We start from the raw sequence: 55,125 nt of genomic DNA, 5'->3' as shown, positions 1-55,125 counted from the left end.
GGAAGTCGGTTTGGTCGGCGCAGTCCTCATCCTCCTGATGATCCTCTTCATCATGGTGATGGGCAAGCTGGTGTTGAACTTCGACACGGGAATGCTGGTGCTGATCGTTGCAATGGCCACGACCATCGTCTACGTCGGCGTCTATCGCTTCACTTGGGACTTCATGTTCAAGGAAGGCGTCATCCCCATGGTGGCGCGGGCCTCGGGAGCAATCCTGATCCTTCTGATCGTCGGGCCCATGATCGCCATCTGGATGGCGGCCGGGACGGTCCCCTACATGATCAACTTCGGGCTCTCCATCCTGAAGCCTCAGACCTTCCTGGTCTCGGCCTGCCTTGTCTGCGCCATCTCCTCCGTGCTGACGGGAACCTCCTGGGGCTCGGCGGCCACCTTCGGCGTGGCCTTCATGGGCATCGGACACGGCCTGGGCATCTCCCCCGCCGCCACGGCGGGCGCCATCATCGCGGGCAGCTACTTCGGCGACAAGGTCAGCCCCATCTCCGACACGACGGTGCTGGCAGCGGCCACCGCGGAGACCGACGTCGTCGCTCACATCCGGTCCATGCTGTGGACCACCGTCCCCGCGTTCTGCATCGGCCTCGCCGTCTACGCCTGGGCCGGTTCCAGCGCTGCGGACACCATGGACATGACCCGCATCAACGAGATCGTCCACGCCATCGACGGCTCCTACAAACTTACTCCCCTCGTCCTGCTCCCTGCCGTGCTCCTTCTGATCCTGGCCTTCATGGGCTTTCCGACGATCCCCGTCCTCTGGGCCTCCATGGCCTCGGCCGTGCCGCTGGCGATGATGCAGGGACACGGGCTGTCGGATATCGTCAAGATCATGGCGAGCGGCCCCAAGGCGGCCACAGGCCTGGAGGTCGTCGACAAGCTCCTGAGCCGCGGAGGGCTCTCCTTCATGTCCTCCTCCGTGACCGTCGTGTTCTTCGCCTACATCTTCGCGGGACAGCTGGAGTGCACGGGCACCATCCGGGTCGTGACCTCGGCCATGAAGGAGCGCTTCATCCGGAGCAGCGTTGGACGCCTCGTGTTCTCCACCTCCCTGACGGGGATCATCACGGCCCTCGGCACGGGGAACTCCTACCTCAGCATCATCATGCCGGGAACCATGTACCGGGACCTCTTCGACGACTTCGGCATCCAGCGCCGCGTCCTGTCCCGCACCCTTGAGGATTCGGGCACCGTGTTCGTGCCCCTGATCCCCTGGTCCGCGGCGGGCGTCTACATGTACGGGCTCTTCAACGTCCCCGTGCTGGAGTACGTCCCCTGGGCCGTGATGTGCTATTGCGGGTTCCTGCTGGCCTGGCTCTACGCGTTCTGCGGCTTCGCCATCTTCAGGACGGAGCCGAAGGACGGATCTCAGGCCAGGGGACCTGAGGCCACACTCTGATGCCGCGCAGGACGGGGACGCTCAGATGACGCACCCACTGCTGCTGAAGCACGTAGACCTCTACGCCCCGGAGCACGTCGGGGTCAGGGACCTCCTGATCCTTGGCGGACGGGTGGCCGCGGCGGAAGCGGACCTCACCGTCAACGTGCCGGACCTTGAGACGATCGACGCCCGCGGGGCCATCGCGGCGCCGGGCATCGTGGACCACCACAACCATTTCGGCGGCGCAGGGGGCGAGGGGGGCTTCAACTTCCGGACCCCGCCGGCTCAGCTCTCCACCTTCGTGAAGGCGGGGATCACGACCGCCGTCGGGCTCCTGGGCACCGACGGCTACAGCCGTTCCCTGACGGAGCTGCTGGCCAAGGCGCGCGCCCTCGAAATCGAAGGCCTGAGCACGTGGATCTACACCGGCGCCTACCAGCTTCCGGGGCCGACCATCACCGGCAGGACGGGCACGGACATCGCCTGGATCGACAAGGTGATCGGCTGCAAGATGGCCCTCTCCGACCACCGTTCCTCCCACCCCTCCCCGGAGGCGATACGGGCCCTGGTCTCCGACGTGCGGGTCGCGGGGATGCTCTCCGGGAAGCGGGGGGTCGTCTGCGTCCACATGGGAAGCGAGGGGACGGGGCTCAATCCCCTGCGGGAGGCCGTCAGGGGGACGGACGTCCCTCTCACCCAGTTCATGCCGACCCACGTGAGCCGCTGCCAGGAGCTCCTGGCCGATGCGGTCCGCTGGGTCCAGGAGGGGGGAGCCGCAGACCTCACCGCCGACGAGAAGACGCCGGACGCCGTCGCCCAATTCGCCTCCGAGGGGTGCGACCTGTCGCGCGTCTGCTTCAGCTCGGACGGCAACGGCAGCATGCCCCGCTTCGACAGCGCAGGGAACTTCGCGGGGATGGGCGTCGGGGACCCGGCCTCCATCCTGCGCGCCGCGGCGGCCTGCCGGGAGCGGTCCGCCGCCCCGCTCGAAAGGGTCTTCGCCTTCATGAGCGCCAACCCGGCGGCCCTCCTGGGCCTGCCCCGCAAGGGACGGCTTGAGAAGGGCCAGGACGGCGACGTGATGCTCCTCGACGAGGACCTGCGGCTGAGGACCCTCGTCGGGCGAGGGCGAGTGATGATGCGGGACGGCGAGGTGCTGGCCCGCGGGACCTTTGAGCCCCAGGAAGGGTAACGAACGGGGGAGGGCCTGATGCCCTCCCCCGCGCTTTTTTGCTTTTTCCCGCTCAGCGAAGCGGCTATTTGCCGCCCGTCATCATCAGGGCAAAGACCTTGGCGTTGTTGACGATGTACGGAATCTCCGTGAACTCGTCCGGCTGGTGCGCGACGCCGCCGCACTCCTGGGCCCAGACGGCCGCGGGGATGCCGTTGCGGCGGAACACGGCGGCGAAGGTGCCGCCCCCGATGCCCCCCGTCCTCGGCTTCAGGTGCAGGACCTCCTGAACCGCCCCGGAGATCAGGCGGACGATGTCGCTCGACTCGTCCGTCGGCTTGGCCGCGTCGCTGCGGTTGACGTTGAGCTCGATCTTGGCACCGGTTCGGGCCTCCACGTCCTTACGCACCTTCTCCACCACCTCAAAGGCCCGGTCCAGGTCCACCGACGGCAGGACGCGGCAGTCGAACTCGAACTCTTCGCGTCCCGGCACGGTGTTCGTGTTGGGCACGTTGGCGAAGCGGCGCGTGGGCTCAAAGGTGGACACGGGCGGCTCGAATCGGGCGTCCTCCTCAGGGAAGGCCTTGTGCAGGGCCTCATCGACCTCCACCGCCAAAAGGTTGGCCACACGGCAGGCGTTCAGCCCCTTGTCGGGGATCGCAGCGTGGGTCTGATGGCCCAGCACCGTAAAGCTCAGTTTCCACCCTGCCTTCTCCGCGATCTCGATGAAGTCACCCGCATCGTTGCCGCTGTCCGGCGCGATGACGAGGTCGTCCTCGCGGAACAGGTCGCCTCGCTCGAACAGCGGGATCAGGCCATGGTGACTCCCCATCTCCTCGTCGCAGACAAAGGCGAGGTACACCGTGTACTCCGGCTCCACGCCGGCGTTGACCAGGGCCTTCAGCGCAAAGAGCGACGCGATGAGCGCCATCCCGTTGTCGCTGACGCCGCGACCATAGAGGCGCGAGCCCCGGACCTCCGGCTTGAAGGGGTCCAGAGACCAGACGGCGCGGTCCCCCTCCGGCACGATGTCCATGTGTGAGAGGATGCAGAGGCGGCGCTTCTGCCGTCCCGGCCACTCCAGAAAGAGGGAGGGGCGGTTGCCCGTGGGCGACTTGGGGTCGTCCACGAACTCCCAGCGGACCTTCCCCAGTCCCAGTTCCGCGACCAGCTTCTCGATTTCCTGCGCCTTGGGCTCCTCGCCCGTCCCCCCGTTGTGGGGGGAAACGGCGGGGATCCGACAGATGCGGCTCAGGGCCGCAACCATGTCGTCCCTGAGCCGCTCGACTTCCGTTAAAACCTTGTCGTTCACCAGAAAACTCCTCCCAAAAAGACGCCTACAGGAAGAGCCCGCGCAGCTCCACCACGTCGGCGACGCGCTGGATGGCGGCCATGGTGGCTGCACGGCGCATCGTGACCTTCTTGGCCTCCGCGTAGTCCCAAACGCGCTTGAAGTTGTCCTTCATGATGTGGATCAGGCGGGTGTTGTACTCGTCGGCGGTCCAGAAGAAGCCCTGAAGGTTCTGGGCCCACTCGAAGTAGGAGCCGATGACGCCGCCCGAGTTGGCCAGGAAGTCGGGCACCAGCTTCACGCCCGCGTCCGCCATGATCTTGTCGCCCTCCGGCGTGGTGGGGCCGTTCGCGCCCTCGACGACGTACTTCGCCAACACCTTGCCCGCCGTGTCCTTGTTGATGACGCCGTCGCGCGCGCAGGGGAACAGGAAGTCACACTTCGTGAACAGGACCTCGTCGACCTTCTCGCAGTTCCCGACCTTCTCGAACCCGTTCAGGAGCTTCTTGGGGTCCTTGTCCTTCACCTCAAAGGCCTTCTCGATGTCGATGCCCTTCTCGGAGTAGTAGGAGCCCGTGATGTCGCTGATGCCGACGACCTTGACGCCGTTCTCCTGCAGCGTCTTGGCCGTGTAGCTGCCCACGTTGCCAAAGCCCTGAATGGCGGCGGTCATCTTCGTGGGGTCCTTGCCCAGCGCCTTCATGAACTCAAGCCCGCAGGTCGCGACGCCGCGACCCGTGGCCTCGTTGCGCCCCTTGGAGCCCCAATAGGAGATGGGCTTGCCCGTCAGGATACCCGGCTCCAACTGGCCGTGCATCTTGTTGATGGTGTCCAGGATCCACACCATCTCGGGGCCGCCCGTGTTCATGTCGGGGGCGGGCACGTCCGTCCAGGAACCGATGATGGGGGCAATGCGCGCAGCGAAGGTGCGGGTCATGCGCTCCTTCTCCTTCTTCGACATGTTGAGCGGGTCGCAGCAGATGCCGCCCTTGCCACCGCCGTAGGGGATGCCCGCCAGGGAGCACTTCCAGGTCATGAGCATGGCAAGCGCCTCGCACTCGTCGATGTCCACCGCGGGGTCGTAGCGAAGGCCGCCCTTCGCAGGCCCAAGGGCCGTGGAGTGCTGCACGCGATAGCCCTTAAAAACCTTCACGGAGCCGTCGTCCATCTCGGTGGGCACGGAAACCTCAAGCCTGCGCTCCGCATGGCTCAGGATGGAGATCAGCTTCTCGCTGAGCCCCATCTCGTCCGCCGCGCCATAAAATTCCTGAAGCGCCGTATCCAGCAGTACGTTTTCAGCCTTTCTTCTCTCAGCCATTACGTCATGCACCTCCACGATATTTTGAGCTCCCATCGCTGGGAAAATAAAAGATAATAAGAGTAAAGAACGAACACCGCGACAGCCCCTGGACGGAGCGACCTCGCAACGTGTCTAAAGGATATCACAAAAAGGAGAAAAGCGTGCGGAAATTCCGTTTTTACAGGTCAAATTCCCCTTCGTCCTTCTCCTCATCCTCCCCTGTATCCTCGACGTCCGCTGGCTGCGCGGCCTCGAAAAGCGCCTCCCCCTCCTCCGTCAGGATCGTCACCCTCCGCTCCGCCCTCTGGAGCAGCTTCTCGCTCTTTTTAACGAGGGCCACTCCCTCTTCAAAAACCGCCAGCGCCTCGTCCATCGACATCGGCTCGGACTCCAGGCGTTTTGCGATCTCATCCAGACGCGCCAGATTTTCTCCGAACGGCATATCCTTTCCCTCCCGCAAGGTCAAACGAGATAACGATCTCCACGTTATTGGTTGCCTTGCGTTATTGTAGCAGGTCGCGGCGCAAAAAACGGACGGGGCGTTTACGGACGACGACATCGTCTTCTGCAACTTTTTAAGATCAGTCAGCGATTCTCCAAAAGTTGTGATAAAATTCTAGAGTTAATTTTGAGGATCGCTCGGCGGAGCGGGGAGGCATCGGGAAGCGCTCCCTCCCCCACGCCCGATGCAGGGAGGAAACGATCATGGCAAAGTTCTGTCAGTGCTGCGGGCGCGGGCCCGCTTCGGGAAACGCGGTGAGCCACTCGAACCGGCACACCCGTCGTCGTTGGCTCGTCAACCTTCAGAGCGTTCGCATCGACGCGGGCGACGGTACGACGTTCAAGGTGCGGGTCTGCACCAAATGCCTGAGGTCCGGCTTCGTCCGGAGGGCAATGGCCACCACGGCGCCGGCTGAGGCGTAAACGGATTCGGGGCTCCTGTCGGAGCCCTTTTTTTGTATGTGGTCTGAGCGGCGGTCGCGCCCCCTCTTCACCGAAGCCTGGGCAAAATTTTGGGGCGGCCCTGGCGGACTGCCCCAAACCTGCGTCACTACGCCCTGACGTCCAGTGAGCCGCCAAGCCCCATGGACTTGAGAAGCTGCGCCATCATGTCCTTCTGGGCCTCCATGACGTTCTGCAGCATGGAGGTCTGGACCGCCTGAGCCGTCCGCGCCGAGGCCATCTCCATGGAATACCGCGCGACATCCGCCGTGATGTCCACCATCGCTCACCCCCTTCGGCAGCACCCTGTCCACTTTGCAGGCCAGAGCCGCTTTGTTTATGATAGCACATCCGAACCGCGGCGCGGACGAAATGAAAGCGTTTGAGCTGATCGAGCGGCGCCGCAGCCGCAGAACCCGAAAGGAGGGGGCGCAGAGGTCATGGACGAAAAGGGCGGACTGTTGCTGATCCAGCAGAAGGACTACGATCAGGTGGGCATCGATGCGGCGGTGCGGCGGGCCTTTGACCATTTTGGCGGCGCATCGAGCCTCGTGAAGCGCGGAGATCGCGTGCTCCTGAAGGTGAACCTGGTGGGCGGGCACGCGCCGGAGCGCCGCGCCACGACGGACCCCTCCGTCGTCCGCGCCGTCGCCCGCCTGCTGCTGGACTGCGGCGCAAGGCCCTTCATCGCGGACAGCCCCGGCATCGACGCCTTCCATGAGGCCGCGGAGCGAGCCGGCTTCGCGGGCGTCGCACGGGAACTGGGAATCTCCTGCGTGGAGCTGACGGACCCCGCGCCCCTGAAGACCTCCGAGGACTCCCTCTTTCGGAAGATCGACGTGAGCCGCCTGGTCCTCGAGGCCGACGCCATCGTAAACCTCCCCAAGATGAAGACCCACGGACAGATGCTCCTCACCCTGGGCGTCAAGAACCTGTTCGGGTGCGTCGTGGGGCGCGCCAAGGCCGCATGGCACTTCGACGTGGGCTTCGACCGGGATCGTTTCGCGTCCCTCCTCCTGGACATCGCGGGGGCCGTGGCCCCCTGCCTGACGATCCTCGACGGCGTCGTTGGGATGGACGGAGAGGGGCCCACCAGCGGCCGCCCCAACCCCTGGGGCGTCGTGGCGGCCGCCCGCGACCCACTCCTCATGGACCTGCGGCTTTGCCGCATGATGGGCGTCCGCCTCGAGGACTTTCCCCTGTACCGCGCCGCCAGGCAGCGGCGCCTTCCCCAGTGCGCGCTGAACGACGCGGACGTCGCAGGCGACCTTCCGCCGGACCACGTCTTCAGCGTCAGGCTCCCCGCCCAGGGCAGCCTGCGCCTCCTGCCTCGCCTGCCCTTTTTGGAGCGGGCCATGACGTCCCGCCCCATCCAAATCGCGGAGCGGTGCATCGGCTGCGGGCGATGCGCGGAGGTCTGCCCCGCAGACGCGCTGATCCTCCGCGGCAGAACGCTCCGGTTCGACTACGGCAAGTGCATCCGTTGCTACTGCTGCCACGAGATGTGCCCCGTCCGCGCCATCGCGTTTCGAGAGAGCCCCCTCGTCCGCTTCAGCCGGCAGATCGAACGGTTGGTCGGATGGTTTCGGTGAAAGCCGGTTTGCCCAGCGGAGGCCCTTGTGATAGAATTCTCAAATTGAATATTTTATCGAGAGCACGGGGAGAGAGTCAGCTCGACGATCCTGCGCCAACCTGTTCGATGCGTCGTTCAAGGTGGTCCTGCTGACAGCGATAAGTGGAGCTTTGTCGTTTTTCAGGGAAACGCCGTCCATGGTCGCAGGGGCGGCGTTTCCGTTTTGCAGGGGGCGCCGGACCGTTCCGCAGCCGCGCTGCGTCATAATGAAAGGAGTTGCCGTCACCGTGAAGAAGCTTTTAGACATCCCGACGCCGAGCTACACCTTCGAGATATTTCCCCCCAAGGGCTCGACAAGCCTCGAGGGGACCTACGCCACCATCGACAACCTGGCGAGCCTCGGCCCGGACCTCATCAGCGTCACCTACGGCGCGGGCGGGACCAGCCGCGACAACACCGTGAGGATCGCCTCGGGCATCCAGAACAAGTACAGCATCATGGGCGTGGCGCACCTGACCTGCGTCGGGGCCACGCGGGCAAACATCGGGGAAATCCTGGACGAGCTCACGGCCGCGGGCGTCCGAAACGTCCTGGCCCTGCGCGGCGACCTGAAGGACGAGAATGACCTGGGCGAGTTTCACCACGCCTCGGAGCTCGTCGCCTTCATCAACGAACGAGGCAGCGACTTCGACCTGTTCGCCGCCTGCTACCCGGAGAAGCACCTGGAGGCCCCCAGCATGGGGACGGACCTGCATCACCTGAAGGAGAAGTGCGACCTCGGCGTGAAGGCTCTCATCTCGCAGCTGTTCTTCGACAACGACACGTTCTTCTCCTTCCGGGACAAGGCTCGCGCCATCGGCATCAAGCAGCCCATCATCGCGGGCATAATGCCCATCACCTCGCCCCACCAGATCGAGAAGATGATCACCATGTGCGGCGCCAGCGTACCCGCGCGCGTGCAGCGCTTCGTCGACGCCTACGGGCACAACTCTGGGGCCATCAAGGAGGCGGGCATCGCCTACGCCACGGATCAGATCATCGACCTCCTGGCCCGCGGGGTGGAGGGCATCCACCTCTACACCATGAACCAGGCGGACGTCGTGCGCCGCATCGACGAGAACATCCGCGCCATCCTCTACTCCATGAGGGTCAAGAGGTCCTGAATGCACCCCACGCAGGCCATGATCGACGACGCGCTGCGCTTCATGCGCGTTCCCCTAAACCAGCGCAGCGGAGAGCTCGCTGAGCAGGTGAGGCGGACCTTTGAGGAGCTTGAAGGCGTCGCGCGGCCCCGGGGCGTTTCCCGGCGCTTCCCTTTGGAGCTCCTTGCGGACGGCCTGGGCGTCGCCGTCGCGGGCTTCACCATCCAGAGCCGGGACCTGGCCAGGCTCCTGGCCCAATCCAGCGAGTGCTGCCTCATGGCGGTGACGTTGGGCAGCGAGGTGGACCGCGCCATCTTGAGGGCTCAGGCGCGGGACATGCTGGGAGGCGTCATGCTGGACGCCTGCGCATCCGTGCGGGCGGACGCCCTCTGCGACGAGGAGGAAGGGAAGATCGCCGGGGACCTGAAGGAGGGGGAACACCTCACCATGCGCTTCAGCCCCGGCTACGGCGATGCCCCCCTGCAGGCCTCGGCGGACGTCATCGCGGTTCTGGACGCGACGCGGCGCATCGGCCTCGCCATGACGAAGCGCTTCATGATGACGCCCGTCAAATCCGTCACCGCCATCATCGGCGTGTCGCTTCAGGACACGGACCGGACGCGCGGCTGCGGAACCTGCTCCGGGCGGGAGACGTGTCCCTACAGAAAGAGAGGAGAAGGCTGTGGACTTTGACCTTGGACATCTGAGGACGAGAGGGCCGCGCCCCAAGGAACTGGGGCGGGACATCCTGTTCTTCGACGGGGGCATGGGCACCATGCTTCAGGCGCGGGGACTGAAGCTGCGCGAGCTGCCGGAGTCCCTGAACCTCACCCACCCCGACCTGATCCGGGATATCCATCGGGAGTACGCTGCGGCGGGCGCCGACTTCATCACCACGAACACCTTCGGGGCCAACCCCTTCAAGCTGGAACGAGAGGGGCTCTCCGTGGACGCGGTGGTCCCCGCCGCGGTGCGGCTGGCGCGGGAGGCGGCGGCGGAGACGGGGGCGCTCACCGCGCTCGACATCGGCCCCACGGGGCGCGTGATGGCACCCCTGGGGGACGCCTCCTTCGACGATGTCTACGACGCGGTGGCCGCACAGGTGCGCGCCGGCCGCGACGGGAGCGACGTCGTGCTGCTTGAGACCTTCACCGACCTGCGCGAGCTTCGGACGGCCCTCCTCGCCGTGAAGGAAAACTGTAGCCTGCCCATCCTGGCCACCATGAGCTTTGAGGAGGGCGGGCGCACGTTCTTCGGCGCCACGGTCGCGTCCATGGTCATGACGCTCGAGGGCCTGGGCGTCGCCGCCCTGGGGGTGAACTGCTCCCTGGGGCCGGAGCAGCTCCTCCCCATCGTCCAGGATATTTGCGCGCTGGCCCACGCGCCCGTCATGGTGCAGCCCAACGCGGGCCTGCCCGTGATGCGCGACGGAGCCTCCTTCTACGACGTGACGCCGGACGAGTTCGCAGAGGCCGCCGTCCGGTTCGCGGAGATGGGTTGCGCGATCCTTGGAGGGTGCTGCGGGACGACGCCGGCGCACATTGCGAAGGTGGCTGCCGCCGTGCGCGCCGCACGGCAGGAGGTCGCACCCCGTTCCGTCCCCGACAGGACCTGTATCTGCACGCCGGGCGTCGCCGTTTCCTTCGGCACGGACTTCGTCATCATCGGTGAACGCCTGAACCCCACGGGGAAGAAGGCCCTCCAGGCCGCCATCCGCGCGGGGGACATGGACTACGTGCTGAAGGAAGCGCTGAAGCAGCAGGACCAGGGGAGCCACGTGCTGGACGTCAACATGGGGCTCCCCGACGTGGACGAGCCGGCCATGCTGCGGCGGGCCGTCGAGGAAATTCAGGCGGTGGTCGACCTCCCGTTGCAGCTGGACTCCCCGAACCCGGCGGCGCTCGAAGCCGGCGCCCGTGCCTATAACGGCAAACCCCTCCTCAACTCCGTCAACGGCAAGGAGAAGAGCCTGGAAACGGTGCTCCCCATCGCCAAGAAGTACGGAGCCTGCGTTCTGGGGCTGGCTCTCGACGACGACGGAATCCCCGACTCAGCCGAGGATCGTTTGGCCGTGGCCCGGCGCATCGTCCGGGAGGCGGAACGGCTGGGCATCCCCCGCCGCGACATCCTGATCGATTGCCTGACCCTCACGGCCTCCGCGCAGCAGGACCTGGTTCGGGAAACGCTCCGCGCCGTGCGGATGGCGAAGGAAGAGCTGGGCGTTTCCACCGTGCTGGGGCTCAGCAACGTGTCCTTCGGCCTGCCGCGCCGGCCGCTGATCAACCGGACGATGTTCGCTGCGGCGCTGATGCAGGGCCTCGACGCCGCCATCATCAATCCAGGGGACATGGGCATGAGGGAGACGCTGGCCGCGTGGCGCCTGCTGAGCGGCATCGACCGGGAGGCCCACGACTACATCGCCTACTGTCAGGCGCACCCGGAGCCGACCGCTGCGCCCTCGGCACCCGTCCCGACGGAAGGAGCCGGGGCCTCCCCCGCCGCCGCGGGGGGGCTGGACGAGGCCATCGTCCGTGGGCTGAAGGAGGAGGCCGCCGCGGAGACGGACAGGCTCCTTCGAGACCTGGCCCCCCTGGAGATCGTGGAGAAGCACATCGTCCCGGCCCTCGACTCCGTGGGGCGGGAGTACGAGGCGAAGCACCTGTTTCTGCCGCAGCTGATCAAGTCCGCCGACGCCGCCAAGGCCGCCTTTGAGCGCCTGAAGACCGCTCTGGCCGCCTCCCCTCAAAAGGACGCGGAAACGGCGCTGGGGCCCATCGTCCTCTGCACGGTGTACGGCGACGTACACGACATCGGCAAGAACATCGTCAAGGTCATTCTGGAGAACTACAACTTCAAGGTGGTTGACCTGGGTAAGGACGTGCCGCCGGAGCAGGTCGTCGCCGCGGTCCGGGAGAGCGGCGCGCGCGTCGTGGGGCTCAGCGCCCTGATGACGACGACCGTCGCCAGCATGAAGGACACGATCGAGCGCGTCCGCTCGGAGTGTCCCGGCGTGAAGGTGCTGGTGGGTGGCGCGGTGCTGACACCGGACCTGGCGCGGTTCACGGGGGCGGACTTCTACGCGCGCGACGCCATGGAGAGCGTTCGGATCGCCTCGGAGCTCCTGAAGGACAAGGGGGCGTGAACCTGGGGAAAAAACGGCCGGGGCGGGTATAATTTTAACGTAGGGCTACCCCCGAAAAAGAGGTGCCCCCGGACTGAACTCCGGCATCCGGGAAGGTTGGGAAGGCCGGCCATTTATTAAGGAGGCAATCGACGTGCGCAGACTCACGCAGAGGGCCGCCCTCCGGGGCGCGACGGCAGCAGCGGCAATCGTCGCTTTGGGGACGCTCCTGCTCAGGGGGCTTGCGCTGCCCTGGAGCGAGGAGGGGGCTCTCTTCGCCGTCTACGGCGCCGGGGTGGGCTTCGCCCTGGCCATCCTGGGCAGCATGGGGCTCCTGTGGCTCTGGGAGCGGAAGAAGCGCCGCGGAGGCGGCCTTTGAGGGAGGGTTCTCCGTCATGTCCATGAAGTCGTCGCCGCGCCGGTTCTTCCTCGCCGCAGCTGCCGCCTGCATCGCCCTCACGGCCCTCGCCGCGCGGCGCCTGGGCGGCTTCCTGACCGTCTATCCAATGTGGCTCCTCTGCTGCAGCGTTTCAACGTTTCTGTTCTACGGCTTCGACAAGGTCCAAAGCAGGCGCGGAGGGTGGCGCGTGCCGGAGGCCGTGCTGCACCTCCTGTCGCTGGCCGGAGGTTTTGCGGGCGCCCTCTGTGGCAGGCAGCTCTTTCGCCACAAGACCCAAAAACCGGCCTTCCTCGTCGTCATCGTCCTCTCGGCCGTGCTGCACCTCGCCTTCGCCCTCTGGCTGCTGACGCGCCAGGGCTAACCCATGGGCGTCCGCATCCTGCCCTACCTTCGAGGCTCCGGCCTCTCCTCCCTGATCCGGGAGCTTCTCCCCCTGGGCAACTCCCTGCGCTTTATCGTCCCCTCCCGCAAGGACCGGGAGTGGTGGTTCCTCCGTTCCGGCCAGGGGCAGTTCGGCCCGTTGGGCGAACGGGAGGACATCCTGTGGACCTGGCAGGACCTCTACGACGACATCGCCTCGACGCCCGGTGTGCACGCCCGGCGCGCCATCTCTCCCCCCGATCACCTCCTCATCCTGCGCTGCCTGCTTCAGGAGGCGCTTCAGGACCGGCCGGACCTCGTGAAGCAGTGGCCGGGCGTAGGCCGCGCTGGCTTTCTCGACATCCTGTCCAACGACGTGCAGGAGCTGATGAACGAGGCCGTGCGGCCGGACCAGATGGAGGCGGGTGACAACCCCGTCGCGGCCCTGCTGCGCGACGTCTACGCACGCTTCCTGGACTACCTGCACCGGAACGGCCTCCTGGACAGCGCGGAGATCTGCACGGCCGCATCGGAGCTCCTGGGGCAGATGGGGGACGGATGGGGCGCCGACCTGACGCTGGCCTTCACGGGCTTTCTGTCCTTCACCCACGGGCAGCTGGAGCTCGTGAAGGCCCTGGAGGCACGCTGTCGCGAGCTCGTCATCCTGAAGCCGGAGTCGGGGCTGGGGGACTTCTACGACGCGACGGAGCAGCTGGCCAATTACACCTGGCAGCTCGGCGCAGAGAGGTCCAGTGGCCGGATCGTGGAAACGCCGGTGGAGGAGCCCTCCCTGGAGCCGGAGGCCGTCGCCCGGGCCCTGGCCCTCTGGGCCGCCGGTGCGGGGCCGCTGGCAAGCGTGATGGACTTCCCCGGCTTTGCCTCCATCGGCGTCATGTCCACGCCGGAGGGCATCGAGGACATGACGGACGCGCTGACGCGCTACGAGGTTCCCTTCTTTCCCACCCTGGGCGTGAGCATCGACCGGACGCTGCCGGGGCGCATCCTGTCCGCCATACGCCTGCTGGACGAGCAGCGCTTCCCCACCTGGGACACCATCATGCTGCTGACGCAGCCCTGCTTCGCGGGCTCCCCCTTTCCCGCGGAGCGCACTCTGCGGGCCGGCCCCAGTGGCCTCACGGGCTGGACGCGCTACTTGTCCAGGGCAAGCCAGGACGAGCCGGTCAAGGCCGCAGAGGCCTCCATGCGCGCCGTGGCCCGCCTCTGCCGCGCCGTCCGGAAGGGCGGCACGCCCGCCCTTCTGATGGCGGAATTTTATCGGTTCCTGACGGCGAAGGGGCTCTGGCTGGACCGCATGGCCGACATCTCCTGCCCGGAACTGGACGAGGAGGTCCGGACCACCGCCTCCGCCATCGAAACGGTGCGGGAGAAGATGTTGAGCCTTCGCGAGCTGCTGCCCGACATCGGGCCCGTCGGACGCACCCCTCTGAAGGACCGGGACGCCTTCGACTTTCTGGAAACCTGGTGCCGGGAGAGCCACACCCGGGCTCCCATGCCCCTGTCCGGCGCCCTCCGGCTCTACGCGGGGCAGCCGCCGGTGCTGGCCTCCCACTCTGTGTGGATCATGACCGGTGTGACCCAGCGGACGTGGCCCGGCCGCTCCCAGAGCTCCCCCCTGCTCGACGCCTCGGAGCGCCAGCGACTGGACCGGAACGGCGTACACATGCCCTCCCCCCAGGAGAAGGCCGTGCAGAGGGAGGCGCTCTTTCGCCGCCTGCTCCTGACGGGAGAGGACCTGACCCTGATCTACCGCTCCCTGACGGACGACGCGGGACACCCCATGCCCCCCTCCCCCTTCGTGTCCCGCCTCCTGGAGGACGCCCGCGGCCTGTGGACGAGGACGGAGCTCCCCGTCGTCCCCCTGGAGAGCCTGACCCAATACGAGGACTTCTTCCCCGACGTCGACCCCGACCCCAAGGCGTCGGTTGATCGACGGCCCCAAAGCCTTCACGGGATGCAGCGGGATGTATCCGAATCCGGACAGGACACGCTGGCCGTCAGCGACCTCCAGGGCCTGCTGACCTGCCCCCTGCGCTGGTGGCTGGAGCGCAGGGCGCGCCTGCACGAGCGCCGCATCGAGGTCGCCACGGCCTCGGAGTGGGGGGTGCTGACGCACGCCTTCTGGGAAAGGACGTGGCGGCGGTTCGGACAGGACCCCGAAGCGGACTTCGCCGCGCTGGCCCGCGAGGAGTGGGCCAAGCTGGAGGCCGCGGACGAGTCCTACGCGGAGTATGAGCGCTTTGCAGAGGACCGGCGGCTGGCGCGCCGGATGGGGATCCTGCGCTTTCGCGCCCTCCGCCTTGGAGAGGTGCAGCAGCGCATCATCCAACGGCTGCGGGACACCGGCTTCAGGCACCAGGGGATATGGCTGGAGGATGACGCAAGGCTCTCCACCGCGAGGGAAGGCGTAACGTTCCACGGGCGCTGCGACCGGGTGGAGCTCCTGGCGGACCCCGACGGCCGGACGTGCGCGGTCATCACGGACTACAAGAGCCGCAGAGCCGCCGTCTACGACGAGGGGGTGAAGTCCCTGCCTGCAAGGAGCTGGAACGTGGACGGACGGGACCGGTTCCGGTTCGGGCTCCAGCTCTCGGCCTACGCGCTGATGTTCCAGGAGCGCTATCCCGACGTCCCGTTGAAGGGTCTCTGCTTCCTCGGCATGGCGGACGGTCGGGCGGCCGGCACGCTGGCGCCGGAGCTCCAGCCCCTGTTCGCGGAGGAGGCCGAAGCCCCCAAGAAGCTCCTGGCCTCCATGGAGGACCGCATGGAGGAGGCCGCCTGCGCCATGCGCTGTGCCGCCGCGCTGCTCCTGGCAGGAGAGTTCGAGCCGTTCTACGACTCCCCGTCCTGCCGCGTCTGCGACATGAAGGGCATCTGCCGACGGGGCGAATTCCACGGCGAGGCGCTTTCTGTGGAGGACGACGCGGAGCCCGCAGCCCTGCTGGAGTAGTTCCGTCGGTGCAAAAAATAAAAATCCCTAAAATTCCCGACTTTTTGATCCAGCCTATGGGTTTTACGCGACAGGTACACTATAATTAAGAGTGGAAAGACTTGGCGCGTGGCGTTCTTACTTTGAATCCTTGGGATCTCGGCATTTTTAAGGGGCTAAAGGGAATATGGGCATTATGAAGGACCATCGCTTCAAGAGCATAGGCTTCAAACTGGGTCTGATGTTCTTCCTCTTCGGTGCCGTCATCATCGCGTCGATCTTCGGCATCATGCTGAGGATCGTCACCCAGATGGAGGAGGCTCTGATCGCGGATCGACTGAACGCGGACATCAACTACATCAGGGACCTGATCGGCGATGGAGATTGGAACGTCCGGCACGGCGCCATCTACCTGGGCGACACCCTGGTGGGCGACGGCACGGAGGCCCTGGCCAACCTGCGCCCCTTCCTGTATCACGAACGCAAGACGGGCACGTTCTCCTACGTGTTCATCCGCAAGGACGGCGGCAACCTCTCACATGTTGCGGGAACCTCCACCGGAAAGGAATACATGCAGGGACCCTATCTGCGCGTGGCGGGGAGCACGAAGGACTTGGAGGGACACTCCATCGTCGGCACCTACATCGACAAGCGGGTCTCGGACATCTTGGACGCGACAGGCGTCTACTCCGGCGAGGCCAACGTGGCGGGCAGCATGATCTACTGCCGCTACGAAGTGCTGAGGAACGACGACGATCAGGTCGTCGGCTGCATTGCCGTAGGCCGCAGCATTGCGGAACTGCAGAAACAGGTGAACAGCGTCATTCGCACGATGGCGATCAACATCGTCCTGGCCATCCTGTTCCTGGGCTTCATCCTCTTCCTGCTCATCAACCGGTGGACCTCCACGATCGGAAGGGTCGTGGCCTATCTGAAGGTCATCGAGATGGGCGATATCCCTGCAAAGCCCCTGACCTCCCAGACGGAGGACGAGATGACGGCCCTCGTCACGGGGATCAACCTCATGGTTGACGCGCTCAGGGAGAAGGAGATGCTGAGGCTCAAGTCGGAGACCGACCAGCTCACGGGGCTGGCCAACCGTTTCGGTCTGAACCGCCGCTTCGAGGAGTTCTTCGAGGACTGCTACCACAACCAGCGCCCCCTCACCGTCGGCATCCTGGACATCGACTTCTTCAAGCCCTACAACGACAACTACGGCCACCAGGCCGGAGACCGGTGCATCGTGGCGCTGGCCGACGCCCTGAAGGACCTCGAGGGGAAGGAGCACGTCTTCTGCGCGCGGTTCGGCGGCGACGAGTTCCTCCTGATAGGCAACGGGCTCGACCTTTCGGACGTTCAGCGCATCGCACAGGAGATCAAGGACGCGGTCGCAACGCAGCGCATGCCTCATGCCCACTCGAAGGTCGCAGACGTCGTGACGGTTTCACAGGGCTACTGCTGGGGCGTCCCTCTGGAGTACAGGAAGCTGAACGACTTCATCTACGTGGCGGACAGCGCGCTGTACGAGGTGAAGAGGGGCACGAAAAATGACTTCAGAATCGTCCACCTGACGGAGGGCTTTCAGCCGGTGGACACGGACAAGGCGGAGTAGCAAAAAGCAAACGAGGGGGCGGACTTCGGCGGTCCACCCTCTCGTTCTTTATTGACGTTTTGAGGGACCGTCGTTCCGCCTCAGCCCTCGCACTTTCGCATCAGGTAGTCCTTCACCGCGTTCTTCCCGATGGAGTACCGCTCCGCCACTGCGCCTGCGACGTCCCGCACCGTCGCCCCCTCCGCCGCCATGGCGTCCGCGCAGGCCTGCCAGGCCTCGTCCTGCGAGCTGTCCGCCGCGCCCTCCAGGCAGCCCTCGACCACGAGGGCCATCTCCCCCTTCAGCCCCTCCTCCAGGCGTTTCAGAACCTCCGACAGCGTGCCTCGAACGGCCTCCTGATGGACCTTGCTGATCTCCCGCACCAGCGCGGCGCGCCGATCGCCCAACACCTCCGCCATCTCCGCGATCTGGCGCTCCGCCTTGTGCGGCGAGACGTAAAAGCACAGCGTCCAAGGCAGTCGCTCCAAAGACTGGAGGAGCCTGCGGCGCGGCCCCGGCTTCTCCGGGGGGAAGCCCAGAAACGTGAAGGGCTGCGGGGCGAGCCCGGACAGCAGCACCGCCGGCAAGACGGCAGAAGGGCCGGGCAGGACGTCCGCGGGCAGCCCCTCCTCCACGGCGTTCTTCAGCAGAATCCAGCCCGGGTCGGAAACTCCGGGAGTGCCCGCGTCGCTGATCACCGCGACGTTCTTCCCCTCCCTCAACGCCTCCATCAGGCGCGGGAGGCAGCGGTTCTCGTTGTGCAGGTGGAAGGGGACGAGGGGAGCCGCGATCTCGTAGTGGCGTAGCAGGACGGAGGACGTGCGGGTGTCCTCGCAGGCGATCAGGTCCGCCGATCGGAGGACGCGCAGCGCGCGAAGGGTGATGTCCTCAAGGTTGCCTATGGGCGTCGGGACAAGCGTCAGGGGCATCGTGCATCGTTCCTCTCTGAATTCGACCTGGAGGGCCCGTAGGCGCTCAGGAGTTCCTCCGTGTAGCGCCCGTCGGCCCCCAGCACGAAGAGCGGAGGCTCCACGGTCAACCCCTCCCCGCCCCCGCGGGCGCACTCCAGGAGGAGGAGGTTCGACGGCGCGCCCGGACGCGGGTGCACCAACCGCATCCTCTTGGGGGCGAGGCCGTGCACCGACGCCGCAGCCATCAAGGGCGCCATACGGTCCGTGCGGAGGACGCAGAAGAACCGTCCTCCGCGCTTCAGCAGGCGCGCGCCGGCGGCGGCCACGTCCTGAAGCGTGCAGCAGGCGCTCTCGTCCTCCGACGCCCCGTGGCGGGCGATGGCGCGGGAGAGGAGAGGGCTCACCCTTCCGCGCCCCGGCGTTTCGTAGGGCGGGTTCACCACCAGTCCGTCGAAGGACTCCCTGGGCAGCAGCGACGCATCCCGCAGGTCCCCGCAGAGGAACTTCACCCGGTCCTGAAGGCCGTTTTCATTCCGGTTGCGCTCCGCCAGCTTCACGAGCTCCGGCTGAAGCTCAAGCCCCACCACGTCGAACGGCGGAGGGAAGCGCAGGGCCAGCATCAGGGACACAGCTCCAGAGGCCGAGCCCAGCTCCACGAAGTGGGGCCGGCGCGCCCGGAGGCGCACCCATGCGGCCAGCAGCACCGTGTCCATGCTGACGCGCGGCCCCGCCGCGGGCTGCCACAGGCGGAGCCGGCCGTAGAGGACGTCGTCCCTCGTCGCCCCCTCCATCAGCGGTAGTTCTCCAGGTCGATGCCGACGATGCGGGACAGGCCGGGCTCGACCATCGTCACCCCGTAGATGAGGTCGGCGCGCTCCATCGTCGTCCGCCGGTGCGTCATGACGATCAGCTGCAACGACCGGGAGTACTCCTTCGCCAGATCGGCGAAGCGGATGAGGTTGTACTCGTCGAGCGCCGCATCCACCTCGTCCAACACGGCCAGCGGGACCTTCGCCACTTCGAGGGCGGCGAAGAGCTGGGCGATGGCCGTCAGGGACTGCTCGCCGCCCGAAAGCTGCGAGATGTTCTGCAGCTTCTTGCCCGGCGGCCGCGCGTAGATGTCCACTCCGCGCTCCCAGATGCTCACACCCTCCTGAAGCGTGAGCCTGGCCTCGCCCCCGGCAAAGAGCCGCTGAAAGAGCGCGTTGAAGCGGGCGTCGATCTCCGCCATCGCCTCGACAAAGGTGGACTCCACCTGAGCGTCCGTCTGCCGGATCAGCTCCCTCAGCTCGTCGGCGCCGCCCCGCACGTCCTCCAGCTGGTCGCTGAGGAAGTCCACCCGCTCCGTCAGGGAGGTGTCCTCGGAGAGGGCCCCCAGGTTGTACGGGCCAAGGGCCTTCAGCTCGCGCTCCAACTTGCGGAGGGAGGCGATGAGGTCACGCCCTCCCTCGACCTCCCTGGCCTCCGCCGCGTCGTAGGGGTACTTTTCGTCCCACAGCTCCATCAGTTGGCCGCGCTCCGCTCCCACCGCGGCCAGCCTCTCTTCCAGAGCCGCGATCTCCGCCTGCCGCCCCGCCTCCGCCGCGTCGGCGCGTCCCGAACGGATGCGAAGCCGTTCAAGGCGAAAATGGGCCTGCCGTAGACGCCCCCGCTCCTCCTCAAGACATCGGGTCAACTCCTGTTCCTCACGGTGCAGCGCCAGGCGTTCGCGCCCGATGCCGCGGAGGAGCGTGCGCCGCTCCGCCTCCTCCCTCCTTCCGGCCTCGGCCTCCTCCGTCAGGCGTCCCAGATGGTCGGCCAGGGCCGCGTACTCGCCCTCCATCCGTTCCGCGATGACCCGCGCGCCGCGAAGCCGCTCCTCCGCAAGGGAGAGCTCCGCGCGCATGGGGGCCAGGGCAACCTCCACCCCTTCCCCATCCGCGATCTCGTTCAGTCCGGCGAGCTCTTCCTCAAGCGCCTCCGTCCGCTCCCCTGAGGAGCGCAGATCAGCCCTCAGCCCCTCCGCCCTGGCCACGCCCTGAGCGCGATCCGCCTCGAGGCGTTCAACGGAGGCCCGCAGTGCAGCAAGCGCCCTGCCCGAGGTCACAACGTCCGCCCTCAGCCGTTCCACCTCCGTCGCCGCCTCGTCCCGCGCGGCGGACAACTCCTGTTCTCGCGCCTCGTCCGCGCGGAAGGCCCCGTCCGCCTCCTCGATGCGCCTGCGCAGCTCCTCGATGGCCTCCTGGGCCTGCGCGATCTGCTGGTTCAGGACGATGGCGCTGGCCCTCTGACGCCCCCGACCGCCGCTGACCGTCCCTGAGGGGGCGAAGACCTCGCCGTCAAGGGTGGCGATGGGGAAGCGGGCCCCCTGCTTCGCCAGGCCGCTGCCGAGGGCGAAGTCCTCCACGATGAGCAGGTCCCCCATCATGTGAAGGAGCGCGGGCTCCCAGGGGGAGCGCACCTGAATCAGGTCCATGGCCCATCCCACGACGCCGGTTGAGGGCAGCCTGAAGCGGGCGTCGCGGTCCCGGGGCCGGCAGCGCTCAAGGGGCAGGTAGGTTACGCGCCCCGCGCGGCGCTGCTTCAGGAGCTCAATCCCCTCCTGGGCCTCGTCGAGCGTGCGGACCAGAAGCCAGAACTGCCGCCCTCCCATGTACGCCTCGAGGGCCGGGGCGACGTCCGAAGGACAGGAGAAGGCCTCCGCAGCCACCTCGGGACGGGAGCGCATACGGTTCAGGCGCGAGGCCGAGAGCAGAAGGCGGACGGGCTCCGGATAGACGGAGGCTCCGGCGCTGTCTCTCAGGGAGTCCAGGTCCGCCTCGCGGCGCGCGCGATCCCGCCTCATCTGCTGCAGCGTCGCCGCCTGCTTTTGACAGGAGGCGTAGAGGAGCGCGTGCTCGTCCGTCAGGCGCCCGTACCTGGCGGACAGCTCCGCGACTCGACGCTCCAGCGCGGCGCCCGCCTCCGCCCGGCGGCGCTCCTCCTCCTGAAGGCGCTCCAGCTCTGCTGCTCCCTCCCGATCGGAGGCAGCCAGGGCCCTCAGCGCCGCCTCCGATCGCGAAGCGGAAAGCCGCCGCTCCGCCAGCTCATCCCGCAGGCGTTGACGGCGCTCCCTCTCGCGCTCCACGCCCGCGCGGCTCTCGTCGAGCTCCCGCGCCCGTGCCTCGATCGCCTCCCGGCACCCCGCGAGCCGCCGCTCTCCCTCGGCCACGTTTCCCTTCGCACAATCCAGCTCCCGCCTCAGGGCGTCCCGTCGCTCCTCGTCCTTCCGCACCTCCTCCAGGAGCACGGCGCGCCTCTCCAGGATGGCCCGGACGCGCGCGGCGCTCTGGAAGGCCTGACGCTGCAGCGCATCCTTGCGAGCGGCCAGCTCCTCCATCCGGGCCGTGAAGGCCCTCTCGTCGAAGCCCTGTCCCCGCAGCGCCCCCTCGGCGCCCAGGACGGCCCGGCGCCAGACCTCGCGCCAACAAACCTCAGAGTCCAGGCGCACGCGCAGAAGCTGCGCCTCGGAGCGGAGCGCGGCTCCGGAGCGTTCCAGCTCCAGGCGCTTTGAGAAGTAGAAGTCGTGGCGAAGGACCTCCAGGTTGTCCAGGATACTCCGGGCCTCCACGGCCACCTTGACGTCCGCGGCGATCTCGGCGCGGCGGTCGTTCAGGTCCCGAATCAGGGTTTCGATCCTCTGGGCCTCGCTCAGCGCGTCGTCGAGCCGCTTCAGCGTATCGTCCCGGCGGGCGCGGTAGCGGTCGATGCCGAACAGGAGGTCCAACTGGCGCCGGCGCTCCCTGGGCCGCTGGTGGATGGCCGCAGAAACCTCCCCCTGGCCGATGAAGGCAAAGCCCTCCCCCGAAAGGGAGAATCGCTCCTTCACCGCGTCCAGGTCCTGAAGCAGAATCCGCTCCCCGTCCAGCAGCAGCGTCCCACCGCCCTCCGCGTACTGGCGGCACAGGACGGCTCGGTCCTCGCTCTTCGTCATGACGAGGCGCACCTCGGCCCCCTTCGCCGGAGGGACGGAGATGCTGCCCGAAAACAGGAGGTCGCTCTGCCGGAGGATGCGAAGGGCCGTCCCGCTGCCCTCGCCCAGAATCCACCTCAGGGCGTCCAGGATGTTGCTCTTGCCGCTCCCGTTGGGGCCGACGATGGCAGTGAATCCGCCGTTGAACGTGAAGCTGCAGGGGCTGCCGAAGCTCTTGAAGCCCTTAAGGTGCAGGGACTCGATGGACAACGATGGAACTCTCCTCCCGCCGCTCAAGCTGGTGCGCCCGACGCTCCACCGCGTCCAGCGTCCCCTGAAGCTCGATGCGGTACTTGCTCCAGGCGAAGTCCGGCATCCCGGCGATGAGGATCTTTGCGTTCAGCTCCCGCTCCCACATCGCGAGGTACGTGTCGCGGACGTACTGCGCGACCATGGAGTTGGCCTGCAGCAGCAAGGCCTCCGCGCGGTTCGTCTGCGATATCTTCCTCAGAAAGCGCTTGATGGACAGGGCCAGCGTGTCCTCCCGCAGCACCCAGCCGTTATCGTTGCAGAAGGGGCACCCGCGGGTCATCACGGACCTCAGGTCCAACCTCCCGCGCTTGCGGGTGAGCTCCACCAGGCCAAGCTGCGTCATGCTGAACACGCGGGCCCTCGACCGATCCAGTTGAAAGACCTCTTCAAGGCGATCCAGCAGTTTTTTGCGGTCCTCCTCAAACTCCATGTCGATGAAGTCCACCACGACGATCCCGCCGATGGACCTCAGGCGCAGCTGGCGGGCCACCTCGTCCGCCGCCTCCAGGTTCGTCGCCAGCGTCGTGTGCCTCATGTCCAGGTCCCCGACGTACTTGCCGGTGTTCACGTCGATCACCGTCAGGGCCTCCGTGTGCTCGATCACAAGGTAGGCGCCCGATCGGAGCCAGACCTTGCGCTCCAGGGCCTGCTCGATCTCCGCCTCGACGCCGTAGTACTCGAAGATGGGCACGGCTCCCTCGTAGAGGGAAACCTGCGGACGGTCCGTCTTGTAGAGCGTCGCGACGTACTCGTTCACGTGCCGCATCTCCTCGGCGCTGTCGAGGATGATCTCGTCAACGCTGCCGTGGACCTCGTCCCGCAACACCCGGCCCAAAAGCCCCCGATCCTTGTACAAAAGGCAGGGGGCAGCCTGAAGCTCCGCGTCGTGCTCGATCTCGCGCCAGAGCGCCAGCAGGGACTCTACGTCCGCGGCCAGCGTCTCCTCGTCCACGCCCTCCGCAGCGGTGCGGATGATCACGCCGAAGTCGTCTCCCTTCAACTCCCTGGCGAAGTGACGCAACCGCTTCCGCTCCCCCTCATCGACGATGCGGCGCGACACGCCGGCCTCTCCGCCGTCGGGGACCAGGACGAGGTAGCGTCCCGGCAGGGAGATGCGCGGGGTCACGCGGGCCCCCTTGTTCTTGATAGCCGTCTTCGTTACCTGTACCACGATCTCCTGGTTCTCGACCACCTTCATGCCGTGTACGTCGTTGAGGTACAAAAAGGCGTTTCGCCCCTCGCCGATGGTGACGAAGGCCGCGTTGATCCCCGGCAGCACGCTCTCCACCCTGGCCTTGTAGATCTCCCCCGCCTTCTGGCGGTCCCACATGCGCTCTATAAAGACGTCCGCCAGCCGACCGCCCTCAAGGATCGCGACGCGCGTCTCCTCGTTCTCGCGGGTGTCGGCGATGATCTTTCGCTCCACACAGTCTAAAGACGACATTTGTCCTCCTTAGGTATCCGAGGGCTGGCCCGCAAGGTGCCGCTGCGCCGCCGGCTCTCGTAAATTTTCAGCCGCCCGGACGGGCCTGCCCCTCAGGGCAGCCGCTCAGGACCGCTCAATCTTTCTTCAGTAGTTCCGGATCGCAGCGTTTCGCCCTCCGCCGGGCCGCAGTCCACCCCCAGGACTGTAGCCAGAGGGCCGATGGCCGCCCTCACGACGTTCAGGTCCTGCCACCCCTCCAAGGCGCCGTCCGCGACCATCCTCCGGACCCAGCCGCCGATGCCGTTCTGGGCGGGCCGCGCCAGCACGAAATCCACCCAGTCGGCGCTGCCGTCCTCCTCGACGTCAACCCCGCTCGCACCCCGAAGCAGCGCGTCGCCGTAGAAGGCCCGCGCCCGTGCCAGGAGCTCCTCCGAAGCGAGGGACCCCACGCAGCGCACCCAATAACGGGCCGACTGGCAGACCTTGCCCAGCGACGGCGCGCCCTCCTCAGGCAGCTCGAAGGACAGCAGGCGAAAGTCCACGGGCATCGCCGCGTTCCACCGCACGAGAAGGTCCTCTGGCACCTCCTCGAGGTACACGTCCACAAGCTCTCCAAGGGCGACGACGCCCGCCGGCAGCTCAGGAGCGAAGCTCATCTTCGGGTGCGGGGAACAGCCCAGGGTCTGCGTCAGGCTGAGCCCGGCGCGCAGCGCGGCACGGGTGAAGATCGACGCCAGCGCGACGTGAGGGACGAAACACGCAAAGCCGCGTTTCTCGTAGCAAACGCGCACGCGAACGCTCACAGCGCCGCCTCCCGGCAGCCGAGGCCACAGCCCGCGCAGCCGTCGCGGCAGTTGGGCGAGAGCTTTCCCTCGTAGGCGCGATGCCGTTCGCGGAGCAGGAAGTCCTTTCGTACCCCGGGATGGATGTGATCCCAGGGCAGCGCCTCCTCCGTGCCGCGCTCGCGCGTGAAGTCGAGGGGGTCCAGCCCGCAGAAATCGAAGGCATCCAGCCACCGCTGCAGGTTGAAGGTTTCGCTCCAGCTGTCGAAGCGCGCGCCCGTGCGCCAGGCCCGCTCGATGACGTCCGACGTGCGCCGGTCCCCTCGCGAGAGAACGCCCTCCAGAAACGTCTGCTCCGGCTCATGGTAGCTCAGGGAGAGGTTGCGGTCGCGGACGCCGGCCTTAAGGCGCCGCCCCTTCTCCCTGAGCTCCTCGATGGAGTTCTGCCTCTCCCACTGAAAGGGCGTGTGCGCCTTGGGGACGAAGCCGGCCACCGACACGCTGACGGAGGCCCTGCGCCGCCCCAGGGTCCGGCCCAGCTTCAGCGCTCCCCGGGCGAGCTCCAGGATGCCGTCCAGGTCCTCGTCGCGCTCCGTCGGGAGCCCCATCATGAAGTACAGCTTCACCCGGTCCCAGCCGCGGGAGAACGTCTCCGTCAGACAGGCTCGAATGGACTCCTCGTCCACGCCCTTGTTGATGACGTCGCGCAGCCTCTGAGTCCCTGCCTCGGGGGCGAAGGTCAGCCCTCCGCGGCGCAGCTGCTGCAGGCGCCCCGCCAGCCCGACGGAGAAGCTGTCCACCCTGAGGCTGGGAAGGCCCAGCCGCGCGCGGCGCTCCAGGAGCGGGCCCGTCAGCTCGTCGATCAGCCGTTCGATCTCCGAGTAGTCGCAGGAGGCCAGCGACAGGAGCCCCAGTTCGTCCCACCCCGTCCGGCGCAGCAGCGCGAGCACGGCGCTGACGACCTGGTCCACGCTCCGCTCCCGGACCGGGCGGCAGATCATCCCGGCCTGGCAGAAGCGGCACCCCCGGCTGCAGCCCCGGAAGAGCTCCAGGACCGCCCGGTCGTGGACGATGTTCACCGACGGGACGACCATGGAATCGGGGATGAAGACCGAGTTGAAGTCCAGCCGGATCTGGCGCTCCGCGAGGAAGGGGGTTGCCGCAGGGACCACGGGACATCCCCTGGCGTCCGAGGCATAGAGGGAAGGGACGTACACCCCCTTCATCTTCGCACAGGCCGCGAGGCGGGCGGCGCGGTCCTGTCCCCTGGTTTCCTCCAGGACGGGGAGCAGGTCAGGCAACACCGCCTCCCCATCGCCGATGCAAAAGAGGTCGATGAAGGCGTGCAGTGGCTCCGGGACGAAGGCCCCATGTCCGCCCGCAATGACGATGGGGTCCTCTCTGCGGCGGTCCCCGGCGCGTAGGGGGATACCCGCCAGGTCCAGGATCGTGAGGACGTTCGTGTACCCCATCTCGTGCTGCAGGGTGAAGCCCACCACGTCGAAGTCCGAAAGCGGCCTGCGCTGTTCGACGGACGTCAACGGCAGCCCGCGGGCCCGCAGGAGCGCCTCCATGTCCCCCCAGGGGCAGTAGGCGCGATCCGCAAGACAGCCCAGTGCGCGGATGAGGGGCGCCAAGATTTGAAATCCGTAGTAGCTCATGCCGATCTCGTACACGTCAGGAAAGACCAGACAGACCCGCAGCCTGTTCCCCTCGTCCCAGGACGGCAGGGCATAGCTGCGCCATTCGTTGCCGCAGTAGCGCGACGGGCGCGACACCTGGGACAGGAGCGGCCAGTCCGGCCGCTTGAACTCGGGGAAAAGCATTCAGAAAGACTCCTTCCAAGAGGCACGGGCGCCAGGGGCCCCCTTCGTGCGGGGACGTCAGCGCGAGGGGGAGGGGCCCTAAAAGTAGTAGGGACGCCTCACGCCCTCGACGTAGACGCTCCCCACGAGGCCCAGCCCCATGAACAGGGAGAGGAGGGAACTACCCCCGTAACTGAGGAAGGGCAGCGGCAGCCCCGTCACAGGCATCAATCCGACGCTCATCCCGATGCTCTCGAACGTCTGAACCCAGATCCACGACACGACCCCTGCCGCGATCAGCTTGGCGCGGCGGTCCCGGCTCTTGAGCCCCGCGCCGACGATGCGGCAGAACAGGACGGCAAAGAGCAGGAGGACGACGATGCCGCCCAGGAAGCCGAACTCCTCCGAACTGACGCTGAAGATGAAGTCCGTGTGGGGCTCAGGAAGGAACCGCAGTTTGCTCTGCATCCCGAGCAGAAAACCCTTTCCCCAGAAGCCCCCCGACCCCACGGCGATGCGCGACTGGATCACGTTGTACCCGGCACCCAGCGGGTCCAGCATGGGGTCCAGGAACACCAATAAGCGCATCTTCTGGTACTCCTTCAGGCCCAGCCACAGGAAGGGGAGCATGAGGACGCCCGCTCCGCCGATGGCCAGGAAGTAGCGTATCGGAGCCCCCGCGGCGAAGATCATCCCGAAGGAGATCACCAAGTACACCAGCGCACTGCCCGCGTCGGGCTGCATCAGGACCAGCAGCACCGCCGGCAGCATTGCGCCGACGCCTATCGCAAAGGTCCGGATCGAGAGGGGCGGATAGCGGCTGAGCACCTTCGACAGCATGAGGATCAGGGAAACCTTGGCGAACTCCGACGGCTGAAAGCGAAAGCCGCCGAGGGCCATCCAGCTGTGGGCACCCTTCACCTTTGGCGCCAGGACGACCGTCGCCAGCAGCACGAAGAGCGTGAAGGCGTAGAGGGGATAGGCCGCATCCAAAAGACGATGGCAGCCTATCGCCAGGATCGCGAACATCGTCGCAACGCTGAGGCCCAGGAAGCCGAGCTGGCGCAGGGCAAAATCCCCTCCGCGCCCATGGGGTCCCGCTGCAGCGCTGTAGATGCAGAGGATTCCCCAGAGGGTCAGCGCCAAGGCACAGGCCAGGAGGACTCGGTCCATCGCGGCGGCGTCCTCTTTGAAGGACGAGAGGCGCGGCGGCTCCATCACCCTCGTTCACCTAAAGCCCCGCACGGGCGCTCAGCGGTCCCTCTCCCGCCGGCGTCCGCCCGCGGGCTTCTCGCGGCGGCGCGGCTCCTCAAAGGACTCCCCGCTGCTCCCCCGCTTGATCCTCAGGACGGGAATGTTCGCCACCAGGGCAACCTCCTGCTCGTCGTGGTCCAAATCGATTTCAATCTTGCTGAGGTCGATGTCCATGTACTTCGTCAGGACGCCGATCATCTCATTGCGTAGCTCCTCAAGCAGCTGCGGCGAGATGTCGGTCCTGTCGTGTATCAAAACGATGCGCAGCCTGTCGCTGGCCTTTCGGCCCGACCGGTCGGCTCCACCGCCAAAGATTTTCCGTAAAAAGTCCACTACGATCTCTCCCCTGTCCGTGACTCCGTGTTCAGCCGTAACGTCCCCTCGCTCAACGCCTGAAACGAAAACTCTCGCCTCGAAAGGAACGGCACATCAGCTCTCAAGGGTCCTGCCCTTCGCACTCTGCAGATGTCACTTCCCGCGCAGGCCGTTCGTTCGACGCGGCGATCCTTCTGCGGGCTAACGCCGCTTAAACAGGTTCTTAAACCAACGGAAGAGCCCATGGGAAGCGTAGGCATCGAGGTCCATCAGCGGTACCTCCTGCCCCATGAGGCGTTGGGCGATGTTCAGATAGGCCTGGGCTGCCGGGGACTCCGGGGACAAGGTCATCGGCTCGCCGTTGTTGGTGGCGCGGATGACGCACTCGTCCTCCGGGACGATGCCGATCAGCTTAATCGAGAGGACGTCCAGGATGTCCTCCTGCGCCAGCATGTCACCATCCTGGACCATCGTGGGCCGGAGGCGGTTGATGATCAGGCGTATCGGGGCCTTCCCCATGGACTCCAACATGCCGATGATGCGGTCCGCGTCCCGTACCGCCGGGATCTCCGGCGTCGTGACCACGAGGGCCTCATCGGCCCCGGCCGCCGCGTTCTTGAACCCGCCCTCGATGCCCGCAGGACAGTCCAGGAAGATGAAGTCGAAGTTCGGCCGCAGCTGACCGCAAAGCTCTATCATCTGTTCGGGGCTCACCGCGTCCTTCGTGCGAGTCTGGGCAGCGGCCAGCAGGAACAGGTTCGGCACCCGCTTGTCCCGGATCAGGGCCTGCTTCAGGGTGCAGTTCTTTTCGATGACGTCGATGAAGTTATAGACCACCCTGTTCTCAAGCCCCATAATGACGTCCAGGTTGCGCAGCCCGACGTCCGCATCGACCGCTACGACCTTCTTGCCGAACTTGGCCAAGGCCGCCGCGATGTTCGCGGTCGAGGTCGTCTTCCCCACCCCTCCTTTTCCGGAGGTCGTGACAATAACCCGAGCTCCCAATAGAAACCCTCCATTCGCTGAAAAAGCATACGCTCATTAAGGAAAGCGGTCATTAATTTTCGTAAAATCGCTAAAAACGACTTGCCAACCGCTCCCGATACCAGCCCTCCGGCCTGTACGGCAAATCATGCCGGCGTCATTCTAATCCCTGAGCCGCCCTGAGAAGAAGGGCCATTCAGAGGAATTTTGCGCTCACGGCTCCACCGCGCCGCTCAGAAACTCGTTCTCGCGGATGATGGGCTCCCCATCCTCGATGACGATCAGGACCGGCTTCTGCCATCCGGCGGTGGAGGGGTCCGCGTAGCACAGCTTATGTCCCAGGCGCACCTGCTGTGCCTCGAAGGAACCGGCCATGACGAAGACGTCCTCGCGGCCTCCGCGGCCGGCGTGGACCAGTCCCTTCAACTTTCCGGACACGATGACGCTTCCGCCGGCGGATATCTCGGCGCCGGAGTTCAGATGCCCCCACAGCACCACATCCCCCTCGGCCTCCACTACCTGGCCCGAACGCATAGAATTATACACAATCCTGACCCTGGGTGCCTCCCACTCCTTTGTGGCCCTGGACGCCTCCTTCGGAGGAGGCGGGGCGGCGACGGGCTCCGTCACTGCGAAGCCCGATCCGCGGAAAAGCTGCAGCGACTTCTCGTTGTCAGAGAGCCAGGCCAGGACGCGAAACCCCTTGCCCCAAACGACCTCCTTCAGGAGCTGAAGGAGAAGCTGCTCCGAACACGCCCTGGACTGAAAGTCGAGGACGATCCCCTCCGAGTCCGGAAGCTGATACGCCTGGGGCGGGATGCGGGACAGGAGCTCCAGGAGCGTTTCCTCAGAGGAGGAAACGGGCAGGAAGATGCGAATGCCGTAGCGCGTCCCCACCATCCGGATCTGAGCGCCGGAACCCCGGCTGAGGCCCTCTGAGCCCGACGAATGGCCTTCGGGAAGCGAGGGAGGATTGTCTTGAACGTCATGCTTATGGGACATCGTCACTCTACTCTTTCTTTTCTCCTTCACTCGATGCGTGGCTCAGCATGTGGGCCAGGAGCTCGCCCACGATGGGCGAGGTCACGCTGCTTCCGTGCTTTCCGGCCTCGACGATGGCCACGACCACGTACCGCGGCGCCTCGGCCGGCGCATAGCCCGCGAAGAGCGCATGGTCGTCCCCGTGGGCGTTCTGAGCCGTTCCGGTCTTGCCGGCAACGGTCACCCCAAACTTCCCGGCGCGCGCTCCCGTCCCGCGCTGCACCACGTAGTCCAGCCCCTGCTGCACGAGGGCCAGCTTGGCTGGGGTGAGGTGCATATCCACGGGCGGCCTGTCGTTCAGGCTAGAGAGGTGCGGGGTCACCAGCCTGCCCCCGTTGGCTATCGCCGCATAGACCCGCGCGATCTGCAGGGGCGTCATGAGGAGGTACCCCTGCCCGATGGAATAGTTCACGGTATCCCCCTGATACCAGTTCTCCTTAAAGCGCCTTCGCTTCCAGTCGGGCCCCGCGATAACGCCGGCGCTCTCGCCCGGAAGGTCGATTCCCGTCGGCTCTCCCAGCCGAAAACGATGGGCCCACTTGAGGATGCGGTCTATTCCCATCCGTATGCCCACCTGGTAGAAGTAGACGTCGCAGGAGTGCTGGAGGGCCGTCAGCACGTTCATGGAGCCGTGCCCGCTGCGCCTCCAACAGCGAAAGGTGTGGGAGGCCAGGCGGATGGCCCCGCTGCAGGAAAAGGAGGTGGAGCTCGTGATGACGTCCTCCTCCAGGGCGGCCAGGGACATGAACGCCTTGAAGGTCGAGGCGGGGGGGTAGACCCCGGAGATGCAGCGATCGAGCATCGGCCTGTCGGGGTCTCGGACGATAGCGTTCCACTCCCTCCCGGAAACTCCCCAGGCAAGGGGGTTGTTGTCGTAGGTCGGAGAGGAGGCCAGAGCGAGGATGGCGCCGTTCTTCACGTCCATGGCGACGATAGCCCCCTTATAGTTCTTCAGGAGCTCGACGGCCAGCTTCTGAACCCCCATGTCCAGGGTGAGGCGCAGGTCCGTCCCCTTCGCCGCGGGGCGGGAGTCCAGGACGCGCACCTTGCGCCCCCGCGCGTCCACCTCCAGCGCCTCCTCCCCCGCCTCTCCGCGGAGCTCGGCCTCATAGGCGCGCTCGATGCCGGACTTCCCGATCAGGTCCCCCCCATAGTAGTCGTTTCCGGAGCTCGCCTTGAGCTCCTCCTCCGAGATCTCCCCAACGTAGCCCAGGACGTTGGCGGCCATCGCCCCCGCGGGGTACGTGCGGCGCCACACGGAGAGGGGGAAGAGCTCGTGAGGGAAATCCGTGTCCGCCACCAGGTCCGCCATCTGGGGCATCGTCAGGTTTGAAACGAGTTTCATGACCCGATAGGGGGCCAACCGCTGCTGTTTGATCGTCCGCGCCAGGTCCTCCGACGTCATGGGAATCCCGTGGCGCAGGAGCACCGCGCTGAGCTTCTCCAGCTTCTCGGGAGTGTCCAGGTCCAGAGGATAGCCCATGACGTTGAACGTCGTTTCGTTCACCGCCAGGGGAACCCCGTGTCGGTCGAAGATCTCGCCCCGTGGGGCGGCGAAGCGGATCAGCCGCAGGCGATTGTTGTACGCCAGCCGCACGTACTTGTCCCCCTGAAAGATCTGGCAGAAATAAAGCCCCCCCAGGAGGATAAGGAACGATCCCAGGACGCACCCCAGAAGAAGCTTCAGGCGGTCGTCCAGCAGGTCGCGGATCTCAGGCATGGAGGCTCCTCATGTGCTTCGAGTAAAGGTGCAGGCACAGGAGAAGCGCGGGGAGGGAGCAGAGCTGCTGCACCAGGAAGAAGCCTCCGCTCACGCCGCCGCCCACGATCAGCACCGGGACCAGCGGCGGGAGCACCAGGGACGCCTCCAGCAGGAGGAAGGCCACGAACATCGTGCGCCCCTGAGATGGAATGGCGCTCCACATCCAGAGGACCAGCATCACCACCGCAACGTATCCCAGCGTGAAAAATCCGGGGATGCCAACCCACCTCAGGTCCCACAGCAAGCCGCCCACGAAGGCGGTCCAGATGGCCCACAGGCGCTCCTCCCCCTCCTTCAGCGTGATGAGGCGGTAGACCACCCCCAGCAGAAAGAGCTCCGGGGCCTGCGTCACGCGCAGCAAAAGCACCTCCAGGAGGTCCTGAAACAGCCACAGGCCCACGAACTCCATCATCGGGATGCCCCCTCGGGCTTCGCCAGCAGGGACACGCTGTAGAGCTTTGAGAAATCCGCGCCAGGAGCGATGCGGTACGTGGCGTAGCCGTCCGGGGTCGTTTCCAGCTCCTCGGCGATGACCCCGATGGGCAGCCCCGGCGGAAGCTGTTCGCCGATCAGGGCCGTGCTGACCCTCATTCCCTTCATGGAGCCCCGCCCCGCCGGGATGTAGTTCAGGAAGACGGACCCGCTGCCGTTCCCCATGACGACCCCCAACTCCCTCGTTTCCTCCACCACGACGGGGATCATCAGCGACGGCGAGGTGAGGAGCTCTGCCCACGAGGACAGGAGCGACACGGAGCTGATGCGCCCCGCGAGGTAGCCGTTATGAAATACGGGCAGTCCAACGATGACGCCGTCCCCCTCTCCCTTGTCGATGCGGATCTCGTTCCACCAGGACATGGGCGCGCGAAGCGTTATCCTGGCCACGTCCTTGCTGGCCTCCAGCGCACTCAACTCGGTGCGGATGCGCTCGTTTGCCAGGGTGGAGTTCAGGACGCGGAGTTCCGCGTTCTCGCCCCGCAGCGCCTCGATCTCCGCCTGCATGGCGCTTCGGCTGCGGCCCCAGCTCAGCCAGTCACGAACCGTCTCCCGCAGGAGGACCGCCGGATATTCCGGGAGGCTCAACATCCCGCTCAGAAGGTCCGCTGCGGTTTTCGATATCCCGAGGCTCGCGCCGACTCCCAGGAGGAATAGCCCCAGAATGAGGGCCGTCAGACCGTGGGCCCTTTCCCGGACCTGGCGTCGGTCAAGCATGAGGACACCTCATGGCCCGGCGCAGAAGACGCGGGACGCACACCCATAGACCTGTTCTCGGATGCGGCGCCAAATTCGGCATTCAGCGCGAACCGCGCTCGACGGACATCAGGACGCGCCGCATCGTCCCCAGGTTGTCCAGTATCTTTCCGACCCCTAGGGCCACGGAGAAAAGGGGCTCCTCCGCCACGATCACCGGCGTATTGATCGTCCGCGACAGCCGTTCGGCAAAGCCGCGCATCAGAGCGACCCCACCCGACAGGATGATGCCACGGTCCACGATGTCCTTGGCCAGCTCCGGGGGCGTCTTTTCGAGCGCCACCTTCACCATGTCCTCGATGCTCAGGAAGATCGGCTCCAGAGCCTCCCGGACCTCCAACGAGGACACCATGTCGCTCTTGGGCAGGCCATCCGAGAGGTCCCGCCCCTTCACGGACATCTCCAGTTCCGGGGACAGGGGCAGTGCGGAGCCGATCGTGTTCTTGACCTCCTCCGCCGTCGTCTCCCCGATGAGCAGGGCGTAGCGCTGACGGATCATCGCGATGATGGCGTTGTCCATCGTCCGGCCTGCCGTGCGCAGGGAGCTGGTCACGACGATGCCTCCGAGGGAGATGACGGAAACCTCGCTCGTCCCGCCGCCGATATCGATGATCATGCAGCCGTTAGGCCGGTCGATGGGAAGGCCCACGCCGAGGGCCGCAGAGATGGGCTCCTCCACGACGTAGGCCTCGCTCGCCCCGGCCCCCAGGGTCGCGTCAACCACCGCCTTGCGCTCCACTTCCGTCACCTCCGCGGGGACGGAGATGACCACGCGCGGATGCACCATGAAGGAGCCGCTGCCGCCGGCCCTCCGCAGGCAGTAGCGGATCAGCTCCTCCGTCATGTCGAAGTTCGCGATGACGCCGTCCTGGAGGGGCCAGATCGCCTCCACGCCGCCGGGCGTCTTCCCGGACATGGCCTTGGCCTCCCGCCCTACGGCGATGACCTCAAGCCCACCGCCCCGCGGCAGCTTGCGAATGGCCACCGTCGAGGGCTCGCTGAGCACGATCCCCTTATCCTTGACGTACACCACGATGTTGGCGGAGCCGAGGTCAATCCCAACATCCAGCCCCAAAACACCGGACAGGTACTTGAACATGCTTCTTCATCACCCGCAGTTTTAAACTCAAAGGGCCCCTGCCAACGCGCAGACGGGCTTTCAACATTAAAAGCGCTTAAGACTCCACGGGCCAGAAGGGGTTGTGTGCCCTCTCCTTTCCGATGTTCGTCTCCGGACCGTGCCCGGGCAGGACGCGAAGGTCGTCCGGCAGCTTCGCCAGCCGCAAGAGAGAAGCGTTCAGCTTTGCCTCGTCACCGCCGTCTAGGTCCGTGCGCCCCACGCTGTGGGCGAAGAGCGTGTCGCCGGAGGCCAGAACCTTCTCGTCCCCCTCCGCAATAAGATAGCACACGCCGCCCTCGGTGTGTCCCGGCGTTTCCATGACCCGAGCCTCAATTTTTCCAACCCTCAGGGTCTGTCCCTCCGCGACCTCCTGAAAATCGGTGATGGGGTCGCAGTGAATCCGAAGTGCGGTCTGGAGCGACTCCGGGGGATTGCGCAGGAGGCGGGCGTCGCCGCGCCCCACATAGACCTCCGACCCCACGAGGGACGTGAGGTCCCGGACTCCGGCGATGTGATCGAGGTGTCCGTGGGTCAGGAGAACCTTCCGCAGTTTTAGGTTATGGGCCTTGACAAACTTCAGCACCTCCGAGGCGTCGCCGCCCGGGTCGATGAAGAAGGCCTCGCCGTCCTCGTCCCAGAAAAGATAGCCATTCGTCCACAACGCCCCCAGAGGGAAACGCTTGTATTGCATCTTAAGCACAGCCTCCCGTATCAAAACAGCGCAGAGTTCGCCTTCCCGCCCCATTTACCTTCTGTCCGCAGTGTCCAGGAAGAGCGTGACGGGGCCGTCGTTGAGGATCTCCACCTCCATGTGCGTCTGGAATATCCCGCAGCCCGTTTCCAGGCCATGGGCCCTGACCCTCTCGACAAAGTATTCGTAGAGCTCCCGGCCCTTCTCCGCCACCGCCGCTCCCACGAAGGAAGGACGCCGCCCCTTGCGGCAGTCGCCGTACAGCGTAAACTGGGAAACCAGAAGGGCAGCGCCACCCACGTCCAGAAGGGAGAGGTTCATCCGGCCCTCCGCGTCCTCAAAGATCCTGAGGTTCACGAGCTTCTCAGCCAGCCAGTCCGCGTCGGCCTGCCCGTCCTCCGCCCCAACCCCCAAGAGGACGCAGACGCCCCTTCCGATCCGGGCCGCCTCAACTCCGTCCACGGAAACCGCCGCTCTCGAAACCCTCTGAACGACCATGCGCATGGCCTCTACCCCCTCGTGACCTCGATGATGTCCTTGACCGCGTTCAGCTTTGCGATGACCCCATAGAGGTGTTCCAGGTCGCGGACCCTCAGCTCGATCTTCATCCTCATCAGGCTGTTGCCGATCGTCGAGGCCTTGATGCCCGATATGCTGCCCCCTCCAAGCCCGATGGACTGTGCTGCGTCCCGGATCAGGTTGGCGCGGTCCACGGCCTCGGCCTTCAGCCGCGCCGTGTACAGTTTGCCGGAGGGGCGGCCCCAGGAAACCTGCACCACCCGCCCCATCTGGGCGTTCAGGATGTTGGGGCAGTCGATGCGGTGTATCGTGATCCCGCGGGTCCTCGTGGAGTACCCCACGATGGCGTCCCCTGGTATCGGCGCGCAGCAGTTCGCCAGGACGACGCTCACCCCGCCCTCCCCCTCCACGATGATGTCGGAGTCGTGCCGGCGGACCGGAGGGTTCTCCTTGACGAGCGTCGAGAGGTCGTCCGCGGGGTGACGCTGCTGCAGGTAGGCCAGGACCAGCTTCTGCGCCACGGTGCTGGGGCCGGAGGTCCCCGCCCCCACGGCCGCCAGCACGTCGTCCTTCCCGGACAGGCCCAGGTCCCGCGCCACCTTGTTCAGTCCGGGGACGAAGTCCTCCTGGTTCTCGACGGTGAGGCCACGCTTGCGCAGCTCCTTTTCCAGGGCCTCCCAGCCTCGCGCGATCTTCTCGTTTCGATCCGTCTTTTCGGCCTGGCGGAAGTAGTTGCGTATCTTGCTCCTGGTCTTGCTGGAGCGCGCGATCTTGAGCCAGTCCTGGGACGGCGACCCCTGAGGGGAGGTGATGATCTTCACGATGTCGCTGTTGCGCAGCTGAGTGCTCAGGGGGACGATGCGACCGTTGATCATGGCCCCCACGCAGTGGTTGCCCACCTCGGTGTGTACCGCGTAGGCGAAGTCCAGGGTCGTGGCTCCGTTGGGCAGCACGAGGGGCTTGCCCTGCGGCGTAAAGACGTAGACGTCCGACGTCAGGATGTCGCTCTTGAGGAGCTCCAGGAACTCCTCCGGGTCCTGTCCATCCCCCTGCTCCGCCTCCAGCGCCTGACGCACCCACATCAGCTTGGCGTCCAGGCTGTCCGCGGCAGCGCCCTTCGACTTGTAGAGCCAGTGGGCGGCGATGCCGTACTCCGCCAGGTGGTTCATCTCATAGGTCCGTATCTGGACCTCCATGGGAACCCCAAAGGCCATCACCGTGGTGTGCAGGGATTGATACATGTTGCTCTTCGGCGTGGCGATGTAGTCGTCGAACTGGCCGGAGATAGGCGCCCACATGGCGTGGACGATCCCCAGCACGGCGTAGCACGTGGACACGTCCTCCACCAGGACGCGGATCGCCAGGATGTCGTAAAGCTCGTCAACGGAGAGCTTCTTTCGCTGCATCTTCTCGTAGATGCTGTAGTAGTGCTTTGCGCGCCCCTTGATCCTGCAGGGGATGCCCTCCTTGCCCAGCCGCACCTCAAGGGCTTCGATCCCGCGCTTGATGACGCTCTCCATCTCAGGCAGGCGGCGCTTTACCTTCCGCCGGATCTCCTGATAGACGTCGGGCTGAAGGTAGCGGAAGGAGATGTCCTCAAGTTCCCGCTTGATCTGGTAGATGCCGAGGCGATGGGCCAGGGGGGCAAATATCTCAAGGGTCTCCCTGGCGATGCGCTCCTGCTTGTCCCTGCGCAGCGCCCCCAGGGTCCTCATGTTGTGAAGCCGATCCGCCAGCTTGATCAGGACGACCCGGATGTCCCGCGCCATGACGATGAACATCTTGCGCAGGTTCTCCGCCTGATAGCCCTCCATGGACATGAAGGGCAGCTTGCCCAGCTTGGTGACCCCGTCGACGAGGGTCACCACCTCGTCCCCGAAGCCCTCTCGAAGCTCGTCCTTGGTGACGTCCGTGTCCTCCAAGACGTCGTGGAGCAGGGCCGCCGTCAGGCTGGCCAGGTCCAGCCGCATCCCCGCCAGGATCAGCGCCGCGGAGAGCGTGTGGACGATATAGGGGTCCCCATTCGTGCGCTTCTGGTCCGCGTGGGCCCTGGCCATGAACACGAAGGCCCTGCCCAGCTGGTGCATCTGCGAGGGTGTCAGGACGGCCATGGCCTTGGACCAGAGCTCCTGCCAGATCGTCCGCACCGCCTCCGTCAAGCACTGCTTGGGGATCTGGACCAGAAAGGAATCGCGCAGGGCCGCCATCTCCCGAAGGTCCTCGTTGCCCGACAGGGCGGGCACGCTGTTTAAGATGGACCGCAGCGCGTCCCGGTCGGCGTGAATCCCCGAAGGGGAGGGGGCGGAGGGTGAGGAGGCTGCGCCAGCCTCCACGCCGGGCTCCGCTCCCGCCGTCAGATCGTCATCCTTCACTTCCACCGCCTCCTCTCCAAGGGGGGTCAGGCTCAAACCACTACAGCATAGTCCAGAATGAACTGTATCTGCTCCTCGTTCCTCCAGTAGTCCAGGCGCGGATGATAGACCCACCCCTTGATGCCCGACGTGTCCTGCAGGTCGGGGGCAGCGTTGAAGGCCAGGAGTTTGACGTTATCCACGCGGACGGTACTGTGTTTCCCGTCCCTTCCCAGGGGCTCCACCCGGTCCTCCACGCTGCTGGCGCAGTAGAACAGGGGGCAGGGATTGTCGTTCCCGAAGGGCCCCAGTTCCGTGACCGTCCGCCAGTCGTCCAGGGATATCCGCGCCGGGGACAGGTTGATGGCGGAAACGACCTCCTCCTCCACCCCAAGGTCGGCCAGGAGCTCCTCCAGTCTTTCCTCCACCTCGTCCCAATTCTGGGCCAGAACGGAAAATCCGGCGGCATAGCGATGACCGCCCCAGGCGTCCAGCAGGTCCGATATCTCGCTCAGGATACCCACCGCGTTGCCGCCCGCGGGGACCCTGAGGGTTCCCCGAATCTTCTCTCCCACGGGGGCCGCCAGGGCGACGGCACTGCGGCGCTGAGCGCAGATGCGGCTCGCAACGCCGCTCAACACGCCGACGGGCCAGGACTCGTCGAACATCACGTGCCGGTCGTCCTCCCCGTTCTCCCGAATCTTCCCCGCGATGCGCTCGGAGATCGCCTGGCGCCTTCGATTCACCTTGATCAGCTCGCCCGCGCACTCGTAGACCGCGTCGTCGCCGCCCATGCCCAAGAGGGCCCGCACGGAAACGTCGGCGCAGGAGATGCGCCCGGGCGCGTTTAGGCAGGGGATCACTCGCATGGAGAGCTGCTCCTCGGTGAGCTGTCGGGCGTTGAGCCCCAGGCGGCTGAAGAGCGCGCTCAGCCCCCGCCGCGGATTCGTCCGCATCAGCCGCATCCCGCGGCGGACGAAGGACCGGTTCAGGCTGTTGAGCGGCATGCAGTCGGAGATCGTCGCGAGGGCCACCAGGTCCAGCGCGTACTTGAGCCAGTCCCGCGGCAGGATGTCCTCCTTCCACGCCCAGCACCAGAGCACCGCCGTGGCGCAGAGCTTTCTGGCCTTTCCGCCACCGTCCGCGCAGGGGTTGACGATGGCGTGAAAGGCCGGCGCCTCCGCGACGGTGTGGTGATCGAAGACGAAGACGTCCAGCCCGCGCCGCTCCAGGTCCTCCAGCATTTCCGAGTCGTTGGTGCCGCAGTCCACCACGACGAGGGTGTTGCAGCCTCCGCGAACGACCTGCTCCAGCACCTCCGCGTTGAGCCCGTACCCCTGGACGTCGCGCCTGGGGATGAAGTACCGGACCTGGACGGCCTTGTGGCGAAAAATCTCCATCGCCAGGACCGTCGCGGAGATGCCGTCCGTATCGTAATCCCCGTAGATCAGCACGTTTCCAAGGGAGCTTTTGGCGTTCCACTTGTCCCGCGCAGCGGCGCTGGCGGCACCGAGGTCCAGGGACTCAAGGAGCCTCTCGAACTTAGGATTCATCCAGTCCTGGGCGTCAGCGATGTCCATGATTCCTCCCTGCTGCATCATCTGAAGGACCATCGCCGTCAGCTCCGAGCAGGGAACGCAGCGTGCCAGGCTGCGGGTGCTCTCCCCCATCTCAAAAAGTTTCAAGTTGGAATCCATACAGGTCGACAACAAAGGCTTATCCCCTCAAGCTCCAGGGGTCATCGCGCACGAGTCGCCGGTCCTCCCCTGAAGACTGCAATTTTATTCCGCCTGACGCCCCGCCGCTGAGAGGGGGGACGGACGCCCCCGTCCGCGGCGCTCCAGAAAGTAGGCCTGAAGCAGGCGAACGCACTCGTCCTCCAAGACGCCCCCCTGGACCTCAGAGCGGTGGTTCAGGCGCGTGTCCCGAAGGATGTCGTACAGGGAGCCTCCCGCGCCCGCCCTGGGGTCCCAGGCGCCAAAGATGACGCGGCTCACCCGCGCGTTCACACAGGCCCCCGCGCACATCGGGCAGGGCTCAAGCGTGACGTAGAGGGTGCAGCCGCTCAGGTTCCAGCCGCCCCTCGTCGCCGCGGCCATGCGGATGGCCTGAACCTCCGCATGAGCGGTGGGGTCGGCCGCCTTGGCGTTTCCGCCCCAGCCCAACGCCCGGCCGCCGTCCACCACGATGGCTCCCACCGGGACCTCCCCGCAAAGCAGGGCGCTACGCGCCTGCTCCAGGGCGCGGCGCATAAAAAAAAGGTCGTCCACTTCGCCTCGTGGCGATCTTTCAAAGCCCCTAGAGGCGAACCTTCAGGACCAGCTTGCGGATCAGCCCGGCCTGCTTGAAGTAGACGTTCGGCTTGTGCGCGTCCTCCGGCATGAAGAGGATGAAGTGCCCAGGAGGCGCCTGAAGGTAGACGCCCTCGCCGCTGTAGAGGGCTACGTCCCGCTCGTCGGAATAGGCTTCCACCTCCTGAAGGCTGGAGGTCAGGGCGTAGCCGAACCACTCCTCACCGCTCAGCGTGACGTGGACGTCCAGGTAGCGCCGATGGGCCTCAAAGAGCGCCTCTCCCAAGAGCCTGGACTTGTTCTCCTGGACGTCGAAGAAGACGTCGTCGCCGTCGATGGAGTGGCGTCCCAGGGGCAGGGCGGAAAGGTCGTGCTCGGCAAGGTAGGTCAAACCCATCCTGACCCTGGGCCCAAGTCCGCCGTAACGGGAAGGGTATCGTATCGTTCCTAAAATCATCGCTCAATCTCCCCAATCAAGTCCGGATGCGTCCGTAACCATCCTCATTAACAAGCTTCGCAGCCGTGGAACGGCCTGCTTAAAGACGCCTTTTGCCCCTCTTCTTCGGGATGCAGCGCCCCCGTAAAGCGAAGGGCCAAACGGCGTCCAATTGGTCTATTATACGCCTTGACGCCCACATCCCCAACAGGCGCGGGGACGGTGGGACGAAATATCCTTCCGAAAAGCGCTCACCCTGCCTCGCGAGCGCGCCTGACCTCAGCGTCCCGCTCTGACACGATGAGCGCCCGGCCGAAGTTGCAGAGGGCGGTCAGGGGGCAGGCGCCGCACTGCGGAGCCCTGGCGCGGCAGATTGCCCTGCCGTGCTCGATCATGTTCACGTGTCCGCCGAGGTAGCGCGAGGGCGGAGTTTCCCTCTCCAGCAGGAGGGAGATGTCCTCCGCCGGCGCCCGCTCCGCCGCGAAGCCGACCCGCCGCGCGATGCGCCCCACATGGGTGTCAACGGGGAAGGCGGGAAGCCCCATGTCGAAGAGTAGGACGCAGGCCGCCGTCTTGGCCCCCACCCCCGGCAGCGCGACGAGGTAGCGCCGCGCCTCGTCACGCCCACGCTCCGCCAGGGGGGCGATGGAGTATTCGCCGAAGTCCCGCTTGACGATATCCAGAATCTCAAGGATATGCCGGGCCTTCGTCGGCGCCAGTCCCGCGGGGCGCACCGCATCCTCCAGCTGGGCTGCCCCGCCGCGGACGACCGCATCCCAGGAGGCAAAGCGCTCCTTCAGGCGGGCGAAGGCGGCGTCGCGGTTGCGGTCGTTCGTGTTCTGCGAGAGCACCGTCAGGACGAGGCCCTCCAGCGGCTCCCCGTGCCCCAGCTGCGGCGGGTTCGCCTCGTTGTGCCACAGGGCCTCCAGGTGATCCAGGACCGAGAGGATCCATCGGGACAGCATCCGCTCCGGAGCCAGGGGCTCGCCCTGAGGCCCGGAGGGCGCTGCGGACGCCGCGCTGAGGCGGCTCATCGCCCGCGCCCCCTCCTGGGAACGCGGTCCTCGTCGTCGCCCCGCTCCCTGGCGCGCCGCCCTTCGCCGCTCGAACGCCCCTTCTGCAGCTTGGCGCTGTCCTTCAGCATCCGCTCGAGGCACGCCCTGACGAGGCCGTGGACGGAGCCCTTGGTGTAGGACCCGTCCTTGTGCTCCCGGCCGGCCTTCGTTCCGGTCAGAAGTTCGATCCCCTCGTCGATCGTGTCCACGGCCCAGATGGAAAAGCGTCCCTCATGAACCGCCTGGATGACCCCCGCGTCCAGCATGAGGTTCCGCACGTTCGCCCGCGGGATCATCACGCCCTGGTCCCCCGTCAGCCCCTTGAGCCGGCACAGGCTGAAGAAGCCCTCGATCTTCTCGTTCACCCCGCCGATGGCCTGGACGTTTCCGAACTGGTCCACGGACCCGGTGACGGCGATCCCCTGCCGGAGCGGAAGCCCCGACAGGGCGGAGAGCAGGCAGTAGAGCTCGGTGGAGGAGGCGCTGTCCCCCTCGATCCCGCCGTAGTTCTGCTCGAAGGTGATGCGCGCCGAGAGCGTCAGCGGCATGTGCCGGGCGTACTTTCGCCCCAGGTAGCTGGAGAGGATCATCAATCCCTTGTTGTGAATGGGCCCCGTCATGCGCACCTCGCGCTCGATGTTCACGATGCCCTCCTGCCCCACGAAGACGTTCGCCGTGATGCGCGAGGGATGTCCGAAGCGGTAGTCCGTCAGGTCGATCACCGACAGGCCGTTGATCTGCCCCACGACCTCCCCCGTCGTGTCCACGCGGATGGTCCCGTCCACAAAGGCCCGCGTCAGCCTCTCCTGGTAGAGGGCGGAGCGGTACCGCTTGTGCTCGATGGCCTTCCGCACGTGCTCCCGCTCGACGCGCTTCCCCTCCCCGGACTGGAGGACCGCCCAGGCGTTGGCCTCCGCCAGGAGCTCCCGGAGCCTCCCCATTTCGGTGGAGAGCCGCTCCTGGTCCTCCGCCTCGCGGCTGGCCCACTCCACGATCTCCGAGAGGGCGTCCGCACCGAAGGGCCGCAGCTTCTCCCGCCTGGCGATGCCCGCCACGCAGCGGGCCAGCTGACGTTCCGAGGCGGCGCTGCGCGGCATGTCCACGTCGAAGCTCGCCTTGACCTTGAAGAGCTTCTGAAACTCCGGGTCGTAGTACTGCAGCATCTCGCAGATGTAGGGGGAACCGATCATGATCACCTTGAGGTGCATCGGGATCGGGCTGGGCCGCAAAGAGGACACGGGGACGGCCCCGTACTGCTCGCCCAGGTTTTCGATGGAGGCCGTGCCGGTGCGCAGCAGGCGCTTAACGGCCTCCCAGGACATGAAGTTCATCAGGACCTTCTCCGCGTCCAGCACCAGGAAGCCGCCGTTGGCCCTGTGGAAGGCGCCGGCGGCAACGCGGCGGAAGTCCGTGTACAGATACCCCTGCCGGCTCTCGTACTCCACCTTGCCCGCCAGGTTGCAGTACGTCGGATTCGTTTCCCAGATCACGGGCGCCCCCTTCTTCGGCGCGTTGTTGACGAAGAGGTTGGCCTGATAGCGGGTGAAGTCGACCTCCGCGGACTCGTCCCTCATCGAGGTGACGAAGGCGCCGAAGTTCTCCACGACGTCCTCCGTCATGCGGGCGAACCACTGGGACAGGGGACCGTTCTCCCTGTAGGCCTCGCAGACGTCCGCCAGACAGGGGGCGATCGCAGCCCGGCAGATATCCGACTCAAGCCGGCTGATGCGGTCCTTGAGGTCCTTCTCCATGTCGCGGATACGGCGCAGGCCCAAAAGCGTCCGCTGGGAGACCTCCTCGGAGAGCTCCTGATAGCGCTTCTGCTCCCTGCTGTCCAGCGCCTCAAACTCCTCCTGCTTGATCTCCCGGACGACCTTCTTGCCCTCCTCGTCCTTCCCCTCCACCAGAGGGATGTTGACGAAGCCCTGCGGCGTCCGCTTCAGCAGAAAATGGTGCTTTGCCGCAGCCGCCTTCAGGCCGTCCATGATGGCCCCCGCCTTCTCCTGAAACTCCTTGACGTACTGCGCCTTGGCGTCCTCGTACTGGCTCTGCTCAAACGCCTTGCTGATCGTCACCTTGAGGTCGTTCACGAGGGCGTCCAGCGCGGAAACCAGCTTCTTTCCTCCCCCGGCGGGGACGGAGATCGCCAAGGGCTCGCCCGGCTCGTCAAAGTTGTAGAGGTAGAGCCAGTCGTCCGGGGCCGGGAGGGCGGCGGCCCTCTTCCTCAGGCTGTCCAGGGCGTAGCTGGTGCGCCCGCTGCCGGGCCGCCCCAGCACGAAGACGTTGTAGCCCCTTCCCGGGACGGAGAGCCCGAACTCCATGGACTCGATGGCGCGCTCCTGGCCGATGAGCCCGGCCGTTCCCGCGCCGGGCGCGGAGATGTCGTCCGTATCCTCCAGCTTCCAGCTGTCCGTCCTCTTGACCTTCCTGAGCTTCTCAGGCAGCAGCTTCCATTTATCCCTCAAATCGTCCCCGCCTTATACTGTCAAGTCGTAAAGCCCGCGCCCCGTGTCCACAGCGCCCCCCGGCACGAAACCGAATCGAGGGGAAGCGCACAGGGCCCCGGTGCATCAGGCAATTTGTTTATTGTACCAAAGATTCGGGGCGCAGCTTCCGCCCTCCCGGTGCCCACGAAAAAATGCCGGCGACAACCATACCGCCCGTCCTGCCCTTTTCACAGGGGCATCCTGCCTAAAATTGCGCACCGCGAGGCCCGCTGGCGCACCTGATATAATTGAGGCGAAAAAGGTCTATTGATGGCACAATTACTTCAAAAAGTCACAAATTTCGGAGGTCGTGTCTTGTTTCAAAACATCGTGAACCAAATCCTGTACTGGCTGTGGCCCTCCCGCATCCTGAAGCACTTCAGCAGCTTTCTCGACCGATGGCAGAGGGCGGACGCGCGGGAGAGGGGCATCCTCCTCCTGGTGTTCTCACCCCTGGCCGTCTGCCTCGGCGGACTGCTATTCAGCGTCTTCTCCTTCGTCCTGTTCGTCCTCCCCTCCTTTGTCCTCAGGGTGCTGGGCTGGGGGCTCCTGGCCGGGCTCTGCGACGCGGGCGGAAGCTTCCTCTACGAGCGCGCGACGGGGAAGGGCCCCCGCGCCCGAGCGACCGCCGACCCCGGCGCCTTCCGCGACGCGCCCTACACCGACGTGTCCTTCACCGAAAACCCCGGCTCGGAGGGGGCGGAGGAGCAGGGCCGCAGAGAGGATATCCAAAAACGATGGTTCGAGCGCGTCCGGGGGATGCGTTGGAAAAGATGACGGACAAACTCGTCCGCTTCAGCGTCACCATGCCAGAATCGCTGTTCAGCGAGTTTGAACAGCGCGTCCGCCGCTCCGGCAGGAAGAATCGATCCGAGGCGCTGCGGTTTTTGGTGCGCCGCTACCTCGCCGAGGAGAGGTGGCGCGGGGACGAGGGGGAGGTCTATGGGACCGTCACGCTCGTGTACGACCACCACACTCCGGGCCTGACCGGTGGCCTGACCGAAACCCAGCACCGTCACGGGGACGTCATCCTCTGCTCCACCCACGTCCACGTGGACGGCGACACGTGTCTGGAGTGCGTCCTCCTGCGAGGGGGGTCGTCGAGGATCCAGAGCTTCATCGAGGCCCTGAGGCGCATCCGGGGCATCAAGAGCCTGGAGTCGGTCATCACGTCGGGGGCCTAGGGGTTTTCCTGCCGCTCCAGCAGGTCCGGCCACAACGGCATCCAGGCCCGCGTCTGCACCAACCCGATGTCCAGGTACACCGCCAGCATGGACCTCCCCGGATAGCCAGAGGAGGACAGCTCCTGCGGCAGGGGGATTTGTATCTGCAGCCGGGTCCGAGGCGCCGTCAGTTCGGGCCCGTGCTCAAGGGCAAAGATCGTCTTGCCCCCCGTGAAGGCGCTGGCCCGCGTCAACGCCAGCGAGGGGACCTCCCTGGCCCACACGTCCAGTTCAAGCCCGTTCATCAGACAAAACCGCGCGAGCGACAGAAGGTCCTCCATCGCGAAGGGGATCGAGGCATCGACGATGACGTTCGTCAGGCTTCCCCGGTGGAGGTGCCAGAGCGAGGGCAGGGCCGTGTGCAGGTCCCTTCCCTGCTCCACCCGTGCCGTCCGCAGGGACGGAGGCAACGCCTGGGAGGCCGGCAGAGCGCGGTGCAGCAGGAGCCCCTCGAACCTGGCCGGCTCCTGCCAGAGGGCCGCCGACCGGATGCTCCTGTTGTTCCAGACCGAGTGTACCAAAACGGGGGCGTCCCGGAAACAGGAGGCGAAGGGGGAAACCAGCGTCGCGTCCAGCAGGAAGCTTTCCCGGTTCGCCTGCATGACAAGCGTCGGGTTGAAAATCCCGAAGAAGCTCTGATTGACCGCCTGCGATGGCAGCATGACCGCCTTCACCATTCGGGAGCCGCTCACGTCCAGGCCGCAGAGGTCCCCCTCGTCGGACGCGAACAGCGCCCAGATATCCCGAAGCCCGGACTGCAGGGGCTCCCCGCGCTCCACCCTCCGCTCGCCCAAGTCAACGCTCAGGCAAAAGACGTTTCCGTCCTCCGTAAGGGCGAAGAGCTCGCCGAGCGGTGACCACAGGACGTCCCGCACCAGCGGGACCTCCGCGAAGAAGAAGTCGCGCCGGCCGGAGGCGTTCAGGACGAAGACCCGGCCGTTTCCACGATCGGCGACGGCCAGCCAGTCCGCGAAGCCCTCCACGGCCACGGGCTCGAAGAGCATCTCCCCCTCCGGAGGGGTCCAGCGCGCGAGGGGCTTCAGGGTCGCGCGATCATAAAAGGCGACGTCGCGCGACACGGGGTCCGCCACGACGAACTCCGAGGCGGATATCCACGCCGCGTCCACCACGTGCGAGGGGATGGCCCCGACCCGATCCGGGGACGCCGGGGCATCGGGCAGGCCGGAAAAGGAGCGGACGTCCCCGCTCACCCCGAAGGTCCAGAAGGTTCCATCCCCCGCCGGCAGCGCCGCCGCAGGGCGCTCCACGGGGATGGAGCGAAAGGCCCCCTCCCCTCGCGACCTCAGGCACACCTGGTTTCCGAGGGTGTCGGCCAGGCACAGGACGTCGCCCAGAGCCTTGACCTTGCCGAGGCCCTTGATGCTGAAGGGACGGGTGAGCCCCGTCCGCCACTCCGTCTGAAGGTCCGGCTGCGAGAACTGCCAGCGGAGGGCAAGGGGGCGGGACCCGACGATCATCTGCAGCGTGCGGTCCTGTTCCACGAAGCCCTTCATGATCCTGAGCGCCGTGCCGTCCATGGGGCGCACCTCGAGGTAGCCGGTCAGTGCGGCCCGCGCCTCATCCCCTTCCCCCATGCGCTGCAGATTCAGCGCGCTCAGGAGGTAGTAGTCCACCAGGTACGTGTTCGCCTTCAGGGCGCGGTCAAGGTAGTCCTGCGCCCCCCAGTAGTCCCGCCCCAGAAAGTACCCGTAGGCCCGGTTGAAGTGCCGCTCCGACTCGTCCAGCTGCGCCCTCGGCAGCTCCGCCCCCCAGGCGCGCGGCGCCGTCAGGCACACCGCCGCCGTCATCATCACAAGGATCGTCTTCCTCATCTTCTGCTCCTCACGCTGTCTCGAACGTCGTTTAAAAAAGCCGTGGAGGCGACGCGGCGCCCAAAGCGGCGCAAACGCGCGCCGCACGAGGCCCCTCGCCTCCTTTTCGATAAAATTTATTATAGCCTATCGGGCGCCTCCTGCGCCGACCGCCAAGGCGGGGTATCCGATGGGACGGTCCGGGCGACGCCGGCCACCGCAGGAAGGAATGTTAAAATACGTGCGGTCTTGAGAAGCGAAAGGAGCGCGTGGTGATGGTGAAAGAACGGATCAGGGTCCCCGTCGACGACGGCGTGGCCGGTCAGCCCCTGACGATCTCCATCGGCGCGGCGATGGGCATGGCGGCCTGCGGGGACGAGTTGGAGGCTCCGCAGGCCGCGCCGGAGGAGAGGAGCGCCGCCGCGTCGTTCTCCAAGGCGGTCCTGCAGAGGGCCCGCGCCGGTGGCGGCAAGTGGACGGTGCGGGTCCTGCTGACCCCCAAGCCTGACGCGAGGCAGCTGGAGGGGCTGGCGCGGGAGGCGCGCAGAGGGTTGGGGACGGGCACCCGCATCGAGGACGGGGCTCTCGTCGTGCAGGGCGATATCCCCGACCGCCTGGAGGACTGGTTGAGGAAGCGCGGCGTCCCAAAGGTCATTCGGTGACCGAGGGCCCGGACAGGGATCGGACGAAGGAGGCTGCCCATGCAAGAGACGTTTGCACCGCCCTTTTGGCATCCTGCGCTGATGGAGGCGTTCATCCTGGATTGGGACGGGGTACTGGCCAGCACGAAGCTGGATTTTCGCGGCGTTCGTGAAAGATACTTCGGCGGAGAGGCCGTCGTGCCGCTGTTCGAGCGCGCCGCGACGCTGCCGCCGCCCCTGAACGAGGAGGCGCGGGAGGCCATCGTCCGCGTCGAGATGGAGGGAGCGGCCCGCGCCGTCCCCGTCGAAGGGGCGCCGGGCCTGCTCCGCTGGCTTGAAGAGAACGGGAAGCGCTGGTGCGTGGTCTCTCGCAACTGCCGCGAGTCCATTCAGCTTGCCGCGGAGCGCTGCGGCATCGCGCTGCCTCCCATCGTGATGAGCCGCGAGGAGGGCGTCGCGAAGCCGGACCCAAGGGCCCTGACCCTGGCGGCCCAACGCCTGAACGCGGCGCCGGCGCGCTGCGTCATGGTGGGGGATTTCGTCTTCGACCTGCTGGGAGCCAGGCGCGTTCCCATGCGGTGCGTCCTGGTGGAGGGCGACGCCGCGGCCTGGGGACACCTGGCCGACGCCTCCTGGGGCACCCTGCGGGGCTTCCTGGACGACCTTCGGTCGCCCCGCCCGCTCGTCCCGTGGGAGTACCGCGCGGAGGCGGCCCGCAGGGGGGAGGCTCACTTCCGCGCCGTGGGAAACGCCTCGTGGCGCATCGGCAAAGGACGGGGACTCCGCCAGGCGATGGCGTTGGCGCGGCGGGGGGCCGTGCGCCTCGTCGTGCCCTCCGACGCGACCCTGAGCGTCCACGAGTGGGAGGGGACGGACCTCCCCGCGCGCCTCATCGGCCAGCCCCTGACGGAGGTGCTCCGCGAGGTCCTGGCGCAGCGGTGGCCCGCCGTGACGGTGTGCCCGGACGACGGGGGAACCGAAGCGGTCGGCCTGCCACCGGGGGCGGACGTCGATGAAGCGATCGAAAGCGCCCTGTCTCGCCTTCAGGGACCTCAGGCCTGACGGCTCCTCAGGAGGTCGCAGAGCAGGAGCCACTCCGGTCCCGACACGTCCTCGGCCCTGACGTCCCGCGCCACTCCCGCCTCCCGCAGCAGCGCGCCCCAGTCCGGTATCCCCTTGAAGCCCTTCAGGTTGTTGTGCAGGGTCTTTCGCCGGTGCGCAAACGCCCGGTGCAGCAGCTCGCTCCACAGCCCGTCCGCCAGCAGGCTGTGGCACCGCTCCACGCGGATCTCTACGAGTGCGGATTCCACGCGCGGGACGGGGCGGAAGCAGGAGGGGGGGACGCGCCGGACGCAGGCCGTCCTCCCCATGACCTCCAGCGTCGCTCCAAGGGGGTAGCGCTCCCTGGTGTCCGCGGGGGCGATGAGGCGGTCGGCGGCCTCCTTCTGCACCATCAGGAGGCAGTAGGCCAGGCCCTTCGGGGCGAGGGCCAGCAGGCGCCAGATCAGGGGCGTCGTGATGCTGTAGGGGATGTTGGCGATCACCTTCGCGGGGAAGGGCGCGAGGGCGGCGAGGTCCGTCCGCAGCGCGTCGCCCCAGTGGAGGCACAGGCGCCCCTCCGACGCCGCGGCCAGCGCCTCCAGCTCAGGCCGCAGGCGCTCGTCCAGCTCGACGGCGTGCAGCAAACAGCCCCGCTCCAGAAGGGCGCGCGTCAGGACGCCCTGCCCCGGGCCGACCTCCAGGACGACGTCGTCCTCCCCCACCCCTGAGCGCTCGACGATCTCCGCCAGGACGCCGCGATCGACCAGGAAGTTCTGTCCCAGGCGGCGCAGCGCGTGAAACCCGCCCGGCGCCCTGCCGTGCCCTGCCCTCAACGTTCGGCCGCGTCCTTTTTGACGCTGGCGCTGGCGCCGCCCGTGAGCCTCATCAGCCGGTCGGGCTCCACGGGAAAGAAGGCGTGGTCCGTGCCCGCCGCCGCCCAGACGACTTCATACCGGAACAGGTCCTCGTCCAGCACCGCCCTCAGCGGCTGCGGGTACCCCAGCGGGGGGACGCCCCCCACGCGGAAGCCGTAGCTCCCGTACACGTCGTCCGCCGGCATCATCCGGCAGCGGCGTCCGCCGAAAGCGCGGGCCACGGCCTTGGAGTCGATCCTGTTCGAGCCGCTCATCAGCACCAGGACCGGCTCCCCATCCACCAGGCAGACGAGGCTCTTCAGAATCTCCCCCGGCGGCACGCCGATGGTGGCGGCCGCGTCCTCCACCGTGAAGATGCTCCCCTCCACGACCCTGATCTCAACGTCCCGGGCGCCCGCGGCATCCAGCGCCCTCCGTACCCTTTCAACCGCGTCCCGGCCCTGGGGCATCCTGTGCTCTCCCCCTGTGCAAAAGGAATGTTGCGGGCACGCCCGCAACGTTATTCTACACTATGGAGGCCCTCGAAAGGGGGCGCGAGGCGGGAAACGGGGATTTCCGCGCGGCGCTGGCGTCAAGGCCCCACTTGCGGCGCGTGTCCTAAAATGCTAATATACGCTTCGGCCCTGCACTCAGGATGTCGTCTTGGATCGGACGAATCCCTGGTCATGCGGCACGATTAGAGACAGAGGTGAACGTAATGATCTCAAAGGAAAAGAAACAGGAAGTCATCAGCGAGTACCGAACGCACGAGTCCGACACCGGCTCCCCTGAGGTACAGGTGGCTGTGCTGACGGAGCGCATCCGCGAGCTGACGGAGCACTTGAAGGCCCACAGCAAGGACTTTCACTCCCGCCGCGGCCTTCTGAAGATGGTCGGAAGCCGGCGCAAGCTCCTGCGCTACCTCAAGGACAAGGACTTCAACCGCTACAAGAGCCTGATCGAGCGCCTTGGCCTGCGCCACTGATCGGCCCCGACCTCAGGCTTTAAGTAAAGGGTTCCGCTTTTTTGGAGGTGTTTCGCTTATGAAGAAGGACATTCATCCCGAGTATCAGGATTGCAAGGTGACCTGCGCCTGCGGCAACACGTTCACCACCCGTTCCACGATGAAGGAGATCCGCGTCGGCGTCTGCTCGCAGTGCCATCCCTTCTACTCCGGCAAGAAGGGGCGCGTCCTCTCCGAAGCCGGCCGGCTCGAAAAGTTCCAGAAGAAGTACCAGGGCATCCACTACGGCCAGAAGACGGACGTTTAGCAGAGAGGAAGGAAGGGGCCCGCAAGAGCCCCTTTTTTTATCATGCCCTGCACCGTTGCCCTGTTGGCGCACACGCCCCATCCGGACGAGCTGGTGGCTGCGGCGGCCCGCATCTGCTACAGGGACGTCACGGCGGCGGACCTCCTCGCCGGAGAGAGGGAGTCCCTCTCCGAGGCGCTCCTGGACCAGCTATGGCAAAGCGGACACCTTTCCACCTTCGAGCACGCCTCCTTCACCTTCGCCGTGGACGGGCTGAGCCGCGTGGCCTCGCACCAGCTGGTGCGGCACCGCATGGCCAGCTTCAGCCAGCAGAGCCAGCGCTACGTCAGGATGACGGGCTCCTCGGTCATCGTCCCCCCCTCCGTCGCAGACATGCCTGAGGCCGAGGCGCTGTTCCGGCGGCAGGCCGAGGCCGCTTTCGCCGCCTACCGGAGGCTCATCGAGCTGGGGGTCCCGGCGGAGGACGCCCGCTTCATCCTGCCCCACGGCTGGGAGACGCGGCTGGTCCTGACGATGAACGCGCGGGAGCTGCACCACTTCTTCCACCTGCGCCTCTGCCGCCGCGCCCAGTGGGAGATTCGTGCACTGGCCCGCCAAATGCTCGTCCTGTGCAGGCAGGAGGCCCCCGTCCTGTTTAAGAAGGCCGGTCCGTCCTGCATTTTTGGCGCCTGCGGCGAGGTCAAACCCTGTGGCAGGCCGTTTAAGGATATGGAGGATCTTCTTGTCGAGGATTAAACTTTGGCTGCTGGCCGCCATCGCGGCCTCCCGCCTTGCGACCGGGGAGGCGAAGCGCGTTCCCGTGGGAGGACAGGCCGTCATCGAGGGCGTCCTGATGAAGGGCCCCGCCCGATGGGGTCTGGCCGTCCGCAGGCCCACCGGCGGCATCTTTCGCGAGCACTGGCCCAACAGTTCCCGGACGAAGCGCTTCCCCTGGAAACTGCCCGTCCTTCGCGGGGCGGTCGTCCTGTGCGAGATGATGGCAACGGGGTTCAAGGCGTTGTCGCGCTCCGCGGAGGTCGCCCTTGAGGAGCAGGAGGAAACGCTGACCTTCAAGGACCTCCTCATCGCCATCGCGGTCGGCATCGCCGCCGTGGGCGGGCTCTTCGTGGCGCTGCCCCTCTGGGTCGCTGAGCTTCCCGGCCTGTCCCCCCTGTGGACCAACGTGCTTGAGGGCGTCGTCCGGGCGCTCATCTTCATCGGCTACGTCGGAGTCATCGGACTGTGGGGCGACATTCGCCGCGTGTTCTGCTACCACGGGGCCGAACACAAGACGATCAACGCCTTCGAGAGCGGCCTGGAGATGACGCCGGAGAACATCCTGACCTGCTCCCGCATCCACCCCCGCTGTGGGACCTCCTTTCTCCTGATCGCCGTCCTCGTCAGCATCGCCGTGTTCTCCATCGTGGGAGGGGGCAGCTTCTTTCGTCGCGTCGTCCTGCGGGTCCTGCTCCTACCCATCGTGATCGGCACCTCCTACGAGATCATCCGCTTCGCCGCGGACTCCGGCCGGCTGGGGCGCATCGTCATCGCCCCCTTCCTCTCCCTGCAGTACCTGACGACCAGGGAGCCGGACCTCGGACAGGCAGAGGTGGCCCTGACCTCCCTGAACACGGCGATGGGGACCGGGGACGACGAGGAGGCTCCCGAAGGACAGCCCGTTAAGGAATCAATGGAGGACAACTCATGAACATCGAGCCCAAGCTTCAGGCCATAGAGAAGGAGTTCCTGGACATCGAGGAGCGGATGGGGGACCCGGCCACGGCCTCGGACCCCAGGGCGCTTCAGGACCTGGGAAAGAAACGAGCTCAACTGGAGCCCGTCGTGGAGAAGTACCGCGCGTACCGCGCCGCCGTCGCCAGCATCGCGGAGGCCAGGGACCTCCTGAAGGGCGGCGACCCGGAGATCGCGGAGCTGGCCAGGGAGGAGCTGAGCGAGCTTGAGCCCCAGATCGAGAACTTTGAAAAGGAGCTGACGATCCTCCTTCTCCCCAAGGACCCCAACGATGAAAAGAGCGTCATCGTGGAGATTCGAGCGGGCGTCGGCGGCGACGAGGCAGCGCTCTTTGCGGCCGACCTCTATCGCATGTACACCCGCTTCTGCGAGCGGCAGCGCTGGAAGATCGAGGTCATCGACAGCAGCCTCATAGGCCTTGGCGGCTATAAGGAGGTCATCTTCCGCATCGACAGCCACGGCGCCTACAGCATGATGAAGTACGAGAGCGGTGGGCACAGGGTTCAGCGCGTGCCGGTGACGGAGGCCAGCGGCCGCATCCACACCTCAAGCGCAACGGTGGCGGTGATGCCCGAAGTGGAGGACATCGAGATCGAGATACGCCCTGAGGACCTGAAGATCGACACCTATCGCTCCAGCGGCGCCGGAGGACAGCACGTCAACATGACGGACTCCGCCGTGCGCATCACGCACCTGCCGACGGGCATCGTGGCCACGTGTCAGGATGAGCGCTCTCAGATCAAGAACCGAGCACGGGCCATGGCCTACCTCAAGGCCAGGCTGTACGCCCTGGAGCAGGAGAAACAGAACGCCGAACAGGCCAGCGAGCGCCGCGGCATGATCGGGTCCGGGGACCGCTCCGAGCGCATCCGCACCTACAACTTCCCCCAGAACCGCATCACGGACCACCGAATCAACCTCACCCTCTACAAGCTGGACAGCTACCTCGACGGCGACCTCTTCGAGATGATCGACGCCATGATCCTGGCGGAGCAGACGCAGAAGCTCGAACACCTGGAGGACTGATGAGCGCGGGAAGCGCAACGCTGCGCGCGCACCTGACGTCCATCCGAAGGCGCCTCTCCGCCGCGGGCGCGGCCAACGCAGACCAGGAGGCGCGATGGCTGCTCTGCGACGGCCTCCACCTCTCCTCGGCGGAGCTCCTGGCACATCCGGAGCGGGAGGTCGTCCTGCCGGAGGCGCTGGAGGCCGGGATACGGCGCCGGGAGGCCGGAGAGCCCCTGCAGTACGTCCTGGGGACGGCGGACTTCTGGGGGCGCGACTTCCGCGTGGGACCCGGCGTCCTCGTCCCGCGGCGGGACACGGAGGTCCTCGTTCGGGCCGCCCTAGACCTCTTCCCGCAGGACGCGCCCTTCACGTTTCTGGACTGGGGCACGGGGAGCGCCTGCATCGCCGCGACGCTCCTCCTGGAGCGCCTCCTGGCCCGCGGCATCCTGGCGGAGCGGTCGCCCGACGCCCGAAAATGGGCTGCCGAGAACCTGGCCCGCTGGGACCTGAGCTCCAGGGCCCACCTCCTCCCCACCGACGCCCCGGAGGACATCGCCGTTCAGGGCGAGTGCGACCTCCTGATCAGCAACCCCCCCTACGTTCCAAGAGGCGCGATCCCGCACCTCATGCGCGAGGTAAGGGACCATGAGCCCCACCTCGCGCTCGACGGAGGCGAGGACGGGATGGACTGCTACCGAGCGCTCCTGGCGAGCGCGCCGACGTGGCTTAAGCCAGGAGCTTTCGTCATCTTTGAAACGGGAGGGAGCGATCAGGCCCGCGCCATTCGGGACGTTGCGGAGCGCTCCCCCGACCGGGTCTTCTCGTTTCTTCAGGGGATCGAGGACGACTCCGCAATTCTTCGTTGCGTTGTTTTAAAATATCGGGGATAATACTTAAAGAACGGCTCTGGCGCGCGTCGGAGGACCTGCAAGGGCTGCCCCGCCCGGCGGCCAGGCTGAGGCGAATCAATCATTAACTTAATTTTAAGGAGTCGATGAAGTTATGGAAAAGCGTGAGCTCGTTATCATTGGCGCCGGCCCTGCGGGCATGTCCGCGGCCATCTATGGACGTCGCGCCGGGCTGGACGTCCTCCTTCTGGAGAGGGGCAGGACGGGCGGGCAGATCAACACCACCGACGAGATCGAGAACTACCCCGGAGTGCCGCACGCCACGGGACCCGAGGTAGGCGAGATGCTGCACCAGCACGCGCTGAAGTTCAACACGGAGATCCGCACGGTGGACGACTCCAAGGTCGAGCTCCGCGGCGACAAGAAGATCGTCGTCACCAAAAAGGGCGACGAGACGAACGAGATCGAGGCCGAGGCCCTCATCGTGGCGACGGGCGCGCACTTCCGCCGTCTGGGCTGCGAGGGCGAGGCCGAGCACATCGGCCAGGGCGTCAGCTTCTGCGCCGTCTGCGACGGCGCCTTCTTCGAGGACCTCGAGGTCGCGGTAGTGGGCGGCGGCAACACCGCCGTCGAGGAGGGCGCCTACCTCACGAAGTTCGCCTCCAAGGTCTACATCATCCACCGTCGCGATGAGTTCCGCGCCGACCGCGCGGCCATCGCCCAGGCGCTCTCCAACCCCAAGATCG

At 66.3% G+C, this 55,125-nt stretch carries 51 protein-coding genes; 22 read left to right on the top strand and 29 right to left on the bottom strand.

Annotated elements, in window-relative coordinates; translation table 11 throughout:
* A partial coding sequence (gene nhaC / locus ACO41U_RS00865; protein WP_485941088.1) for a Na+/H+ antiporter NhaC occupies positions 1 to 1,411 on the top strand: 1,411 nt, incomplete at its 5' end.
* Between the two features lie 25 nt (positions 1,412 to 1,436).
* Positions 1,437 to 2,585, top strand: a complete 1,149-nt coding sequence (gene iadA / locus ACO41U_RS00860; RefSeq protein ID WP_485941087.1) for a beta-aspartyl-peptidase — start codon at positions 1,437 to 1,439, stop codon at positions 2,583 to 2,585.
* Between the two features lie 64 nt (positions 2,586 to 2,649).
* On the opposite strand, the gene ACO41U_RS00855 is transcribed toward iadA, so the two are convergent.
* From ACO41U_RS00855 to xseB, 3 genes are all read right to left on the bottom strand, one after another.
* Positions 2,650 to 3,876, bottom strand: coding sequence for a M20 family metallo-hydrolase (locus ACO41U_RS00855; RefSeq protein ID WP_485941086.1), 1,227 nt, complete (start codon positions 3,874 to 3,876; stop codon positions 2,650 to 2,652).
* Between the two features lie 25 nt (positions 3,877 to 3,901).
* Entirely contained in the window at positions 3,902 to 5,173 is a 1,272-nt protein-coding gene (locus ACO41U_RS00850; protein ID WP_298778741.1) for a Glu/Leu/Phe/Val family dehydrogenase, read from the bottom strand.
* Positions 5,174 to 5,333: 160 nt separating this feature from the next.
* Positions 5,334 to 5,597, bottom strand: coding sequence for an exodeoxyribonuclease VII small subunit (xseB, locus tag ACO41U_RS00845; RefSeq protein WP_298779213.1), 264 nt, complete (start codon positions 5,595 to 5,597; stop codon positions 5,334 to 5,336).
* A 263-nt stretch (positions 5,598 to 5,860) separates the two neighbouring features.
* On the opposite strand from xseB, the gene rpmB reads away from it, so the two are divergent.
* The gene (gene rpmB, locus ACO41U_RS00840) at positions 5,861 to 6,079 is read left to right on the top strand and encodes a 50S ribosomal protein L28 (RefSeq protein WP_298779211.1); all 219 of its coding nucleotides are present in this window, start codon (positions 5,861 to 5,863) and stop codon (positions 6,077 to 6,079) included.
* Between the two features lie 127 nt (positions 6,080 to 6,206).
* Here the strand turns inward: rpmB and ACO41U_RS00835 are convergent, their stop codons facing one another.
* Positions 6,207 to 6,380 carry a putative motility protein gene (locus ACO41U_RS00835; protein ID WP_485941085.1) on the bottom strand — a complete coding sequence of 58 codons (174 nt, stop codon included), beginning with the start codon at positions 6,378 to 6,380 and terminating at the stop codon, positions 6,207 to 6,209.
* A 157-nt stretch (positions 6,381 to 6,537) separates the two neighbouring features.
* Between ACO41U_RS00835 and ACO41U_RS00830 the strand changes: the two genes are divergently transcribed.
* The 8 genes from ACO41U_RS00830 (at position 6,538) to ACO41U_RS00795 (ending at position 17,252) form a co-directional block, all read left to right on the top strand.
* On the top strand, positions 6,538 to 7,689 hold the full coding sequence (locus ACO41U_RS00830; protein WP_485941084.1) for a DUF362 domain-containing protein: 1,152 nt from the start codon (positions 6,538 to 6,540) through the stop codon (positions 7,687 to 7,689).
* A 268-nt stretch (positions 7,690 to 7,957) separates the two neighbouring features.
* Positions 7,958 to 8,833 (top strand): methylenetetrahydrofolate reductase [NAD(P)H], encoded by an 876-nt coding sequence (metF, locus tag ACO41U_RS00825; RefSeq protein WP_298779206.1) that lies wholly within the window; start codon positions 7,958 to 7,960, stop codon positions 8,831 to 8,833.
* Positions 8,834 to 9,505, top strand: coding sequence for a vitamin B12 dependent-methionine synthase activation domain-containing protein (locus tag ACO41U_RS00820; RefSeq protein WP_298779204.1), 672 nt, complete (start codon positions 8,834 to 8,836; stop codon positions 9,503 to 9,505).
* A complete protein-coding gene (locus ACO41U_RS00815) occupies positions 9,495 to 11,954 on the top strand; it encodes a homocysteine S-methyltransferase family protein (RefSeq protein WP_485941083.1) in 2,460 nt (819 codons plus the stop codon). The genes ACO41U_RS00820 and ACO41U_RS00815 overlap by 11 nt, the downstream gene beginning before the upstream one ends.
* A gap of 133 nt (positions 11,955 to 12,087) precedes the next feature.
* Positions 12,088 to 12,312 carry a hypothetical protein gene (locus ACO41U_RS00810; RefSeq protein ID WP_298779201.1) on the top strand — a complete coding sequence of 75 codons (225 nt, stop codon included), beginning with the start codon at positions 12,088 to 12,090 and terminating at the stop codon, positions 12,310 to 12,312.
* A gap of 16 nt (positions 12,313 to 12,328) precedes the next feature.
* The gene (locus ACO41U_RS00805; RefSeq protein ID WP_298779199.1) at positions 12,329 to 12,694 is read left to right on the top strand and encodes a DUF1294 domain-containing protein; all 366 of its coding nucleotides are present in this window, start codon (positions 12,329 to 12,331) and stop codon (positions 12,692 to 12,694) included.
* Positions 12,695 to 12,697: 3 nt separating this feature from the next.
* A complete protein-coding gene (locus ACO41U_RS00800) occupies positions 12,698 to 15,661 on the top strand; it encodes a PD-(D/E)XK nuclease family protein (RefSeq protein WP_485941082.1) in 2,964 nt (987 codons plus the stop codon).
* Between the two features lie 166 nt (positions 15,662 to 15,827).
* A complete protein-coding gene (locus ACO41U_RS00795; protein WP_485941081.1) occupies positions 15,828 to 17,252 on the top strand; it encodes a sensor domain-containing diguanylate cyclase in 1,425 nt (474 codons plus the stop codon).
* Positions 17,253 to 17,332: 80 nt separating this feature from the next.
* Here ACO41U_RS00795 and rsmI read toward each other — a convergent pair whose 3' ends face one another.
* From rsmI to ACO41U_RS00685, 22 genes are all read right to left on the bottom strand, one after another.
* A complete protein-coding gene (rsmI, locus tag ACO41U_RS00790) occupies positions 17,333 to 18,160 on the bottom strand; it encodes a 16S rRNA (cytidine(1402)-2'-O)-methyltransferase (RefSeq protein WP_485941080.1) in 828 nt (275 codons plus the stop codon).
* Positions 18,151 to 18,933: a tRNA1(Val) (adenine(37)-N6)-methyltransferase gene (locus ACO41U_RS00785; protein WP_485941079.1), complete on the bottom strand. Its 783-nt coding sequence runs from the start codon at positions 18,931 to 18,933 to the stop codon at positions 18,151 to 18,153. Before ACO41U_RS00785 ends, rsmI begins: the two co-directional genes overlap by 10 nt.
* The gene (gene smc, locus ACO41U_RS00780; protein ID WP_485941078.1) at positions 18,933 to 22,343 is read right to left on the bottom strand and encodes a chromosome segregation protein SMC; all 3,411 of its coding nucleotides are present in this window, start codon (positions 22,341 to 22,343) and stop codon (positions 18,933 to 18,935) included. The genes ACO41U_RS00785 and smc overlap by 1 nt, the downstream gene beginning before the upstream one ends.
* On the bottom strand, positions 22,318 to 23,829 hold the full coding sequence (locus tag ACO41U_RS00775) for an Rne/Rng family ribonuclease (protein WP_298779361.1): 1,512 nt from the start codon (positions 23,827 to 23,829) through the stop codon (positions 22,318 to 22,320). The genes smc and ACO41U_RS00775 overlap by 26 nt, the downstream gene beginning before the upstream one ends.
* A 92-nt stretch (positions 23,830 to 23,921) precedes the next feature.
* Positions 23,922 to 24,614, bottom strand: coding sequence for a TIGR03936 family radical SAM-associated protein (locus tag ACO41U_RS00770; protein ID WP_485941077.1), 693 nt, complete (start codon positions 24,612 to 24,614; stop codon positions 23,922 to 23,924).
* The gene (locus ACO41U_RS00765) at positions 24,611 to 26,419 is read right to left on the bottom strand and encodes a TIGR03960 family B12-binding radical SAM protein (RefSeq protein WP_298779357.1); all 1,809 of its coding nucleotides are present in this window, start codon (positions 26,417 to 26,419) and stop codon (positions 24,611 to 24,613) included. The genes ACO41U_RS00770 and ACO41U_RS00765 overlap by 4 nt, the downstream gene beginning before the upstream one ends.
* Positions 26,420 to 26,497: 78 nt before the next feature.
* Positions 26,498 to 27,571 carry a rod shape-determining protein RodA gene (gene rodA / locus ACO41U_RS00760; protein WP_485941076.1) on the bottom strand — a complete coding sequence of 358 codons (1,074 nt, stop codon included), beginning with the start codon at positions 27,569 to 27,571 and terminating at the stop codon, positions 26,498 to 26,500.
* A 78-nt stretch (positions 27,572 to 27,649) separates the two neighbouring features.
* Positions 27,650 to 27,985: a cell division topological specificity factor MinE gene (minE, locus tag ACO41U_RS00755; RefSeq protein ID WP_298779353.1), complete on the bottom strand. Its 336-nt coding sequence runs from the start codon at positions 27,983 to 27,985 to the stop codon at positions 27,650 to 27,652.
* Between the two features lie 183 nt (positions 27,986 to 28,168).
* Positions 28,169 to 28,972, bottom strand: a complete 804-nt coding sequence (minD, locus tag ACO41U_RS00750; protein ID WP_485941075.1) for a septum site-determining protein MinD — start codon at positions 28,970 to 28,972, stop codon at positions 28,169 to 28,171.
* Positions 28,973 to 29,164: 192 nt separating this feature from the next.
* Positions 29,165 to 29,953: a septum site-determining protein MinC gene (locus ACO41U_RS00745; protein ID WP_298779325.1), complete on the bottom strand. Its 789-nt coding sequence runs from the start codon at positions 29,951 to 29,953 to the stop codon at positions 29,165 to 29,167.
* A 7-nt stretch (positions 29,954 to 29,960) separates the two neighbouring features.
* Positions 29,961 to 31,712 (bottom strand): penicillin-binding protein 2, encoded by a 1,752-nt coding sequence (gene mrdA, locus ACO41U_RS00740; protein WP_298779323.1) that lies wholly within the window; start codon positions 31,710 to 31,712, stop codon positions 29,961 to 29,963.
* Positions 31,705 to 32,166, bottom strand: coding sequence for a hypothetical protein (locus tag ACO41U_RS00735; protein WP_298779321.1), 462 nt, complete (start codon positions 32,164 to 32,166; stop codon positions 31,705 to 31,707). Before ACO41U_RS00735 ends, mrdA begins: the two co-directional genes overlap by 8 nt.
* Complete coding sequence (gene mreC / locus ACO41U_RS00730) at positions 32,163 to 32,963, bottom strand: rod shape-determining protein MreC (protein WP_298779318.1); 801 nt, start codon at positions 32,961 to 32,963, stop codon at positions 32,163 to 32,165. The genes ACO41U_RS00735 and mreC overlap by 4 nt, the downstream gene beginning before the upstream one ends.
* An 82-nt stretch (positions 32,964 to 33,045) precedes the next feature.
* Complete coding sequence (gene mreB / locus ACO41U_RS00725) at positions 33,046 to 34,101, bottom strand: rod shape-determining protein (RefSeq protein WP_298779316.1); 1,056 nt, start codon at positions 34,099 to 34,101, stop codon at positions 33,046 to 33,048.
* Between the two features lie 76 nt (positions 34,102 to 34,177).
* Complete coding sequence (locus ACO41U_RS00720; protein ID WP_298779314.1) at positions 34,178 to 34,813, bottom strand: MBL fold metallo-hydrolase; 636 nt, start codon at positions 34,811 to 34,813, stop codon at positions 34,178 to 34,180.
* 54 nt (positions 34,814 to 34,867) lie between these two features.
* Positions 34,868 to 35,317 (bottom strand): D-aminoacyl-tRNA deacylase, encoded by a 450-nt coding sequence (gene dtd, locus ACO41U_RS00715; protein ID WP_485941074.1) that lies wholly within the window; start codon positions 35,315 to 35,317, stop codon positions 34,868 to 34,870.
* Between the two features lie 5 nt (positions 35,318 to 35,322).
* Positions 35,323 to 37,704: a RelA/SpoT family protein gene (locus tag ACO41U_RS00710; protein WP_298779309.1), complete on the bottom strand. Its 2,382-nt coding sequence runs from the start codon at positions 37,702 to 37,704 to the stop codon at positions 35,323 to 35,325.
* A gap of 32 nt (positions 37,705 to 37,736) precedes the next feature.
* Positions 37,737 to 39,392: a single-stranded-DNA-specific exonuclease RecJ gene (locus tag ACO41U_RS00705; RefSeq protein ID WP_485941073.1), complete on the bottom strand. Its 1,656-nt coding sequence runs from the start codon at positions 39,390 to 39,392 to the stop codon at positions 37,737 to 37,739.
* 72 nt (positions 39,393 to 39,464) lie between these two features.
* Positions 39,465 to 39,953 (bottom strand): nucleoside deaminase, encoded by a 489-nt coding sequence (locus tag ACO41U_RS00700; RefSeq protein ID WP_485941072.1) that lies wholly within the window; start codon positions 39,951 to 39,953, stop codon positions 39,465 to 39,467.
* A 28-nt stretch (positions 39,954 to 39,981) separates the two neighbouring features.
* Positions 39,982 to 40,431 carry a NanQ anomerase/TabA/YiaL family protein gene (locus ACO41U_RS00695; RefSeq protein WP_298779303.1) on the bottom strand — a complete coding sequence of 150 codons (450 nt, stop codon included), beginning with the start codon at positions 40,429 to 40,431 and terminating at the stop codon, positions 39,982 to 39,984.
* A gap of 230 nt (positions 40,432 to 40,661) precedes the next feature.
* Complete coding sequence (locus ACO41U_RS00690; protein WP_485941071.1) at positions 40,662 to 41,444, bottom strand: endonuclease III domain-containing protein; 783 nt, start codon at positions 41,442 to 41,444, stop codon at positions 40,662 to 40,664.
* Entirely contained in the window at positions 41,441 to 43,930 is a 2,490-nt protein-coding gene (locus ACO41U_RS00685) for a Lon protease family protein (RefSeq protein ID WP_485941070.1), read from the bottom strand. Before ACO41U_RS00685 ends, ACO41U_RS00690 begins: the two co-directional genes overlap by 4 nt.
* Before the next feature lie 336 nt (positions 43,931 to 44,266).
* Between ACO41U_RS00685 and ACO41U_RS00680 the strand changes: the two genes are divergently transcribed.
* Both ACO41U_RS00680 and nikR read left to right on the top strand, forming a co-directional pair.
* Entirely contained in the window at positions 44,267 to 44,728 is a 462-nt protein-coding gene (locus tag ACO41U_RS00680) for a hypothetical protein (RefSeq protein WP_298779297.1), read from the top strand.
* The gene (gene nikR, locus ACO41U_RS00675) at positions 44,725 to 45,135 is read left to right on the top strand and encodes a nickel-responsive transcriptional regulator NikR (RefSeq protein WP_485941069.1); all 411 of its coding nucleotides are present in this window, start codon (positions 44,725 to 44,727) and stop codon (positions 45,133 to 45,135) included. The genes ACO41U_RS00680 and nikR overlap by 4 nt, the downstream gene beginning before the upstream one ends.
* Here the strand turns inward: nikR and ACO41U_RS00670 are convergent.
* Positions 45,132 to 47,006 carry a YncE family protein gene (locus ACO41U_RS00670; RefSeq protein ID WP_485941068.1) on the bottom strand — a complete coding sequence of 625 codons (1,875 nt, stop codon included), beginning with the start codon at positions 47,004 to 47,006 and terminating at the stop codon, positions 45,132 to 45,134. The genes nikR and ACO41U_RS00670 overlap by 4 nt on opposite strands.
* A 254-nt stretch (positions 47,007 to 47,260) precedes the next feature.
* Between ACO41U_RS00670 and ACO41U_RS00665 the strand changes: the two genes are divergently transcribed.
* Complete coding sequence (locus ACO41U_RS00665; RefSeq protein WP_485941067.1) at positions 47,261 to 47,647, top strand: SUI1 family translation initiation factor; 387 nt, start codon at positions 47,261 to 47,263, stop codon at positions 47,645 to 47,647.
* Positions 47,648 to 47,686: 39 nt separating this feature from the next.
* On the top strand, positions 47,687 to 48,688 hold the full coding sequence (locus ACO41U_RS00660; protein ID WP_485941066.1) for an HAD family hydrolase: 1,002 nt from the start codon (positions 47,687 to 47,689) through the stop codon (positions 48,686 to 48,688).
* Here the strand turns inward: ACO41U_RS00660 and rsmA are convergent.
* Both rsmA and ACO41U_RS00650 read right to left on the bottom strand, forming a co-directional pair.
* Entirely contained in the window at positions 48,679 to 49,500 is an 822-nt protein-coding gene (gene rsmA, locus ACO41U_RS00655; protein ID WP_485941065.1) for a 16S rRNA (adenine(1518)-N(6)/adenine(1519)-N(6))-dimethyltransferase RsmA, read from the bottom strand. The two genes, ACO41U_RS00660 and rsmA, sit on opposite strands and share 10 nt — an antisense overlap.
* The gene (locus tag ACO41U_RS00650; RefSeq protein WP_485941064.1) at positions 49,497 to 49,991 is read right to left on the bottom strand and encodes a YbaK/EbsC family protein; all 495 of its coding nucleotides are present in this window, start codon (positions 49,989 to 49,991) and stop codon (positions 49,497 to 49,499) included. Before ACO41U_RS00650 ends, rsmA begins: the two co-directional genes overlap by 4 nt.
* 248 nt (positions 49,992 to 50,239) lie before the next feature.
* Here ACO41U_RS00650 and rpsO point away from each other — a divergent pair, with 248 nt between their 5' ends.
* The 7 genes from rpsO to ACO41U_RS00615 all read left to right on the top strand — a co-directional run.
* The gene (gene rpsO / locus ACO41U_RS00645; RefSeq protein ID WP_298781109.1) at positions 50,240 to 50,506 is read left to right on the top strand and encodes a 30S ribosomal protein S15; all 267 of its coding nucleotides are present in this window, start codon (positions 50,240 to 50,242) and stop codon (positions 50,504 to 50,506) included.
* Positions 50,507 to 50,564: 58 nt separating this feature from the next.
* Complete coding sequence (rpmE, locus tag ACO41U_RS00640; RefSeq protein ID WP_015556617.1) at positions 50,565 to 50,792, top strand: 50S ribosomal protein L31; 228 nt, start codon at positions 50,565 to 50,567, stop codon at positions 50,790 to 50,792.
* A gap of 42 nt (positions 50,793 to 50,834) precedes the next feature.
* Positions 50,835 to 51,527 carry an FAD-dependent thymidylate synthase gene (thyX, locus tag ACO41U_RS00635; RefSeq protein ID WP_485941063.1) on the top strand — a complete coding sequence of 231 codons (693 nt, stop codon included), beginning with the start codon at positions 50,835 to 50,837 and terminating at the stop codon, positions 51,525 to 51,527.
* Complete coding sequence (locus ACO41U_RS00630; protein WP_485941062.1) at positions 51,514 to 52,479, top strand: DUF1385 domain-containing protein; 966 nt, start codon at positions 51,514 to 51,516, stop codon at positions 52,477 to 52,479. Before thyX ends, ACO41U_RS00630 begins: the two co-directional genes overlap by 14 nt.
* A complete protein-coding gene (prfA, locus tag ACO41U_RS00625) occupies positions 52,476 to 53,549 on the top strand; it encodes a peptide chain release factor 1 (RefSeq protein ID WP_485941061.1) in 1,074 nt (357 codons plus the stop codon). Before ACO41U_RS00630 ends, prfA begins: the two co-directional genes overlap by 4 nt.
* The gene (gene prmC, locus ACO41U_RS00620; protein WP_485941060.1) at positions 53,549 to 54,421 is read left to right on the top strand and encodes a peptide chain release factor N(5)-glutamine methyltransferase; all 873 of its coding nucleotides are present in this window, start codon (positions 53,549 to 53,551) and stop codon (positions 54,419 to 54,421) included. The genes prfA and prmC overlap by 1 nt, the downstream gene beginning before the upstream one ends.
* 112 nt (positions 54,422 to 54,533) lie before the next feature.
* Positions 54,534 to 55,125, top strand: a 592-nt coding sequence (locus ACO41U_RS00615) for an NAD(P)/FAD-dependent oxidoreductase (RefSeq protein ID WP_485941059.1), incomplete at its 3' end; no start/stop codon positions are given.

This window comes from Fretibacterium sp. (assembly GCF_057312375.1).
Note: the sequence above shows the minus strand (reverse complement) of the source record. Positions and strands in the feature narration are given on the sequence as shown.

Coding starts and splice junctions, on each gene's coding strand:
- rpsO (WP_298781109.1), top strand. CDS start 50,240: ATGATCTCAAAGGAAAAGAAACAGGAAGTCATCAGCGAGTACCGAACG.
- xseB (WP_298779213.1), bottom strand. CDS start 5,597: ATGCCGTTCGGAGAAAATCTGGCGCGTCTGGATGAGATCGCAAAACGC.
- ACO41U_RS00785 (WP_485941079.1), bottom strand. CDS start 18,933: ATGGAGGGGGCGACGAGGGACGACGTCCTCTACGGCCGGCTCCGCCTG.
- ACO41U_RS00775 (WP_298779361.1), bottom strand. CDS start 23,829: ATGTCGTCTTTAGACTGTGTGGAGCGAAAGATCATCGCCGACACCCGC.
- ACO41U_RS00820 (WP_298779204.1), top strand. CDS start 8,834: ATGCACCCCACGCAGGCCATGATCGACGACGCGCTGCGCTTCATGCGC.
- ACO41U_RS00745 (WP_298779325.1), bottom strand. CDS start 29,953: ATGTCCCATAAGCATGACGTTCAAGACAATCCTCCCTCGCTTCCCGAA.
- prfA (WP_485941061.1), top strand. CDS start 52,476: ATGAACATCGAGCCCAAGCTTCAGGCCATAGAGAAGGAGTTCCTGGAC.
- ACO41U_RS00800 (WP_485941082.1), top strand. CDS start 12,698: ATGGGCGTCCGCATCCTGCCCTACCTTCGAGGCTCCGGCCTCTCCTCC.
- iadA (WP_485941087.1), top strand. CDS start 1,437: ATGACGCACCCACTGCTGCTGAAGCACGTAGACCTCTACGCCCCGGAG.
- ACO41U_RS00795 (WP_485941081.1), top strand. CDS start 15,828: ATGGGCATTATGAAGGACCATCGCTTCAAGAGCATAGGCTTCAAACTG.
- mrdA (WP_298779323.1), bottom strand. CDS start 31,712: ATGCCTGAGATCCGCGACCTGCTGGACGACCGCCTGAAGCTTCTTCTG.
- mreC (WP_298779318.1), bottom strand. CDS start 32,963: ATGCTTGACCGACGCCAGGTCCGGGAAAGGGCCCACGGTCTGACGGCC.
- rsmI (WP_485941080.1), bottom strand. CDS start 18,160: ATGCCCCTGACGCTTGTCCCGACGCCCATAGGCAACCTTGAGGACATC.
- thyX (WP_485941063.1), top strand. CDS start 50,835: ATGCCCTGCACCGTTGCCCTGTTGGCGCACACGCCCCATCCGGACGAG.
- ACO41U_RS00835 (WP_485941085.1), bottom strand. CDS start 6,380: ATGGTGGACATCACGGCGGATGTCGCGCGGTATTCCATGGAGATGGCC.
- nikR (WP_485941069.1), top strand. CDS start 44,725: ATGACGGACAAACTCGTCCGCTTCAGCGTCACCATGCCAGAATCGCTG.
- rodA (WP_485941076.1), bottom strand. CDS start 27,571: ATGGACCGAGTCCTCCTGGCCTGTGCCTTGGCGCTGACCCTCTGGGGA.
- ACO41U_RS00665 (WP_485941067.1), top strand. CDS start 47,261: ATGGTGAAAGAACGGATCAGGGTCCCCGTCGACGACGGCGTGGCCGGT.
- ACO41U_RS00805 (WP_298779199.1), top strand. CDS start 12,329: ATGTCCATGAAGTCGTCGCCGCGCCGGTTCTTCCTCGCCGCAGCTGCC.
- ACO41U_RS00650 (WP_485941064.1), bottom strand. CDS start 49,991: ATGCCCCAGGGCCGGGACGCGGTTGAAAGGGTACGGAGGGCGCTGGAT.
- ACO41U_RS00720 (WP_298779314.1), bottom strand. CDS start 34,813: ATGCAATACAAGCGTTTCCCTCTGGGGGCGTTGTGGACGAATGGCTAT.
- ACO41U_RS00660 (WP_485941066.1), top strand. CDS start 47,687: ATGCAAGAGACGTTTGCACCGCCCTTTTGGCATCCTGCGCTGATGGAG.
- mreB (WP_298779316.1), bottom strand. CDS start 34,101: ATGTTCAAGTACCTGTCCGGTGTTTTGGGGCTGGATGTTGGGATTGAC.
- ACO41U_RS00830 (WP_485941084.1), top strand. CDS start 6,538: ATGGACGAAAAGGGCGGACTGTTGCTGATCCAGCAGAAGGACTACGAT.
- ACO41U_RS00735 (WP_298779321.1), bottom strand. CDS start 32,166: ATGATGGAGTTCGTGGGCCTGTGGCTGTTTCAGGACCTCCTGGAGGTG.
- prmC (WP_485941060.1), top strand. CDS start 53,549: ATGAGCGCGGGAAGCGCAACGCTGCGCGCGCACCTGACGTCCATCCGA.
- ACO41U_RS00690 (WP_485941071.1), bottom strand. CDS start 41,444: ATGAGCCGCCTCAGCGCGGCGTCCGCAGCGCCCTCCGGGCCTCAGGGC.
- ACO41U_RS00850 (WP_298778741.1), bottom strand. CDS start 5,173: ATGGCTGAGAGAAGAAAGGCTGAAAACGTACTGCTGGATACGGCGCTT.
- rpmE (WP_015556617.1), top strand. CDS start 50,565: ATGAAGAAGGACATTCATCCCGAGTATCAGGATTGCAAGGTGACCTGC.
- ACO41U_RS00670 (WP_485941068.1), bottom strand. CDS start 47,006: ATGAGGAAGACGATCCTTGTGATGATGACGGCGGCGGTGTGCCTGACG.
- ACO41U_RS00765 (WP_298779357.1), bottom strand. CDS start 26,419: ATGCTTTTCCCCGAGTTCAAGCGGCCGGACTGGCCGCTCCTGTCCCAG.
- rpmB (WP_298779211.1), top strand. CDS start 5,861: ATGGCAAAGTTCTGTCAGTGCTGCGGGCGCGGGCCCGCTTCGGGAAAC.
- dtd (WP_485941074.1), bottom strand. CDS start 35,317: ATGCGCATGGTCGTTCAGAGGGTTTCGAGAGCGGCGGTTTCCGTGGAC.
- ACO41U_RS00695 (WP_298779303.1), bottom strand. CDS start 40,431: ATGATTTTAGGAACGATACGATACCCTTCCCGTTACGGCGGACTTGGG.